Annotated in this window: 47 protein-coding genes and 7 pseudogenes (2 of these 54 running past the window's edge); 19 read left to right on the forward strand and 35 right to left on the reverse strand. The window is 60.1% G+C overall.

Annotated features, from left to right (window positions below):
- From ACZ9BX_RS23335 to ACZ9BX_RS23355, 5 genes are all read right to left on the reverse strand, one after another.
- A protein-coding gene (locus ACZ9BX_RS23335) for an MASE1 domain-containing protein (protein WP_476220404.1) crosses the window boundary here: on the reverse strand, positions 1-3,411 show its 5' portion. 318 nt of this gene lie to the left of the window's left edge; only the first 3,411 of its 3,729 coding nucleotides appear in the window; its start codon is at positions 3,409-3,411; its stop codon lies beyond the left edge, outside the window.
- Between the two features lie 294 nt (positions 3,412-3,705).
- Positions 3,706-5,196: a cyclic nucleotide-binding domain-containing protein gene (locus ACZ9BX_RS23340; RefSeq protein WP_476220406.1), complete on the reverse strand. Its 1,491-nt coding sequence runs from the start codon at positions 5,194-5,196 to the stop codon at positions 3,706-3,708.
- 179 nt (positions 5,197-5,375) lie between these two features.
- Entirely contained in the window at positions 5,376-5,783 is a 408-nt protein-coding gene (locus ACZ9BX_RS23345) for a cupin domain-containing protein (RefSeq protein ID WP_476220407.1), read from the reverse strand.
- A gap of 73 nt (positions 5,784-5,856) precedes the next feature.
- Positions 5,857-6,612 (reverse strand): SDR family oxidoreductase, encoded by a 756-nt coding sequence (locus ACZ9BX_RS23350; RefSeq protein ID WP_087001468.1) that lies wholly within the window; start codon positions 6,610-6,612, stop codon positions 5,857-5,859.
- Between the two features lie 72 nt (positions 6,613-6,684).
- Positions 6,685-7,470 (reverse strand): alpha/beta fold hydrolase, encoded by a 786-nt coding sequence (locus ACZ9BX_RS23355; RefSeq protein ID WP_476220409.1) that lies wholly within the window; start codon positions 7,468-7,470, stop codon positions 6,685-6,687.
- 268 nt (positions 7,471-7,738) lie between these two features.
- Here ACZ9BX_RS23355 and ACZ9BX_RS23360 point away from each other — a divergent pair.
- Positions 7,739-7,924: pseudogene (locus ACZ9BX_RS23360) on the forward strand (alpha/beta hydrolase fold domain-containing protein); the annotation flags it as partial.
- 316 nt (positions 7,925-8,240) lie between these two features.
- On the opposite strand, the gene ACZ9BX_RS23365 reads toward ACZ9BX_RS23360, so the two are convergent.
- On the reverse strand, positions 8,241-8,891 hold the full coding sequence (locus tag ACZ9BX_RS23365) for a response regulator transcription factor (RefSeq protein WP_037143803.1): 651 nt from the start codon (positions 8,889-8,891) through the stop codon (positions 8,241-8,243).
- A 350-nt stretch (positions 8,892-9,241) separates the two neighbouring features.
- Here ACZ9BX_RS23365 and ACZ9BX_RS23370 point away from each other — a divergent pair, with 350 nt between their 5' ends.
- Together ACZ9BX_RS23370 and ACZ9BX_RS23375 are read left to right on the forward strand one after the other, a co-directional pair.
- Positions 9,242-9,601, forward strand: coding sequence for a TetR/AcrR family transcriptional regulator C-terminal domain-containing protein (locus tag ACZ9BX_RS23370; RefSeq protein ID WP_476223013.1), 360 nt, complete (start codon positions 9,242-9,244; stop codon positions 9,599-9,601).
- Positions 9,602-9,934: 333 nt separating this feature from the next.
- Complete coding sequence (locus ACZ9BX_RS23375) at positions 9,935-10,315, forward strand: VOC family protein (RefSeq protein WP_476220412.1); 381 nt, start codon at positions 9,935-9,937, stop codon at positions 10,313-10,315.
- A 69-nt stretch (positions 10,316-10,384) separates the two neighbouring features.
- Here ACZ9BX_RS23375 and ACZ9BX_RS23380 read toward each other — a convergent pair whose 3' ends face one another.
- The 6 genes from ACZ9BX_RS23380 to ACZ9BX_RS23405 all read right to left on the reverse strand — a co-directional run bounded on the left by ACZ9BX_RS23380 (position 10,385) and on the right by ACZ9BX_RS23405 (position 18,351).
- Positions 10,385-10,714 (reverse strand): type II toxin -antitoxin system TacA 1-like antitoxin, encoded by a 330-nt coding sequence (locus ACZ9BX_RS23380; RefSeq protein ID WP_476220413.1) that lies wholly within the window; start codon positions 10,712-10,714, stop codon positions 10,385-10,387.
- Between the two features lie 170 nt (positions 10,715-10,884).
- The gene (locus tag ACZ9BX_RS23385) at positions 10,885-11,583 is read right to left on the reverse strand and encodes a DUF2161 domain-containing phosphodiesterase (protein ID WP_476223014.1); all 699 of its coding nucleotides are present in this window, start codon (positions 11,581-11,583) and stop codon (positions 10,885-10,887) included.
- 106 nt (positions 11,584-11,689) lie between these two features.
- Entirely contained in the window at positions 11,690-12,601 is a 912-nt protein-coding gene (locus tag ACZ9BX_RS23390; protein WP_476220414.1) for an agmatinase, read from the reverse strand.
- Positions 12,602-12,885: 284 nt separating this feature from the next.
- Positions 12,886-16,155 (reverse strand): error-prone DNA polymerase, encoded by a 3,270-nt coding sequence (locus tag ACZ9BX_RS23395; RefSeq protein WP_476220415.1) that lies wholly within the window; start codon positions 16,153-16,155, stop codon positions 12,886-12,888.
- The gene (locus tag ACZ9BX_RS23400) at positions 16,152-17,675 is read right to left on the reverse strand and encodes a Y-family DNA polymerase (protein WP_476220417.1); all 1,524 of its coding nucleotides are present in this window, start codon (positions 17,673-17,675) and stop codon (positions 16,152-16,154) included. Before ACZ9BX_RS23400 ends, ACZ9BX_RS23395 begins: the two co-directional genes overlap by 4 nt.
- Positions 17,590-18,351, reverse strand: coding sequence for an ImuA family protein (locus ACZ9BX_RS23405; RefSeq protein WP_476220418.1), 762 nt, complete (start codon positions 18,349-18,351; stop codon positions 17,590-17,592). The genes ACZ9BX_RS23400 and ACZ9BX_RS23405 overlap by 86 nt, the downstream gene beginning before the upstream one ends.
- A gap of 326 nt (positions 18,352-18,677) precedes the next feature.
- Here ACZ9BX_RS23405 and dinB point away from each other — a divergent pair, with 326 nt between their 5' ends.
- The 9 genes and pseudogenes from dinB (at position 18,678) to ACZ9BX_RS23450 (ending at position 28,262) form a co-directional block, all read left to right on the forward strand.
- Complete coding sequence (gene dinB / locus ACZ9BX_RS23410) at positions 18,678-19,814, forward strand: DNA polymerase IV (protein WP_476220419.1); 1,137 nt, start codon at positions 18,678-18,680, stop codon at positions 19,812-19,814.
- 64 nt (positions 19,815-19,878) lie between these two features.
- Positions 19,879-20,153, forward strand: a pseudogene (locus tag ACZ9BX_RS23415) (FAD-dependent monooxygenase); the annotation flags it as partial.
- A 78-nt stretch (positions 20,154-20,231) separates the two neighbouring features.
- The gene (locus ACZ9BX_RS23420) at positions 20,232-22,187 is read left to right on the forward strand and encodes an SARP family transcriptional regulator (RefSeq protein ID WP_476223015.1); all 1,956 of its coding nucleotides are present in this window, start codon (positions 20,232-20,234) and stop codon (positions 22,185-22,187) included.
- 41 nt (positions 22,188-22,228) lie between these two features.
- Positions 22,229-23,257 carry a phosphatase PAP2 family protein gene (locus ACZ9BX_RS23425; protein ID WP_476220420.1) on the forward strand — a complete coding sequence of 343 codons (1,029 nt, stop codon included), beginning with the start codon at positions 22,229-22,231 and terminating at the stop codon, positions 23,255-23,257.
- Positions 23,258-23,288: 31 nt separating this feature from the next.
- Complete coding sequence (locus ACZ9BX_RS23430) at positions 23,289-24,983, forward strand: S8 family serine peptidase (RefSeq protein WP_476220422.1); 1,695 nt, start codon at positions 23,289-23,291, stop codon at positions 24,981-24,983.
- Between the two features lie 239 nt (positions 24,984-25,222).
- Entirely contained in the window at positions 25,223-26,668 is a 1,446-nt protein-coding gene (locus ACZ9BX_RS23435; protein ID WP_476220423.1) for an aKG-HExxH-type peptide beta-hydroxylase, read from the forward strand.
- The gene (locus ACZ9BX_RS23440) at positions 26,668-27,627 is read left to right on the forward strand and encodes a ThiF family adenylyltransferase (RefSeq protein ID WP_476220424.1); all 960 of its coding nucleotides are present in this window, start codon (positions 26,668-26,670) and stop codon (positions 27,625-27,627) included. The genes ACZ9BX_RS23435 and ACZ9BX_RS23440 overlap by 1 nt, the downstream gene beginning before the upstream one ends.
- Positions 27,624-27,881: a hypothetical protein gene (locus ACZ9BX_RS23445; RefSeq protein WP_476220426.1), complete on the forward strand. Its 258-nt coding sequence runs from the start codon at positions 27,624-27,626 to the stop codon at positions 27,879-27,881. Before ACZ9BX_RS23440 ends, ACZ9BX_RS23445 begins: the two co-directional genes overlap by 4 nt.
- Before the next feature lie 75 nt (positions 27,882-27,956).
- The gene (locus ACZ9BX_RS23450) at positions 27,957-28,262 is read left to right on the forward strand and encodes a DUF982 domain-containing protein (protein WP_476220427.1); all 306 of its coding nucleotides are present in this window, start codon (positions 27,957-27,959) and stop codon (positions 28,260-28,262) included.
- A 265-nt stretch (positions 28,263-28,527) separates the two neighbouring features.
- Here the strand turns inward: ACZ9BX_RS23450 and ACZ9BX_RS23455 are convergent, their stop codons facing one another.
- On the reverse strand, positions 28,528-28,758 hold the full coding sequence (locus ACZ9BX_RS23455) for a hypothetical protein (RefSeq protein WP_476220429.1): 231 nt from the start codon (positions 28,756-28,758) through the stop codon (positions 28,528-28,530).
- A gap of 2 nt (positions 28,759-28,760) precedes the next feature.
- Here ACZ9BX_RS23455 and ACZ9BX_RS23460 point away from each other — a divergent pair.
- Positions 28,761-30,582: pseudogene (locus ACZ9BX_RS23460) on the forward strand (ABC transporter ATP-binding protein).
- Positions 30,583-31,280: 698 nt separating this feature from the next.
- Here the strand turns inward: ACZ9BX_RS23460 and ACZ9BX_RS23465 are convergent.
- The 8 genes and pseudogenes from ACZ9BX_RS23465 to ACZ9BX_RS23500 all read right to left on the reverse strand — a co-directional run bounded on the left by ACZ9BX_RS23465 (position 31,281) and on the right by ACZ9BX_RS23500 (position 40,781).
- On the reverse strand, positions 31,281-32,729 hold the full coding sequence (locus ACZ9BX_RS23465) for a M20 family metallopeptidase (protein ID WP_476220430.1): 1,449 nt from the start codon (positions 32,727-32,729) through the stop codon (positions 31,281-31,283).
- 134 nt (positions 32,730-32,863) lie between these two features.
- A complete protein-coding gene (locus ACZ9BX_RS23470; protein WP_476220431.1) occupies positions 32,864-34,408 on the reverse strand; it encodes an ABC transporter substrate-binding protein in 1,545 nt (514 codons plus the stop codon).
- A gap of 25 nt (positions 34,409-34,433) precedes the next feature.
- Positions 34,434-35,297 (reverse strand): serine hydrolase, encoded by an 864-nt coding sequence (locus tag ACZ9BX_RS23475; RefSeq protein WP_476220432.1) that lies wholly within the window; start codon positions 35,295-35,297, stop codon positions 34,434-34,436.
- 1 nt (position 35,298) lies between these two features.
- A complete protein-coding gene (locus ACZ9BX_RS23480; protein WP_476220434.1) occupies positions 35,299-36,927 on the reverse strand; it encodes an ABC transporter ATP-binding protein in 1,629 nt (542 codons plus the stop codon).
- On the reverse strand, positions 36,924-37,742 hold the full coding sequence (locus ACZ9BX_RS23485; RefSeq protein ID WP_476220436.1) for an ABC transporter permease: 819 nt from the start codon (positions 37,740-37,742) through the stop codon (positions 36,924-36,926). The genes ACZ9BX_RS23480 and ACZ9BX_RS23485 overlap by 4 nt, the downstream gene beginning before the upstream one ends.
- Entirely contained in the window at positions 37,739-38,683 is a 945-nt protein-coding gene (locus tag ACZ9BX_RS23490; RefSeq protein ID WP_476220437.1) for an ABC transporter permease, read from the reverse strand. Before ACZ9BX_RS23490 ends, ACZ9BX_RS23485 begins: the two co-directional genes overlap by 4 nt.
- Before the next feature lie 179 nt (positions 38,684-38,862).
- Positions 38,863-39,768 (reverse strand): LysR family transcriptional regulator, encoded by a 906-nt coding sequence (locus ACZ9BX_RS23495; protein WP_476220439.1) that lies wholly within the window; start codon positions 39,766-39,768, stop codon positions 38,863-38,865.
- Between the two features lie 37 nt (positions 39,769-39,805).
- A pseudogene (locus ACZ9BX_RS23500) lies at positions 39,806-40,781 on the reverse strand (LysR family transcriptional regulator).
- 39 nt (positions 40,782-40,820) lie between these two features.
- On the opposite strand from ACZ9BX_RS23500, the gene ACZ9BX_RS23505 reads away from it, so the two are divergent.
- On the forward strand, positions 40,821-42,188 hold the full coding sequence (locus ACZ9BX_RS23505; RefSeq protein WP_476220440.1) for an MmgE/PrpD family protein: 1,368 nt from the start codon (positions 40,821-40,823) through the stop codon (positions 42,186-42,188).
- Between the two features lie 381 nt (positions 42,189-42,569).
- Here ACZ9BX_RS23505 and ACZ9BX_RS23510 read toward each other — a convergent pair whose 3' ends face one another.
- Positions 42,570-42,758 (reverse strand): hypothetical protein, encoded by a 189-nt coding sequence (locus ACZ9BX_RS23510; protein WP_476220442.1) that lies wholly within the window; start codon positions 42,756-42,758, stop codon positions 42,570-42,572.
- Positions 42,759-42,866: 108 nt separating this feature from the next.
- Here ACZ9BX_RS23510 and ACZ9BX_RS23515 point away from each other — a divergent pair, with 108 nt between their 5' ends.
- Positions 42,867-43,760, forward strand: a complete 894-nt coding sequence (locus tag ACZ9BX_RS23515) for a LysR family transcriptional regulator (protein WP_476220444.1) — start codon at positions 42,867-42,869, stop codon at positions 43,758-43,760.
- A 98-nt stretch (positions 43,761-43,858) separates the two neighbouring features.
- On the opposite strand, the gene ACZ9BX_RS23520 is transcribed toward ACZ9BX_RS23515, so the two are convergent.
- The 11 genes from ACZ9BX_RS23520 to ACZ9BX_RS23570 all read right to left on the reverse strand — a co-directional run bounded on the left by ACZ9BX_RS23520 (position 43,859) and on the right by ACZ9BX_RS23570 (position 55,252).
- Positions 43,859-46,105 carry a xanthine dehydrogenase family protein molybdopterin-binding subunit gene (locus ACZ9BX_RS23520; protein ID WP_476220446.1) on the reverse strand — a complete coding sequence of 749 codons (2,247 nt, stop codon included), beginning with the start codon at positions 46,103-46,105 and terminating at the stop codon, positions 43,859-43,861.
- A 14-nt stretch (positions 46,106-46,119) separates the two neighbouring features.
- Entirely contained in the window at positions 46,120-46,593 is a 474-nt protein-coding gene (locus ACZ9BX_RS23525) for a (2Fe-2S)-binding protein (RefSeq protein ID WP_476220447.1), read from the reverse strand.
- A gap of 385 nt (positions 46,594-46,978) precedes the next feature.
- Positions 46,979-47,308: a c-type cytochrome gene (locus tag ACZ9BX_RS23530; protein ID WP_476220448.1), complete on the reverse strand. Its 330-nt coding sequence runs from the start codon at positions 47,306-47,308 to the stop codon at positions 46,979-46,981.
- Positions 47,309-48,144: 836 nt separating this feature from the next.
- Entirely contained in the window at positions 48,145-49,122 is a 978-nt protein-coding gene (locus ACZ9BX_RS23535; RefSeq protein WP_476220450.1) for an alpha/beta fold hydrolase, read from the reverse strand.
- Positions 49,123-49,338: 216 nt separating this feature from the next.
- The gene (locus tag ACZ9BX_RS23540; RefSeq protein ID WP_476223016.1) at positions 49,339-49,470 is read right to left on the reverse strand and encodes a winged helix-turn-helix transcriptional regulator; all 132 of its coding nucleotides are present in this window, start codon (positions 49,468-49,470) and stop codon (positions 49,339-49,341) included.
- Positions 49,471-49,933: 463 nt separating this feature from the next.
- Positions 49,934-50,824, reverse strand: coding sequence for a LysR family transcriptional regulator (locus tag ACZ9BX_RS23545; RefSeq protein ID WP_476220451.1), 891 nt, complete (start codon positions 50,822-50,824; stop codon positions 49,934-49,936).
- A gap of 132 nt (positions 50,825-50,956) precedes the next feature.
- Positions 50,957-51,274, reverse strand: coding sequence for a hypothetical protein (locus tag ACZ9BX_RS23550; RefSeq protein WP_476220453.1), 318 nt, complete (start codon positions 51,272-51,274; stop codon positions 50,957-50,959).
- Positions 51,275-51,303: 29 nt separating this feature from the next.
- The gene (locus ACZ9BX_RS23555) at positions 51,304-51,768 is read right to left on the reverse strand and encodes a nuclear transport factor 2 family protein (protein ID WP_476220455.1); all 465 of its coding nucleotides are present in this window, start codon (positions 51,766-51,768) and stop codon (positions 51,304-51,306) included.
- A 69-nt stretch (positions 51,769-51,837) separates the two neighbouring features.
- Positions 51,838-52,386, reverse strand: coding sequence for a carboxymuconolactone decarboxylase family protein (locus ACZ9BX_RS23560; RefSeq protein ID WP_476220457.1), 549 nt, complete (start codon positions 52,384-52,386; stop codon positions 51,838-51,840).
- Positions 52,387-52,515: 129 nt separating this feature from the next.
- Positions 52,516-54,582, reverse strand: coding sequence for a 2Fe-2S iron-sulfur cluster-binding protein (locus ACZ9BX_RS23565; RefSeq protein WP_476220458.1), 2,067 nt, complete (start codon positions 54,580-54,582; stop codon positions 52,516-52,518).
- 58 nt (positions 54,583-54,640) lie between these two features.
- Positions 54,641-55,252, reverse strand: coding sequence for a glutathione S-transferase family protein (locus tag ACZ9BX_RS23570; protein WP_132558824.1), 612 nt, complete (start codon positions 55,250-55,252; stop codon positions 54,641-54,643).
- 659 nt (positions 55,253-55,911) lie between these two features.
- On the opposite strand from ACZ9BX_RS23570, the gene ACZ9BX_RS23575 reads away from it, so the two are divergent.
- Together ACZ9BX_RS23575 and ACZ9BX_RS23580 are read left to right on the forward strand one after the other, a co-directional pair.
- Positions 55,912-56,370, forward strand: coding sequence for a mobile mystery protein A (locus ACZ9BX_RS23575; RefSeq protein ID WP_087001489.1), 459 nt, complete (start codon positions 55,912-55,914; stop codon positions 56,368-56,370).
- The gene (locus ACZ9BX_RS23580) at positions 56,367-56,969 is read left to right on the forward strand and encodes a mobile mystery protein B (protein WP_476220459.1); all 603 of its coding nucleotides are present in this window, start codon (positions 56,367-56,369) and stop codon (positions 56,967-56,969) included. The genes ACZ9BX_RS23575 and ACZ9BX_RS23580 overlap by 4 nt, the downstream gene beginning before the upstream one ends.
- Before the next feature lie 96 nt (positions 56,970-57,065).
- Here ACZ9BX_RS23580 and ACZ9BX_RS23585 read toward each other — a convergent pair.
- Positions 57,066-57,251, reverse strand: a pseudogene (locus ACZ9BX_RS23585) (hypothetical protein); the annotation flags it as partial.
- A gap of 26 nt (positions 57,252-57,277) precedes the next feature.
- A pseudogene (locus ACZ9BX_RS23590) lies at positions 57,278-57,391 on the reverse strand (LysR family transcriptional regulator); the annotation flags it as partial.
- Between the two features lies 1 nt (position 57,392).
- Between ACZ9BX_RS23590 and ACZ9BX_RS23595 the strand changes: the two are divergent.
- Positions 57,393-57,503: pseudogene (locus ACZ9BX_RS23595) on the forward strand (3-oxoacyl-ACP reductase); the annotation flags it as partial.
- Between the two features lie 141 nt (positions 57,504-57,644).
- Positions 57,645-57,671 carry the beginning of a cupin domain-containing protein gene (locus tag ACZ9BX_RS23600; RefSeq protein WP_476220460.1) on the forward strand. The gene runs 963 nt beyond the window's last position, so only the first 27 of its 990 coding nucleotides appear in the window; it begins with the start codon at positions 57,645-57,647; its stop codon lies off the right edge, out of view.

Raw genomic sequence — 57,671 nt, forward strand, 5'->3', positions numbered from 1 at the left:
CATGCCGTTGCGGATGAGATTGATCAGAACCTGTTGAATCTGGACACGATCGAACGCGACAAGCCGAAGCGCGCGCTCGATCGCTATATCCATGCGGACGCGACGACGTGATGCCTCCTCCGCCAGGAGATCGCGCGCCTCGGCGATCACACCGTCGAGCGTCGTACAATCCCTCGTGTCTGCGGATTGCTTGAACAAGGCGCGGATGCGACTGACAACGTCGGCGGCGGAGTTTGCGCTATGAATGATCCGCTCCACCGTTTTCTGTGCCCGCTCGATATTCGGCGGTTCAGCCGTAAGCCAACGCTGGCAGGCGCTCGAATAGTTCATCACGGCCGACAGCGGTTGATTGACCTCATGGGCGATGGATGCCGACAGCTCGGCAAGACTCGCCGCCTGGTTCGCGCGTGCGAGACTCTCTTGCGTTAGAAGCAACTTTTCCTGCGCTCGAACCTCACCGTCGATGTCCAGGCAGATGACATTCCACTGCACGATGGCGCCTTCGGCGTTTCGCATCGGGGCGGCGCGCGTCTCGACCCAGCGATATTCTCCATCGAACCGCCGCAGACGATGCCTCTGCGCATACGGCTCGCCGGTGGACAACGAATGGGCGTACTGCTCCTTAACTCCCGCGACGTCGTCGGGATGAACACCGGCATCCAGTGCGCCGGCTAACCGGGATTTTCCCGTGATGTCCAATTCTTCAAGCTCGTACCCGAGGAATTCGCGCAACTGCTGGCTGCGATAGACCGGCTCGCCATCCGGTGCGACACAATCGATCAAGGCCGGCAGCGTTTCAACCAGCTCCCAGAGAAAGCGTTCTCTCTCGCGCAGCGCCTCCTCGGCATGCACTTGATCTTCGATGTCGTGACAGAGGCCGTACCACTGGAGGATACGTCCGCTCTCATCCCGCAGCGGCTCCGCGCGGCTCGACATCCAGCGATAAATCCCATCCGCACGACGCAGGCGATAGTTCAGGGAAAAGGCCTCACCTGTAGCGAATGAGTGGTTGAGCGCCTCCGCCAGCCGGGTTGCATCATCGGGATGGACGAGAGCCGCAATGGCCGCAGCTAGCCCGCTCGATCCGGGCCTATCGTAATCCCCTACGTCCAAACCGAAGAACTCGATCATGCGTTTGCTGAAGAAGACCGGTTCGCCCTCCGGGCTTAATCGCCAGAGCAGGCTCGGAACCATGTCGACGAGCTGCGAGAACTCCCGCTCCCGGTTACGCAATGCCTTCTCTGCCTTCTTGCGCTCTGTGATATCGATAAAGCCGACCAGACTCTTGTCGGCGACAGCGCCGGGACGGGCGGTGGTGAACAGGACGTCGATGACGCTGCCGTCCATTCGCGCTACCTGGGTCTCTTCCCGGAAGACCTCCTCGCCGCGATAACGCGCCTCGATCGAGCGGCGTATGGTGGAAATGCTCGGCTGCCAGTAGCGGGTAATTGGCAGGTGCATCTCCTCCGCATTTTTCGCGCCGAACATCTCGATGATATGTTGGTTGACCTCTTCAACCTCCAGAGCTTCCAGTGCGCGCGGCAGGAATTCGGGGTGCTCGTCAATGTACGTTTGGAGTTCCGTCACTCCCTTTGCACGCAACTCCTTGAACAAGGGAACCAGTTTGCTGGCGTCCACCTGCGTGAGCCCGATCGGCATATAGTGGAAGAGGTCACGGTAGCGGCGCTCGCTTTGCTGCAAGGCCTCCTGAGCGGTCACCAGGTCATCTATATCGAGGCAGACGCCATACCATTGCACGATCCGGCCGTCCGGGTCGCGCAGCGGGTCCGCACGCCCCTCGGTCCAGCGATAGGTTCCATCTGACCGCTGCTGGCGATACTTCATTGCGAAGGTGGTACCCGTCTCGAACGAGCGCGTCAGCGCTTGCCCCACCGCCTGCCTGTCTTCGGGATGGACATCGGCCAGGGACCGCGACGCGTCCTGCGCGGTCAAGTCTTCCAGGGTGACGCCGACCGTATCCATGAGCCGTTTGTTGATGTAGGACGGCGTTCCTTCAGGCGTCGCGCTCCAGATCAGAGCGGGCACGGCGTCGATGAGCTGCCGAAGCTGCCGCTCGCTTTGGCGCAATGCTTCCTGCCCGCGCACCTCGTCGTCGATGTCGATGGAAATTGCGTACCATTGCAGAATCACGCCGCCTTCATCCCGCAACGGCTCCCCGCGGCCATCAACCCAGCGGTATGCGCCGTCCGCACGACGCATGCGATACTTCATGGCGTAGGGTTCGCCGGTGGCGAGGGAGTGGCGGACTGTCTCTAGCAGGCACGCCGCATCTTCGGGATGGACGAGAGTCTGTATGGCTGCCGCCAGCCGGCTCATGTCTGGCTTGTCCAGTTGCGCCAAATCGTCCAAACCGAAGAAGTCAAGCAAGCGCTTGTTGAAGAAGGTCGGCTTGCCTTCGGGCGTCAGACGCCTGATCTGGACGGGGACCATATCCACGAGCTGCGAGAGCTCCCGCTCCCGGTCGCGCAATGCCTCCACGCTTTGGCGCAATGTGAGCAGCGCCAGCTGATGCTGCCGGGATATAGCGGCTACGATGAGCGCCGAAAATGCCGAGATGGCTAGAAAAAGCTGCAGCATGATCTGCTTGTGCTTCTGGGACTCGGGATCGCCGGCAAATTGGCTGGCGCCGGATATTGTGAACACCGCCGTGATCAGAGCAAGGAGGGTCAAGGCGACGGCGGCGCCTCGAAACTCAAAGCGCGCCGCGGCCCAAAGAAGAGGCGGCATGATGATGTAGGCGAAGGGCAGGTAGCCGCTCAAGGAAAGGGCGGCGACACCAAGAAAGATCAGCCCAAGGACGCAAGCTTCCATCCATCGCGCGGCCGAAAGCTGGGCCTTGCCGCGCCAGTTCTGGAACACGACCAGCGCCAGTGGCGCTACGATCAGGATCCCGGTGGCATCCCCGATCCACCATAAAGGCCAAGCCGCCGCGAAAGTTTGCGATTGTATGCCAAACCACGCAAGAGTCGCACTTCCCACCGTCGCACCAATGGTTGGCGCAACTCCAGCGGCCAGGACGACGAATGCGAGAACTTCCTGCAAGGTTTCCAGCCGAACCGGACGTCTGCAGGTCCGGTTCACGAGCCACGCGCCGACCGCCGCTTCAAGAGCGTTGCCGATATAGATCAGGACGGCCGCAGGCAGCGGACTGTGGAACCACAAGAAATTGCTGAACAGCTCAGCCAGACAGCCCCCCAGCACCCACCATGGCCAGCTGTACCCGGAGGCCACGACAAGCGTAGCAATGAAAAGCCCGCTCGGAGGCCAAATGGAAATACCTGTTCCAGGTACGATTGCAAGCGACTGAGCAAATCCGCAACCCAACATATAGGCCACAACAAAAAGCCCCAGGTGCAGGAATTGGGGGCGGTGCGACCAGAGGCGCATCATGGGCTGCTCCTGTTGGACAAAGCAGGCCCGGGACGATCAGCGCCTCGTCCGGCACTTGTCCTCAACATTCCGGCTGACCTAATCATACTCAAACTTAATCCCACCACGCTTCATGGTGTTGTGCCTCTCTTCGTGAAACAGGCCCGGCGCTCCTGCGTGAGCAGAGTACCTGGAACCAAGCGACAAAAATACCTGTCCTGAGGAATAGGGTCTCGCGCCTCAAATTGCGCCGACGCGCCGCAGCAACGATCAACTCCGCAGCCCATCTCAAGAAGCATCCTGGCACAGGAGATGTCAGTTGCGGAAGATCGCCCGTATTGCCTTAAGGAGCGCGAGGGCGCTCCGCTCCTGCCCTGTTGTGGGTAGGGGCAGATGACGGACGTCATCGGCACGGGCGGCGAGCGTTGTAGCTATCTTCTCTGCTATCGCCGGACGGGCCTCGAGCAGCGGCGCGAAGCTCTGCTGATCGATCTCGTAGACAGTGACAGGAGTGAGCGCCTGCAGCGTGCAAACCTCGCCCATTCCCGCAAGCAGGCCCGTCTCGCCGAAGAAGTCTCCGGGCGAAAGACGTCTCTGTTCCTGCTCGTCGTTCCGCATTGCGACGATCCCGGCACGAATAATCATCAGCGAGGGCAGCGTTTGACCCTGATGAGCAATGATCTCACCCTTCTGAAACTCGCGGACCGCACTTGATTGTGCCAGGAGTTCCTTCTCGGACTTCGTCAGGTGCGAGAAAACCGGAATCGCTTCAATGAGGCTAAGCGGCGTGATCTCAGGCGGCCTGGCGCCCTCCTCCGTCGGCAGTTCGTTCATAAACGCGATTGCCGACGGTGGCATCGCCAACAGCAGTCCGGCGGATTTGCATTGGCGATAAAACAGATCGATCACCTCGTTTCGGGCTTGCGTCCGCAGCGACGGGCTCGTCACCCGAAACAGCAGCTCGATTTCCAGGGCGACAGCGTCCACGCCCTTCAGCGCCACCTGTGGAAGCGGCTCCTTGACGATCGAATTGCAGCCGGCCAAAACCGACTGCATAACGTCTTCAATGATGGAGGGCATTCTGGTCGGTGCGACGCGGACTGTCATTCTGAGGAGATGCGTTTCATCGGGTTGGCTGATGTTCGTCAATCCGAGTTTGGCAAGCACGCCGTTGGGCAGAACGACGACATTGTTTGCCACGGTGAGAACGTGTGTCGACCGCCATGTGCTGGCAATGACGCGTCCCTCCGTTCCGTCCGCAAGGAGAATCCAATCGCCCAAAGAGTAGGTGCGCCCGAGCGTGAGGGCGATGCCCGAGAAGACGTCACCGAGGGTGTTTTGGAGCGCCAGACCGAGGACGATAGCAATCACGCCGGATGTAGCAACCAGCGTTCCGATCGGAACGCCGAACACGAAGGCCAGAGCCGATAGCATCACGCACAGATAGACCAGTCCGACGACGATATCCTGCAGAAGGCGGGCTTCGCGCGGCCTTCCTTCAAGAACGAGATAGATGCGGACGAAGCCGATGATGGCCCATGCCAGATGAAGCCACCACAGCAGTTTCGCCACGATGACGAAGATCGCTCGAGTGTCTTCAAATCGATAGTCTTGAAATCGGCCGGGCGAAATATCGCTCTCGATAAGAGCCGCGGTCATGGCGGCAAAGAAGGCGATCTGCACGACCAGCCGGAGGTTCGCACGTCGAGGCGAGAGCAGATACCATACGACTATTCCAGCCAGCCCGAGGAGGATGAGCCAGGCAAGAGGATCGCTCGCGAGTTTATCAAAATGTCCCTGTAGCATGATGACCATCTCTTGGCGTGGGTGGCACGGTCGAAGTGGCACTGTAGGGCCCACGCCGCTTCGACATGACCAGCAAGCGTCAGCTCCGCATAGTTCACGCGCGGCGCGGCAACGTTCCCGTTCGGAGCATGCGCCGATGGTTTTGCCTGGCGTTCATGCGCGTTCTCCTTGTGTTGAACTCATTTCTCGTAGGTCGCCAGGTTGGTCTCGTTCGTGTCGAGGACGAACACGGCAAGCAGGCGAGCACGCTCCGTCGTGCTGGCATTTTCGCTGACGCTGTGGCGGTCACCCGGAAATTCCGACCAGCTCTCGCCGGTCTTATAGGTGACCACCGGCCCGTCATTGACCTGGCTCCGGATCGCCCCTTCGAGAACCGTCGCGTAGATGAAGGCGGAGTTCGGATGCGTATGAGCAGGCGAAGTGCCGCCTGGCTCGTATTCGACGAGTACGCCCTTGATGCTCTTGCCGGGCACGTTTGGAAGCGGCTGGTCGTAGACGACCTTTACGTTTGCCGCCTCATCATTAGCCATTGCTGCTGTCGCGGAAGCGGCGGCGAGCGTCACCGCGTACAGGAATGCCTTGATCATTTTCATGTCCATGTCTGGCCAACGGTTTTCGATCCGACGGATCGGTGAACCGAGGAACTTCATTTGGAACTGACTATTTCTGTTGTGTGGAATGGCTGAGCCATTCTTCGAAGCGGATTGCCCCGAGACGGGCTCCCTCGTCCGGAACGAGCGTCCGGTCGTCGATCTCCACCTCGAAATAGCGGGCATGCGGATCGACCACGATGTTGCGCGGGTCGTTCGTCGCTTTCAAAAAGCGCGTGACGAATTCGCTGAGAGGCGCCCGCTCCGGACCGGCGATTTCGATCATGCCGTTCAAGGGCTCTGCCAGGGCCACGTCGGCCATGGCATCGGCGACATTATCGGCTGCAATCGGCTGCAAGGCGCCCGGCGACAGTCGAACAGTCGTCCCCGTGGTTCCGGATTGGGCGATGGCGCCCATGAATTCGTAGAACTGCGTGGCGTGAACGATCGTGTAGGGAATTCCGGAACTCCTGATCAGCTTCTCCTGAGCCATCTTGCCGCGGAAATAGCCCATTTCCTGCAGCCGCTCGGTGCCGACAACGGACAGCGCGACGTGATGACGAACGCCTGCTGCCTTTTCAGCTGCGAAGAGATTACGCCCGGATGTCTCGAAAAACTCCAAAGCGGCCTTTTCCTCGAATGAGGGCGAGTTCGCCAGATCGACGACCACCTGCGCGCCAGCAAGAGCCTCGGCCAGACCTTCACCGGTTATGGTGTTGACGCCCGAATTCGGCGATGCGGCCAGGACTTCATGGCCTTTCTTACGCAGCCTCTCCACGGTCTTAGACCCGATCAGCCCGGTTCCACCGATGACGACGATTTTCATGTCGTTTCTCCTGTTTTGCGTTCCGATATTGCGTTGCCGATGGAATGCCGGCCCTTGCGGCCGGCCAGATATTCACTTTGCCGATGCGGCTTCCTCGATGAGCGAGGCGACCGCGTCGGGATGTGAAATCATGATCGCGTGGGATGCTCCCTCGACGACCACTGCCTTCACCGCATTCGCGCGCTTCGCCATGAAGCTCATCATAGTCGGCGGGATGTTGCGATCCTCCGAGCCGTAGACCATGTAGGAAGGAAGCTTCTTCCACGAGGCGACGCCCGAAGGTTCGGCAAGGGCGGCCTGCGTCACGGGCCGCTGGGTCGCCGCCATCAGCTTGGCCTGATCTTCAGAAACGTCTGCGGCGAACTGGACACGGAACTTATCCGGCTGGATGTAAAGATCCTGGCCCCCATCCGGCAGGGCGATCGTCGCGATCGCGCTCGCCAACGTACTGCCTGGGAACTTCTCCGAAAGCGTAAGGCTGGATTCGCCGGTCTCCGGCGCAAAGGCGGCGACGTAGACCAGGGCTTTCACATTGGCGTTGCCGTTGGCAGCCTCGGTGATGACCGGCCCGCCATAGGAATGGCCTACCAGCACGACCGGCCCGGAGATCGAACGGACGATGGCGGAGACTGTCGCTGCATCTCCGGCAACGCTGCGAAGCGGATTGGCCGCTGCGATGGCCGTGTAGCCGTCTCGCTTCAATTCGCTAATGACGTCGTTCCAGCTCGAAGACTCCGCGAAAGCCCCGTGCACAAGCACGATCGTCGGCTTCGTTTGCGGATCCGCCGCCTGCGCGAGCGCGCTGCCTGATACGCCAATTGCTGCGGCGAGCGCCAGGGCTCTCGTGATGTCTCGCACTTGCGTTCTCCCTTGTGGTCGTTGGATCTATGCCGAGGAGAATGCGTCAGTCCGGCGCGCTAGCCTATCGAACGGAAGCGTTGGCCATCCGATGCCGAAGTACAGGTCGGATATACCAGGTGATTGGCAATCCTCATCGAAACGAGCCTGAGGCTGCGATTTCCGGCACGGGCTGGGTTCGACGTGCGTGCAGATAGCCGACGAGCGCCCGGTGTGGGCACATGGCGGCCGGAGCGACAGCCCGCGCAAGTGAGGACGCTCCTAACCGTTGATCGTCGATGAGAACGACGTCCGGCGCGACGAAGGCGAAGCTTATGGGCGCAAGCTGGCGCAGGCCGGCGTCCGCGTCACTTCGCTCAGGTACAACGGCACGATCCACGATTTCATGATGTTGAATCCGATCGCACAAACTCCGGCCGTGCGTGCGCAATCGGCCAGGCGATCGGCTATCTACGCCACGGGTTTGCCGCCGCTGACCGACGTCTTTGTCCATCGGCCGGGAGGCAGTCCAGTGTGTATCTCATTGGACTGTCTCCCATTGCCTGGACACAATACGGCCTCAGAGGCCGCAGGCTAGAAACACGTGCAATCAAGGCATCTGCTCCGTCAGATCGTCTGCACGTTCCGGACGGAAACCGGCAGCCAGAATAGGAACTGCGCGCCGCCGTCGTCTTCAACGACCGCAATGACGGGCGACTCGAACAAATAGATTGCTGCTGCGCGCCCTAAGGTCTCGCTGAATCCGCTCAACATCGTAACCATACCAAGGCCTATGGTTGAGGCTTTTCGCGAAGGTCTGCGGGCAGAGCGTCCCAGGCGCGGATGAGCTCCCCCACTGAAATCGTCCGCATCTTGCGCATCACATTGCTGCGGTGGAGCTTGACGGTGATCTCGCTGATGCCGAGTTCGAAAGCGATCTGCTTGTTGAGCCGGCCGTGCACGACTTCGCGCAGGACCTGCCGTTCGCGAGGCGTCAGGGTCGCGAACCGCTCGACGTGCTGCTTAACGGTCTGGGCTTGTGCCCGCTGTGCGACATCCCGCTCGATACCGGCTATCACTGCATCGAGCAAAGTCTGGTCGCGAACCGGCTTTGTGAGGAAGTCGATGGCTCCAGCCTTCATCGCTTGTACCGACATGGGAATGTCGCCATGGCCAGTGAGGAAGATGATGGGCTTTGCGTTTCCTCTTGAAGCGAGTTGATGTTGAAGGTCGAGACCACTCGATCCGGGCATGCGAACGTCGAGCACCAGGCAGCCTGGCCGCTCGGGAAACTCCGATTCCAGCAATTCGCGCGGCGAGGCGTAACAGCTGACGTCGAGACCAACGGACAGCATGAGCTCCTGAAGCGACATCCGCACCTCATCGTCGTCATCGACGACCAGGACCAACGGGCGATCCGTATCAGCGGCGGGCGCGGTCATGGGAATACCTCCACGGACAATTGGACGGCGAAACCCGAGCCCCTGAGTGGCGCGGACTGACCCTAGCCCGATGATGCAATTGGCACCAATCTGGCGCGCGGCAAATTGTGCCAAACGGATCAAGTAGATACAATACGCTACGTAGCGCGGTCAACTGGTAGCATTGGTTCGCGGCACAGGCGCCGTGTGCCTGAACCTTCATCGAAAGCAGCGGAGGCTCGAAAGCGAGCATCTATCGTGAATTCGGCGGAAAGGAGACCCTGTTCTCAGAGGCAATCCAAAACAGGTGTAGAAAAATTCTTAGCCCGATCGCCGATCCTATCCCCGTTGAGGAAACGCCTCAAAAGGCGCTGCGTAATTTTGGGATCCGATTTTTGACATCTGTTCTCTCGGATGAGGCGCTCTTGCTCCGCCGCACAGTTGTCAGGGAAGCACGGCGCTTCCCAGAGGTCGCGCAAGCTTTTTATTCCGCAGGCCCGCAAACTGTTTACCTGGGGCTGAGCAGGCTCTTTGTGCGGTTGCAGGAGGACTCACTTATCGTTAACGGCGATGCAGGATCGCTTGCTCGACAGTTTCACGGCATGATCCTCACGGAACTCCAAATGGCACGTCTTCTCTTCAATCAGCCGATGCCAACTGACGCACAGTTGTCCAAACACGTCGATAACGCGATCGATACCCTGATGTTCGGTATTGAAAAGGTTAAGTAATTAGGTGCGAGATTATTATTCGCCGGCGGCGGTTATGCCGCTGTCGATTTAGGCCGAAAAGACTCCGTCCAGAGGGTGAGGAAATATTCGGGCTAAGGGCGGGCGAACAGGCTGGAGACTTGGCGATACGTACCGACCCGGCCGGTATAGGTCCGTTCGCGCGCTTCTACAAACGCCTCCTCGGCGGCAAAAAGTCGATCGCGCCATCGCTGCGTTCTTAAGAGTGGTTATTTCGGGCGTGTTGAACATCCGCGTCACCTCGTCAGTCTTCTGGAAGATTTTCGGCAAATGCGTCTATTCTCTGGACATGGACCGACCGATGGAGGGACTGACATGCACTATTCTCGCCTGTGCGCTTTGCTGATCGATTGTAAGATACCTGACGTGGATGCCGCCGCTGACTTTTGGGCCGCGGCACTGGGTCGCCCGGTAGACCTCAACCACCCGGGTAGCCGCGACAACTATCGAATGCTGGCGACGCCGGCCGATGAACCCATCGTGCAAATCCAGCAGGTGGACCATGAGAGCCGTGTCCATATCGACATTGAGACCGATGACATTCCCGCGGAAGTCGCGCGCCTTGAGAAGCTCGGAGCAAAAGTCGTGAACCGGCTGGAACGCTGGGTGGTGATGCAAGCCCCCACTGGACAACGCTTCTGCGTCGTGCGTGTACAGCGCCCCGGATTTCCGAAGAACGCCAATCTCTGGGATTAGGGCGACACCCGATCTTTCCCGTTCCTCGGGCATCATCTCAAATGAGGGCGACCTTAGCCGAGTCGCCTTTCAATGCGGAGACAGGGCTCTTTTCGGGAAGCTCAAAGAAGATGTTAGGCAACGGCAATGGGAGGAAGCTCGGGAGAGGCAGGCGCGCTTGCGGACGGGGCTAAGAGGTTTGTGGGACTGGGCGCGGGGTGAAGCTCGGCCCATCCGTGAGCGCAACGAAGCCGAAGCAAGAGCCGCTGCTTTACGCGACAGGGCCGAACTCGATGCAGCAGAGACAACGAAATCGCTTAGGCTGCGGCCTTCCATCTCGGTGGCGCGCTTAACGATTGCCAACGCTTCGGGACTGATGCGAGCTTCCAATCGAGTCCTACGAGCGGTTTGCTGTGGCATGGGATATTTCTCCTTACTTAAATTGTACGGCAAAATGCCGGACAAATGCGAGTCTAAACTGGGAAGCGTTAGGTGCCGAACAGGCGCATGACTCGCCGAGACATGGGAGTTTGTCCCGGCGCTACGACCGACGAAGATCGAAATCTTTGGCCGATTGAGGGGCAGAAGGCCTATTGTTGAGCCAAAGTAAGGCCGGGTTGGCTATTGATCTGCCTGCAGTCCGGCTGCGGCCATCGCTGGAGTGCTTCCCGCCCGGCGTCTGTCAAGCCGTAGACGCCTCTGTCGAGCCGTTCGAACCAGCCATAGACATTCGAAAGCAAAATCTTCCCGGCATCCGGTACGCTGGATCTGATTTCACGCACGCGCAACGGTCCTGACGCCAGTGCTGCTGCGCAGCCGAGTGCCTGCTGGCGGTACGCCGTCATAACTGGCGCGCGTGTGCTCCCACCTAGTGCTGGATCGCCGCGCCGTCTCTGGTGTTCCCGCATGAGCTTCGAACGCCGTTTCGGATTGCTTCGCGGCATCGGCGATACGGAACCGACAATAATGCCGACATCGCCGGCATCGGAAATGCCGAGCATGCCGATGCCGAGCCTGCGGCATAGGTCACGGTACCGTTTGTCGGCCTCCCGTCCTTTGCCCTTGGCTGAAACCCTGGCGGCGATCCATACCTCATCTGAAACGGCAGCCCGGTCGACGGCCTGCAGTATGAGCTCCAGATTGAAGCTCAGTTTTAACTCGCAGATTACGACAAAAGGCGGATCGTCAATGCTGAGGCCGACAATGTCGCAGCCGCCAACTTCGCCCTTGACGATGTAACCTGCCTTCTCGAGAATGCCTTTGACGGGCAAGTAAAGCGAAGTTTCCATATGCCGGCAGACCGAAGCAGCGATTCGTTCCATAAATTACATCGATCCGCCCGTGCGGGATAGCGCATCGATATTCAGGGTTAGCGCTGCGACAGGAAACCGGGTTTCAAATCTGCCGGACAATGGCGCCGATCGCGTTGACGAGAAGGCGCGCGGCGATGAGCGCCGACAGGCCGTCGATATCGGCGGGAGGATAGAGCTCGACAAGGTCGAATCCTGCGATCCTGGCGCGCCTGCCAAGGCCTGCGATCAGGTCGATCACCTGCGTGTAGGTGAGGCCGCCGGGCGTACGCGCCGCCACGCCCGGCATGATGCTGGGATCGAGGCCGTCGCAATCAAGAGTGACCACGACCCGCGCTCCTTCCGGAATATGCCGGAGAGCGGCTTCGACGCCTTGGGCGTGAATCTCGCGGGCCGTCACGAAGCGGCTGCCATAATGCCGCGCCGCTTCGATGTCGGTAATGCGCGCGCTGCCGACGCTACGCAGACCGACTTGCACGATTCCAACGACATGCGGCATCTCGCTCGCCCGGCGCATCGGGCTCGAATAGCCGTAGCGTTCGCCATGCAACTCGTCGCGCCAGTCGATATGGGCGTCGATCTGCAGGATCCAGACCGGCCCGTGATCTGCAAAGCCGGCGAGGAAGGGAATGGGCACGGAATCGTCGCCACCGAGGAGGATCGGTACGGCCGGCAATGTCAGGACCTCGCGCGTTTTCGCCTCGATCCGGGCCTGGTTGCCGGCATTGTCATGCATGGTGGTCGGGATATCGCCGGCGTCGATGCAGCAGGCCGGCTTGCCGTCGAACAGCGGGCCGGCGAGATCGAAATCCCAGTGGTCGACGAGCGCGGCATCGTCCTGGCTCGCCGCGCGGATGGCGTCGGCGGCCAAGGCGTAGCCGCTGCTGTCCTTGCCGCGATAGGTGCTGCCGTGACCGGCTCCGAAGATCACCGCACGCGGCCTGCGGCTATCGGCGAGGCGATCGGGAAAGCCGAGAAAGGGAGGTGAGATGGTCATTTCTTGATAGTCTCGATGATGGTTTAGCTGAAGCGCCGGTGTTGAGGGTGCAGGAAACTCACGGTCCGAACGGCCGCCCGGCTGAAGCCCGAACCGCTTCCCATTAGTCGTCACGTAAGCATGATGACGGCAAGCAATTTTTCCGTGAAGATCGCGTAAGATTCAAAATTGTCCGCCGATCTAGCATAAACCTCGAACAGTCGGCGCTCTACCGGTGCTGCCTTTTCTCTGCGGGCGCCATCTACATCGCCTTGATGGCATTCGAACCAGGCCCTTCTTTGCCCTCACCGGAAATCCCGCGTCTTCACCTTGATCGCCTCGAGATGCAGATAGGGATCCACGATATCCCTCGGACGCAGCCCCTTCGACAACCCGCGCGGATCGGGTCTCGGCGCACCATGATGAAACTCGTCGCCACGCCCATGCGGCAACGGAAACGCCATGTCCCGATCGCCAACGCTTGCGAGTTCCGCTGACAGATCGGTCAGCCGGTGGGCGACCAGATGCACGACGTCCCCTTCCCGCTGGATGCGGCCATAAACGCCGATCATACCGGCGCCGAGAACGATCTTGCGATACTTCTCGAACACTTTCACCCAGACGACGAGATTGGCGATGCCGGTCTCGTCTTCGAGCGTGATGAACATGACACCCTTGGCGGAGCCCGGCCGCTGGCGGACGAGAACAAGGCCGGCGGCCTCCAGCCACTTGCCGTCGCGCGCCTGCATCGCCTCTGAGCAAGTGACGATACGCCGGCGGTTGAGATCGGCACGCAGGAATGACAGCGGATGGCTCCGTAGTGTCAACCCGACATGACCATAATCCTCGACCACCTCGCCGCCTGCCGTCATCGGCCTGAGCGCCACGATCGGCTCATCGATCTCCACCACGGTCGCGTTCTCCCGAGCCGATGCGGCGGCAAACAGTGGCAGCGGCTCGTCGCGCAGCGCTTTGATCGCCCAGAGCGCCTCTCGCCGGGCAAGTTTCAGCGACGGCTGGAAGGCGTCGGCTTCCGCAAGCTCAACGAGCGAGGCCGCCGGCACGCCGGCGCGGCGCCAGAGATCATCGACCGAGACGAAGGTCTGGTCGGCGCGTGCGGTGATGATCGCCGCGGCGTCGGCATTGGCAAGACCCTTGACCATGCGTAGCCCCAGCCGCACGGCAAACCGGTCTTCGTCGTCCGCCGGTTCAAGTGTGCAGTCCCAGCGGCTCAAGTTGACGCAGACCGGGCGGACCTCGACGCCGTGGTCGCGAGCATCGCGAACAATCTGGGCCGGTGCGTAAAAACCCATCGGCTGGGCATTGAGGAGAGCGGCGCAGAAAACGTCGGGATGCCAGCATTTCAGCCAGGAGGACGCGTAGGCGATCAACGCGAAGGAGGCCGCGTGGCTTTCCGGAAATCCGTAGCTGCCGAAGCCTTCGAGCTGCTTGAACGTCTTTACCGCAAATTCCGGCTCATAGCCGTTTGCCACCATGCCGGCGATCAGTTTTTGCCCGAATTTCGATACCCCACCGGTATGCTTGAAGGTCGCCATGGCGCGGCGCAACTGATCGGCCTCTCCCGGCGTGAAACCGGCGCATTCAATCGCCACGCGCATTGCCTGCTCCTGGAAGAGCGGCACACCGAGCGTCTTGCCGAGCACCTTTTCCAGTTCGGGCTTGGGATAATCCACCTTCTCCTTGCCCTCACGGCGACGAAGATAGGGATGCACCATGTCGCCCTGGATCGGGCCGGGGCGGACGATCGCCACCTCGATGACGAGGTCATAGAAGGTGCGTGGCTTGATCCGCGGCAGCATCGACATCTGCGCCCGGCTTTCGATCTGGAAAGTGCCAAGTGTGTCGGCCTTCCTGATCATCGCATAAGTGCGTGGATCCTCGGCCGGGATGGTCGCCAGATCGACAGTGATGCCCTTATGCTCAGCAAGCAGATTGAAGCCGCGCTTCATGCAGGAGAGCATGCCGAGCGCCAGGCAGTCGACTTTCATGAATTTCAAGATGTCGATGTCGTCCTTGTCCCATTCGATCACCTGGCGGTCGACCATCGCCGCCGGCTCGATCGGCACGAGTTCATCGAGGCGGTCACGGGTAAGCACGAAGCCGCCGGGATGCTGCGAGAGATGGCGCGGGGCGCCCATCAGTTGCCGGGCGAGATCCAGTGTCAGGCGCAGGCGCCGGTCGCCAAGGTTCAGATTGAGATCCTCGGCATGCTTGGCACCGACATCCTCGCCCCAGCCCCAGACCTGCGACGACAGCAGCTTCGTCATATCCTCCGGCAGGCCTAACGCCTTGCCGACGTCGCGGACAGCCCCCTTCGAGCGATAGCGGATGACGGTCGAACACAAAGCAGCATGGTCGCGACCATAGGTGTCGAACACCCATTGCATGACGATCTCGCGCCGTTCGTGCTCGAAATCGACGTCGATATCGGGCGGCTCGCGGCGCTGTTCCGAAACGAAGCGCTCGAACAGCAGGTCGTTGCGGTCCGGGTCGATCGAGGTAACGCCAAGCACATAACAGACAGCGGAATTGGCGGCCGATCCCCTGCCCTGACAGAGAATGTCCTTTGAGCGAGCAAAGCGGACGATCGAGTTCACCGTCAGGAAGTATGGTGCGTATTCGAGCTTCTCGATCAGTCGCAGCTCGTGCTCGAGGTTCTTGCGCACCTTGTCCGGCAGACCTTCGGGATAACGCTCAGCCGCCCCTTCCCAGGTGAGCTGCTCCAGCGTCTGCTGCGGTGTCAGTTCCGGATGCGAGCGTTCCTCCGGATATTGATAGGCGAGTTCATCGAGCGAGAAACGACAGCGCTCGATGATTTCGATGGTGCGGGCAAGCGCCTCCGGATAGCGGTTAAAGAGCCGCGCCATTTCTTCCGGCGGTTTTAGATAGCGATCAGCATGCCGTTCACGCCTAAAGCCGGCGTCATCAATGGTGACGTTGTGGCGAATGCAGGTGACGACATCCTGCAGGATGCGCCGCTCGGGATCATGAAACAGCACGTCATTGGTGCCGACCGTCGGCACCCGCGCCGCCGCCGCCGTGTTCGACAGTTCGTGCAGACGCAGTTGATCGTTCGGCCTTCGGCGCAGTGTCAGTGCCAGATAGGCGCGATCACCGAAGGCCTCGCGCAGGCGACGCAGGTTGAGAGCGCAGGTGTCGTCGGCTTGGTCCGGGATGAAAACGGCAATCAGCCCCTCGCCATAGGCGACGAGATCTGCCCAATCCAGGCGGCATTTCGCCTTGCCGGCGCGTTTCTTGCCGAGCGACAGCAAACGGCAAAGCCGCGCATAGGCCGACCGGTCAGTCGGATAGACAAGCACCGACAGACCGTCGGTGAGATCAAGGCGACAGCCGACGATCAGCCGGACGCCGGTATCCCTGGCCGCCTGATGAGCGCGGACGATACCGGCGAGCGAATTGCGATCGACGATCGCCAAGGCCTCGATGCCGAGTCCGGCCGCCCGCGCGAACATTTCCTCGCAGGAGGACGCTCCGCGCAGGAACGAAAAGTGCGAGGTGACCTGCAGTTCGGCATATCGTTCAGTTGCCGTCATCCGAATATCCCGTGGAGGAACCATTTGTGGCTGCCGGATTCGCTGTGCTCACCGTCACCGGCGCGAAAGATCCAGTAGCGTTCGCCCGCTTCGTCCTCGACCTGGAAGTAATCGCGGACCGCAACCAGTTCGGCATCGCGTTTCCACCACTCCCCGAAGACGCGCTCGGGACCATCGGCGCGCTTGACGCGGCGTCGAGTGCCACGCCAGGTGAAGCTGACCGGCGGATGATCGGGCAACAGCGCCATCGTTTCGATCGGCTCGGGATGCTTGAGCAGTCGGGCCGGTCGCGGCCAGTGATCCGGCCATGTCTCGCCATTGTCCGGGGTCATCGGCGCCACACGGGTAACGGAACGCTCAGGCACATCGCTGGCAACCGGCGCGAAACGATAGAGCCGCCTCTCGCCGATGCGGTTGCCGAGGATGTCGATCAGCCCGGAAACATCGGCTTCCGGTTCCTCGACCAGCGACGAGATCACCTGCCGCGCGACGAGCGGTTCGGCATGCGTCGCGGTGAGCGACATGATCTCGATGCCGAAGCCGGGATCGATGGTCTCGATCCGGTCGGTGAGCAACCGCCTCAGCCGCTTGACGTCGCGAACCGGCGCCGCGGTTCCGGCCCGGATGGCCTGATAGGAGCTGTCGACGCGGTGGAACAAGAGATCGACGCGGCGGGCGCCGAGACCTTTTTCCTCGAGCGCGTGACAGAGCTGGTCGACGAGCTTGGCGGTATAGCGCGCGATTGTCTCGGCCGCGGCGATCGGCTCGCCAAAAGCACGGCGGACCTCGACCAGCTCCGGCGGGCGCACCGGATCGATCGGCTCGGCGATCCGTCCCATCGCCTGATCGAGACGGCGGCCGAGTTCCGGTCCGAAGCGAAGGGCCAGCGGGGCGCGCGGCTGGCTCGTAAGTTCGCCGACCGTGTTGAAGCCGAGAACCCGAAGACCATCGACGATGGCTGGGTCGACCCGCAGCGCGGCGACCGGCAGATCTCGGATGGCGTCAGCCTGGTTACCCGGCGGAACGACAAGCGTCGGGTTGGCCCGGAACCGCGCACTGGCATGGGCGGCACCCCAGGTGTCTGCGACTGCCGCGCGTGCGGCAATGCCCGAGGCGAAGAAGCGGTTGACCATGCCCGATAGCATCAGCTCCTCGCCGCCATGCAGGTGATCGGCGCCGGTCGTGTCGATCACCAGACTGTCAGGCGGATCGGCGGCAACGATCGGCGCATAGCGTTGCAGCGCCCAGAGCGCCAGACGTTCGAGCGCCTCGGTATCGGCCGCCGGATCCGCATCCATGACGACGAGGCCGGTCACCAGTGCCTGCGCCTTGGTTGCCGGCATCCCGATCCGCAAGCCGGCCGCGCGTGCTGCCTGATCGACGGCCAGCACGACGCGCCGCCTCTGCTGGCGGCCGATTAGGACGAGCGGCGTCTCAGGCGGAGGCGCGGCGTCGCCCAGTCTCCGTCTGAGGCGATCCGTGGACCACATCGGAAGGAAGAGCGATACGACCCTTGGCATCTGGGGCCTCCACTTCAAAATCAGCACTTTCACCGGCGCGACAGCGGATAAGTTCAAGCAGCCAGCGGGCGCGGCCGACGCCTGGAACCGGCAAGGGAGAAGACGGCAACACCGAGACGCGCCAGCGTGTAACCGATGCGGTCGGCTGCCCGAGGTCGGAAGCCTCGGTCTGCCGCCGCCAGCGGCGGATGGCGATGCCGATCGTGCCTGAACTTTCGGCGGCAAGCTGCAGCCGGCGGGACGCTGTTATCGAGAGCCGTGCCAGTTCGCCGACGACAGCGCCAAGCCCGCCATGGCGCAGTCCCTCCTCAATGCAGGAGAGTAGTGCCTTCTCGTCACCCGCTTCGACATAGATGACCCGCCCAGGCAGCAGGCCCACCTGGGCAAGCGCCGGTGCGAAGAGGTCCGGCCGTGTGACGCACCAGAGCACCTTGCCCTTGGTACGCGCCGCGATCCCGGCGGCAAACAGTGCTGCCGCGGCGCCATCGATCGCGCCATTGCCGCCGCCAGCAACCTCATGCAGCGCACCCAGCGCCAGCCCGCCTCCCGGCAGCCGGCGGTCGATCGCCGGAACGGCGAATGGAAGAGTCGCCCGACCACGAACCACCCCGCCCTCCAGCCGCTCGATGCGTTCGCGCAGCTCGGCGATGATAGGGTTGACGGCGCGGTCACGCATGCGAAATGGCACCTCCTCGGGCTTGCAACGGTAGAAACTGCTGATATGTTCCCTATCTGTTCTTAAACCGAACAGGAGTCAATCAACCCTCGAGCGACTCTTCTGGGTTGAATGATCATTCAACTTGTGGACGAGGCTCCGTGCTTGAGGATTCGCTGATCAAATACAGCGGGATAGGGACGCGATCATCCGCACGATCCTATCCGCAAATTTCGATGGGCGGCAGAGAGGGTGGTCGTTCGCGATGCCAGGATCGTTCGCTCACTGCTGCTCAATCCAGGCGCAGGTTCGGATAAGATGGATAGCCGTAAAGTGAAAGGAAATGCATGTTGATCGCGCGGGAGCCGGAAGGCGATGGCAGGAGCGGAACCGACGTGGTTCCCTCACCTGCCGGTGGCGTGCGCAAGATTCTGCATGTGGACATGGACGCGTTCTATGCCTCTGTCGAGCAGCGCGATAATCTGGAGCTCCGCGGCAAACCGGTCGCTGTCGGCTATCCGGAGGCGCGGGGCGTGGTCGCCGCCGCCAGTTACGAGGCACGCAAATTCGGTGTCCATTCGGCGATGCCCTCGGTGACCGCCAGGCGCAAATGTCCAGAGCTGATCTTCGTGCCACACCGCTTCGACGTCTACCGGGCGGTCTCAGAGCAGATTCATGCGATCTTTTCCGAATACACGCACCTGATCGAACCGCTGTCGCTCGACGAAGCCTATCTCGACGTCACCGAAAACCTCAAGGGCATGGAGTTCGCAACCGAGATCGCCGAGCAAATCCGCGCCAGGATCAGGGCCGAGACCGGACTTACAGCGTCGGCCGGTGTTTCGTACAACAAATTCCTCGCCAAGATGGCCTCCGACCAGCGCAAGCCCGACGGATTGTTTGTCATCACGCCGAAGCAGGGTCCAGCCTTCGTCGAGGCCCTGCCCGTCAAGAAATTCCACGGTGTCGGACCCGCAACAGCTGAGAAGATGCTGAGGCTCGGGATTGAGACCGGCGCGGATCTGAAAGCCCGCGATCGCGCCTTCCTGCAGCAGCAGTTCGGGAAATCGGGACCATATTTCTACTGGATCGCCCGCGGTATCGACGAGCGCGAGGTGAAGCCGGATCGCGTCCGCAAATCCATCGGCGCCGAGGATACGTTTCGGAAGGATATTCATGATCTCGAAGCCGCTCGCGCCAGCCTGCAGCTGCTCGTCGACAAGGTCTGGCGCTACTGCGAGGCCAAGGGTATTCGCGGCAAGACCGTGACGCTCAAGGTGAAGTGGGCGGATTTTACGCAGATCACCAGGAGCAAGACCGCAGCCGTACCGGCTACGAGCGCGGCCGAAATCACTGACATTGTGGAGCTGTTGCTCTTGCCGATCTTTCCTGTTCCGAAGGGAATCCGACTGCTGGGCGTGACCCTCTCGTCCCTCGACCATGATGACGAGAAAGACGAACCGCAGCTCGCACTTGCTTTATGAACCGCATCGTCCGGATCCATCTGCTCTCACCCGTACTATTTTTGGACTGAAACTTTATCGCGCATCTCCATACGTCGAGAAAGGGCTTAACCTTGGGCTTGACGACGCAATGAACCTGGGATGGAAGCTGGCTGCCACGATCCGCGGTGATGCGCCGGTTGGTCTGCTCGACAGCTACGTAAGCGAACGGCATCCGGTGGGAGCACAGGTCCTTGACTGGTCGCGCGCTCAGGTCGCACTCATGCGGCCAAGCGGGGTTCACGCGCGCTTGAAGCCATAATCCGTGATCTAATCGACGGGCGTGACGGAGCGACCTATTTCGCCGAGCGCGTCTGGGGGTGTCTCTACTTTGACGCTGCTTTGACGGTAGGGTGCTACGGCCGGTTTGCGAAATTACCCAGAGGAATTCAGCCGGTTATGCTTCAGTTCGACCATCGCCAAAGCATCAATATGCCTTTCGGAATCCCGATTTCCCTTCCCGGTGGCTTGCCTGGCGCCGCAGTTATGGCAGACTGGTCTGCGGATGCTAGGTCTTCGGGCTGCCAAACGAGCGCGTCGGAGGCAACGGGGGCGGGGCCTGTGGATCGCATGGACAAGGAGCAAAATCCGTTTCGGATGTTCCTGCTCGGGCCTTTTGCCCTTGTGGACGCTGGAGGGCGGCCGGTTACTCCGAAATCCAAAAAAGCCCAGGCTCTTCTGGCGATGCTTGCATTGTCCGCTCGGGGCTCGCGCTCGAGAATCTGGCTTAGGGACAAGCTGTGGAGCGATCGCTCCGACGACCAGGCGGCAGCTAGTCTACGCCAGGCCCTTTTGGACATTCATAAGACTTTGGGGCCGGCACGTGATCTTTTGATCGCGGATAAGAATACCGTTTGGCTGGATATGGACCGACTCGTACTCGACACCGACCTGGTGGTTCGGATGGAGCGGTCGGCCGACCAAATCACCGACGAATTGCTCGAAGGTATCGACATCCGCGATCCGGAGTTCGAGGACTGGTTGGCGCTGGAACGGCAGAACTGGTATCGCCGGCTCGATGAAGGACAAGTCCACGATGTATTCGAGCCGCGACAGCAGCCGAGCCGCGATATCGCCAAACATTCCGCCCTGCTGCCATTAACAGGCGCCCCGGATATGCCGAGACAAGGCAAAGCCCTGGAAATCGCCAGCAGCAACTCATATCGGGGGCCAAGCGACGGTGGCTGGCAATGGATCATGGCCCTTCAGTCCCCCATCGTGGTGGGTGCCGGAGAGGGTGGACAAATTGCTGCGACACGGTTCCAAAACCTCATTGCAAAAGCCATCATCGATGGGCTGGGCATTGGCGTCACCGACCTCTCCTTCACCTTGCCGGATATTGAACAGAGCGAACAGCAGATCAGCCTTCCGATATTTCTACAGCTTCGCCTGACGTTTGACGGTGACATGGTGCTGATCGAACTGGTGATGAAGCACCTGATCAACAACCGTATTCATTGGCTGGGCAGTCAGGCAATCAGCCGCACGCAGTTTGAGCGAGGCGAGTTCGGTACCGCTGCTGCGTTGATCAGCCAGGCCGTCGATCAGCTGGCCTATTTCCAGGAGACCCAGGCAAACGATGGCCGACTGTCGCAAGACGGCCTCCTGATCGACGCCGTCAATGCGATCTTTCGGCTGTCCCGCGGCGATTTAGATAACGCGGAGCGGCGCCTGGAAGAACAGATCCAGTATCAGCCGCGGTCATCGACGTTTGCCTGGCTGTCATTCATTCGAACTTTCCAGGTCGGCCAACGTTTCAACGCGCTCGACGCGCATCTGATCGAGGAAGCCCAGGCCTATGCGCGCAAGGCGCTGGAGCTCGATCCGCAGAATTCCGTGTCGCTCGCGCTCGTCGGCCACGTCCATTCGTTCCTGTTCGGCGAATATGACTATGCGGCTAACCTGTTCGAAAAATCAATCCGCCTGAACCCGGCTCTGCCGCTCAGCTGGGATCTCTACGCCATGCTTCATTGCTATGCAGGCCAGCCCGATAAGGCCGTGGCCATGGCGCGTTGGGTACAAGAGCTCGGCGTCTACAGCCCGCATAGATACTACTTCGACACGACCAAATGCATTGCAGCAGCGCTTGCAGGCGATCATGCCGCAGCCATAGCTGCAGGCGAAGAAGCCCTGCGGTCACGGCCGAACTTCAACAGCCTGCTGCGCTATCTTGCCTCCAGTCATGCCCATTCCGACGATCTCGGCGGCGCGCGCCATTACCTGCAGCGTCTTGAGGTGGTCGAGGGCGGCTTCTCCATCAATGCCTTTCGCGGCAGCGGCTATCCGCTGCTCAACACAGGCGGCGGCCAGATCTTGATCGACGGCCTGCTCAAGGCAGGCGCCAAGCTGCGCTGAACCCAGGACAATTCTTCATATCATCGCGCAAGGAGGCTGCAATGGAAGCGGAGACTATCCAGCAATCGCAATCAAAAATTGTTTTGTTTCTAAACAGATATAAATTCAGGATTGAGCCGGATACGGTCCTTCCATGCGACCCCAGGGACGATGCCAGCGCTGATTCTCTCGCCGGTGCATCGCAGGCTGCGCCTGATGCAGCCTCCGAACCTGCGCTTTTCCTCGGCACGGATGAAGATGCATCGCCCATGGCCGGACCCATGATGGCGACGATGGCCGTAGCCTCGGTCCTCAACAAGAGCGTGGCGAACAAGTCGGTGCTCAACAAGGCGTCGCTGAACAAAAACAAAAACAAAAATAAGAATAAGAATAAGAACAAGTCGCCCATGGACGGCGCCAGCCTCGGCGTGTCGCAGCTTATCCCCTCCTTCGAGCTGCGCAGGCTGCACCAGCAGCCGTCACGCAACGCCTATACCGCGGCGCGGCGCTTCACTTGGGAAGTGCTGGATATACTTCCGCCACCCGGCCCGGATTATACGCGTCTCGAGACGACGGTGCTGCTCTCCATGCAACGCCGTGACCGCGAACGCGTGCGGCGCCTGCCCGACATCCAAATCGAGTCGACGATCTCCGTGGCGGAATTCACCCGCGTATTGCATATCGAGGATCTCGGCGGTTTCGAGCAGACGGAAGGCCTTTTCCAGGCGATCCTGACGGCCTGCGAATATGTCGGGCTGATCTACAAGAGCCAGTTTAACCGGCTGCGGCCAAATCAGTTCGAGCCCATGCTGCGGCCGTTGCTGGCCGTGCCGGTCCACGAGTCCTATCCCAGCAACCACTCGTTCCAGTGCTTTTCGATCGCCTTCGCGTTCTCGACGATCCTGCCGGAACATCCGGCCACCGACGAGCTAGCCCGCATCGCCCAGAACGTCGCCGAGAACCGTGAATGGGCTGGCCTCCACTATCCCAGCGACACGCAGGCAGGGCGAGATCTCGCCCGACGCTTCGCTCCCTACCTCCACGACGCGTTCGGTCCTCTATTCCAGGCCGTACACGACGAATGGGTCTGAATTCGCCAGCTGCACAACAGGGATCATGAACATGACGGATCAATCACAAATGCCTGAGCCCGCGCCGATCAACTACTATTATCTCTGGCACCTGACTGCGCTTGGTGTGGTCGACGCGGAATACGGATCGGCTCCGCCTGCTCCACCCGCGCTCGATGCGAGCGCCGCACGCGCGCTCCCCGATCCCCTCATCACCGGCACGGTCTGGGATGCCATCGCTTCCGCCGGCCCGTTGCGCCCCGCGCGGGTCGCGCTGATCGATGTCGGCGTATCTCCGGACCATCCCAATCTGGCAACCCGGCTTGACCGGGAAGCGTCAATCGATTTGACGACCCATCGTTACGGCGCGCGCGTGCTCGAAATACTCGATACGACTACGTCGTTTGACCGCGAAGAAAAACATGCCTTCTTTGCCGGGCTCAGCATCGCTCCGCTCGGCAATATCGGCCTTTCGAATGACGACCGGGATTATCTCAGTGACCTGGTTGCCGAATATGCCACGTCGGAGGGTGTTCTCCGGCGGCTCTACAATCCGGAATCGCTTTTTGCATCGCATGGTACGTGCTGCGCAGGGCTGATCGTCGGCGAACCCGCCGTTGTTGCGGAAGAAGGCACAGCAAGCGCTCCGCCGGAGGGAGCCTTCTACGGCAATGGCGACGAGTTGCGTACGAGCGGTAATCGCAATGTCATCCCCTATTTCGGCGTTGACCCTTTTTCAAGGATCATCTCTATCAGGACGTCCTTCGAAGACGATGTCAGGCAGTTCATCGCTGCCTTTCTTTATGCCTATCATCAGAAGGCGGACGTGATCGTCCTGCCGCGTGGTCTGCCGGATCCAAAACGCAGCATCGTTGATCCGAAGAATGAGCTGAAGGCCGACTTGGAACTGTGGAAGAACCAGGATGCCGCCAATCTCTTCACGCGCATTGCCTTCGCCGACCAGGGTGGGCCTGAACTGGAGCCGAAGGCTGCGCAGAAAGGCTCCAATCCGGATCGCCCGTGGCACATCCTCAAACAGCTCATCCTCACCATCAGTCGGCACATTCCGATCGTCTGCGCCGCTGGAAACAGTGGCGAGAGCCAGCTGATCTATCCGGCAAGTCTTGCCGCCGACGACAACGGCATCATCGCCGTCGGGGCCGTTACCGTCGAAGGTTTCCGTTCGGGCTACAGCAATTACGGCGAAGGGTTGACGGTTGTCTCCCCCTCCGACGACGGGGAAGTCTTCAACCGGCATCAGTTGCGCCTCGACCGGCTTTCTCCATTTGCCGCACAGCACGACTACAGTGCTTTTCGAATGCGGGAATACTACTATTCGCACTTCTCGCTGCTCACGACGGACCTGTCGGGGATTTTCGGCTATGATCACGGCTCCGATCCATGGTCGGCAATCGTGCCGTTCGGAACCAATCCCGGCACCGGTGGAGGATACTACACCACCTTCGGGGGCACCTCCGGCGCGTCGGCGCAGGTGGGGGGGCTATGCGCCCTGATTCAGCGGGCCTACAAGAGCCGCCACAATCCCGGTGACCGCCTCTCGGGTCCTCATGTCAAGTCCATTCTGAAAGCCGCGTCCCGCCTGGACGCCATTGTCGCACCCGGAACGAGGAAACTGACGGCGGATTGCATGAATGCAGAAAGCGAGGACGCTCTCGACGCGGCCTATTTCTTCGGGTCAGGCCTGCCGAACGCGCGGGCGGCGGTACAGGCAGCTCTGGCGATCTGACCGCTGCGCATGCGTTTTCCAAATTTAAGCCTCCTCGATCGAGGAGGCTTTTTCTTTGTTTACGTCATTTTTACGGATTTTTAACGCGGAACTGGCGGGCGAATGACGCCCTTGGGGAATAGTGCGTCTCAACCGACGACGCGCAACGTTCCGATGCCGGACGAAGCCGTCCCGAACTCGGGCACTTTCGCCCGAGTGCAACCTTGATCCGTCCGAAGACTAACCCACGGAGGCTGCCGATGTCCGCGTCCCGTATACAAGAATTAGCAGATGAGGCGCGTCTCCTGCTCAAGCGCAATCCCCTGATGGCAAGTACCGTCTCCCTGCAGCGCGTGGCAACTCGCAACCTTTTGAAGCGACGCTTCCAGTATGGCCGCACGCTTGCGGCGGCTTCGAAGCTCGCCGATTGTTCGGTCGGGATAGAGGCGCTGGCAGGTTATTTCCCCGATCTTGCAGATGGCGGATACACTCGTCTGCTGGAGCTTCCGTCAGCGGTTGCCGGACCGGTCGGTGCCGACCCCTACCGTTCATCCGCGCTTGCAGCCTGGATGGGTGGGCTCGCGCGCAGTCTGGAATGGCAGGCAGCCCGCCCCGATGTGCAAGTCGTCAGCGGTTATCTGCAGCCGGATCTGATCGCATCGGATCTTGAACTCGAACGTCAGCCGGCGTGCCGGCTCTCTTGCGGCATCGGCCTCGTCCGCATCGAAAGCCCGGCGCGAAGCCCTATCATGCAAGCCCTCCTCCGCCAGTGCATGCCGGACTATCCCGGGCCCGACCGCCCCATCACGGACGATGCGGAATTGGATCGCATCGCCGACCATCTCGAGAAGGCCTTCGCATTAATCGCGGAATTAGATGAGTGCGGCTATCAGCGTCTGATCGCCGGCGTGCACACGCTTCACGTTGGCGTGCGGCGCGAACCGCAGTGTTCCTTTTCGAGTTCGAACGAATTGCCGGGCAGCGCGCTCATCGCTCTTTCCAGAGCGAGATTGCGCGACGGCGATCATGCCGCGACCGCAGCCCAACTGCTTCACGAGGCGGCGAATATCCTGCTTGGGTTTTATACGACCTCGGCGGCGGCATCCCTGCCTGGGGAGTTCCAATATGTTTCCCCATACAAAAACGACCTACAGACGCTCGAGAGCATCCTGCATACGGCCTACACCATTCCCTGGGAGTGCGCCATGCGCATGGCATGCCTATCCACCGAGGCGGATCCTGAGCGCCGCGCCCGGAAAACGGCATTCATAATCGCCTATGCCGCGCGGCAAGTCCCGCTCATCGACATCGCTCGGAAAGGAATCGAACGTCTCGGCGGCGATGTCCTCCTCGACCTCCCAGACATCGCCGCCATTCCTTCCTGGAGTGGCCGGATCCTGGAGCTCGTGGGCCAGTTGCTTGCCGAAGAGCCTGTCGCGCACCGCCAGGCCCATCTTGCCGAGCGCCAGCGAGTTCTCGATCGCCAAGCCTGGGATATCGGACAGATGCTCCTGCGCGGCAAGGAGCCGATCGATCCTCGGATCGGCCGGCGACAGATCGATGACAGCGGCGACAATATCAGCCTCTGGTACAACGGAAAATTCCACGTGATCCCGAAGGCCGCCGACCATGCGGTGGGCAAGGACTACGGTCGCTACGCCGCGACGATCCGCGGAATCGCGCCCAGCGAAATGGAGGCGATGTGATGATCAATTATCGGTCTAGACGATTGTCAGCGGCAGTCCGTGCGCCCGTCGATTTCCCGCACTTCTTCGCCCACAACCTTGGGTGGGGCGGCAGGGGGGCTCTGTTCACCGGCAATAGTACCGATGCTGTCGAGGAACAGAGCCCCACTGTTACTAGGCCTGCATTCGGCGTCTCACTGAAGGCTTCCGATATGCTGGCGGAGGACGAGTATGTCGCCGCCGCAACTAATCACCACGACGCCTTCCTGACGCCTCGTTGCCATCGGCGACGCGACTTCGCACGGTTTCGCGAAATCGACTTCGTCATCATCGGATGCGGCGGCTTGGGCTCGCGGATTGCCATCCAGCTTGCGGCCCTCGGCGCGCGCCATTTCCTTCTCGTCGATGCGGAACGTATCGATGAGAACAACTTGAACCATCTCCCATGGGCGAGCGAGGCGAATCTCGGCTGGCTGAAGACGGACAGGCTGGCGACCCATCTGGCCGCGCGTTTCTCGGCCAATGTCTTCGCGCTGCCGGAATTTGCTGAAGGCGCCTCGGCGCTACGGTTAATCGCAGACTACGCTAACAATCCGTTCTTCATTCTCGCCGGCGACGATTCTCGTCCGGCCCAGGATCTCCTGTCGGTCTGCCGAGCATCGGAAGCCGGCCTGCCGCCCCATCTGCATGTGGGCCGCTCGGCAGGCTACCGCATGGCAGGTCCCTTGGTCGCGGTGCATGAGGACGCATGTACCGTCTGCCACTGCGCGACCCAAGTCACAGCCGACGACGCCTTTCACGCCCCACCGGCCACCGTCCACAACCCATCTGTCATCGGCCTTGCCGTGTCGCAGATTGCCCAAAAATGCCTTTCGAGGCACTCGGTCGCACGAGGACGCCGATGGACATTGAACCTCAAAAGCCATCAGGCCGAGCTGCGTTCTCTCTCCGAACACCCCGAATGGAAGGTATGTCCATGAACGTGTTATTTTCCTCGGGATGTTATTGCTCCGTTGGCGCAACTGCCGGAAAAAACGATGAGCTGACGATATCCGACGCTCTTTGTGATCCACTAATCGCCATCGTGATGCGCGCAGATGGCGTGATCTCCGAAGAATTCAAGCGACTCCTTGAGACGGCAGCCCGTGAGCTGGAAGCCAATCTGGCTAACTCTGTCAGCGGAGGTGGGAAGGATACGCGACACGTTTGTCGAAACGATACGGAACATGGTTGACGAGCATGTGTGGTCAACCCCGGTCCGAACCATGGCCCGGCATTGGCACTGGCCGTCCCGCGAAGTTCAGGGGCAATGAGATTGGATATGTTGAGAAGGTTCCCAACGATAATTCTTGTTTTTGCCGAAGGGAAAGATCGCAAGGTGATCCGTACCGCTCGCGAGGCTGCCCAACTGTTGCTGAAGGAATGGCCTACCGACGATGGTGAAGAATTCTTCACGGCGGTGAGAACGTGTTTGGAGGTCCTTACTGGAGAGATCGAACCCGAGAAATTGCACGAGGCGATCGTCCGCGCCGCATATGAAGCGGGTATTGCAGCGATCACGACTGATCACCGCCTGGGTATCCTCAGGATCTATCCAGTCAGCGAGGTCAGATAGTTGACCGCCGTGCATGCGCTCACGCAATCCCGCTCCCATCGAGTCGCTTCGGCTATCGCCAATCCTGAAGAGCTGCACCATTCAGGTTTGCGGGCACGTGATCGGTAATGGCTCGTGGCCAGATTTCATGGTCATGCCGACGGCCCGCCCTTGGTGACTACTTTTCGGGGGAGCTTACGACCTGGCTGATGTTGCAAGTATGCCGCATCTCAAAGATTCGCCGAAAAGTTCGCCGGATTTGACTTGGCCTGCGCGCCCAACCAATCTAGGATTGATAATCATTCAACACGGTTCTAGGGAGTTTTCGATGGCTATTTTTTCCAACTCCCCAGTGGCTTCCGCGAATATCGCCTGAAGCCGCCAGCGTTTTCCAATGCGACAGAACCTGATGGACTGGTGCTAACCTTCCCGTCGATCGTTCCTCACCAAACCATTTCGCGCGGTTTTGCGCGGACATTTTTTTCCCTATGACGGAGCCGGCGAAAGCCGGATACATCAATGGCTCTTGGTTTCAAATCCCGCCGCGGCGGTGCTTTTCGCAGCGTTTTCCGTTATTGCTGGGCTCATTGGAAGCATCAGCCGGGCCGCGCCTCCTTCATGTTGTTCACAGCGATGCTGTCGACGCTTGCGGATGTGCTCACGCCCTTGTTCTCCGGCCGACTGGTCGACGCCGTGGTGTCCGGCCAGGCCAGCGATGCCGCAATATGGAACAGCGCCTTCAACGCCTTTTGTTGGCTGATGGTACTGTCGGTCGGCGCCGTTATCCTGCGGCATGCCACGTTCACCGCCATCATTGGCTTCACGCTGAAGTCGATGTCGGAGATCGCGGCGAACTCGTTCTTCCATATCCAGCGCTTTTCGAGCGATTGGCACGCCAACAGCTTTGCCGGTTCCACCGTTCGCAAGGTGACACGCGGCATGTGGGCGCTCGACCTGCTCAACGACACCGTCTTCGTCGCGCTTTTCCCATCGCTGGTGATGCTCATCGGCTCGACCATTCTGATGACATGGTACTGGCCAATGATGGGACTGCTGGTCGGCGCCGGATCCGTATTCTTCATCGCGTTCACCGCGACAATGGCTTTGCGCTATGTTGCGCCGATGGCCAGCATGGCCAATAGCTGGGATACACGCCTTGGCGGCGCGCTCGCCGATGCGGTGACCTGCAATGCCGTGGTCAAGGCCTTTGGCGCTGAAGGCCGGGAGGACAAACGTCTCGCCTCGGTCACCCGCAAGTGGCAGGATCGCACAGGGCGCACCTGGACGCGGGGCACCCTGAATGGCACCTCGCAGAATGCGCTGCTCAGCCTGTTGCGCGGCGGCGTGCTGGGCCTTGCCCTTTGGCTCTGGGCTAACGGCAAGGCCAATGCGGGCGACATCACGTTCGTCCTGACAGCCTTTTTCATCCTTCAGGGCTATCTGCGTGAAATCGGCATGCATATCCGCAACCTGCAGCGTTCGGTGAACGACATGGAGGAGCTTGTCACCATCCATGCACAGCCTTTGGGCGTGGAGGACGTTCCCGGCGCGCCAGTTCTCCATGTGAAGGCCGGCCTGATCACGTTCGATCATGTCACCTTCCATTATGGCAACCACCATGCTCCACTCTACAAGGACTTCTCGGTCACCATCAAACCGGGTGAGCGAGTCGGCCTCGTCGGCCATTCCGGCTCCGGAAAGACGACTTTCATCAAGCTGATCCAGCGTCTGCATGACGTCAACCACGGCATGGTCTCGATCGACGGGCAGGATATTTCCAAGGTGGCGCAGACCTCTCTTCGCCGCCAGATCGCCATCGTGCAGCAGGAGCCCATCCTGTTTTCACCGCTCGCTGGCGGAAAATATCGCCTATGCGAGGCCGACGGCCACGCAAGCGGAGATCAGAACGGCTGCGCGGCTTGCCAGCGCCCATGATTTCATCGAGGCGCTGCCAAAGGGCTATGCGACGCTTGTCGGCGAACGCGGTATCAAGCTTTCCGGCGGCGAACGGCAACGCATCGCCATCGCCCGCGCATTCCTGGCCGATGCGCCGATCCTGATCCTTGACGAGGCGACCTCGAGTCTCGATTCGGAATCGGAGATGCTCATCCAGCAGGCAATGGAGAGGCTAATGGAGGGACGCACGACACTGGTCGTCGCTCACCGCCTGTCGACGGTGCGCGCGCTCGATCGGCTGCTGGTCTTCGACCACGGACAAATCGCCGAGGAAGGTACTCATGTTAGTCTCATCCGGCGCAAGAGCGGGATCTATCGCGGACTGTTCGAGCGCCAGGCGCTGGAGCTGACGAAGGGCATCGCGAGCGAAGGGCTGTTTGGCTAGTAAGAGTCTACAGGCAGTTCCCTTCCAGCAGAATCGGCTCGCCGCCCGCGGCGGGTCTACAGTCGATGTCCGCCTCCAGGGGCCAATGAAAGCCGAGATTTGCTGGCTGTCGCGTCGTTGGATTGCTCGGTCAACCATCGGGAGGTAGTCAAACAATAGGGATTGCTTGCGCAAAGTTTGAGTTGACCGCTTTCGCTGGCGAGGCGACATTCGCAACCCGTAGCAAGGCATGCGATCAGTTTGGGGGCGAAGGCTGGCGCACGTCTGATTCCTCGCCCGGGCAGGTCATCGAATATGCCGAACCGGAATTGAAGTGTTGGATGCCAATGCCCTCGGCCAACCTCAGTCGCACCTCGATGCCCTCACCCTGGGACTCAATCGAGAGCGCCGCGCCAACGACCGCAGCCGCGCATATTTTACCTTCTGTTAACCCTTGCGCCTGGATCATAGGCGATCGGAACGATGGGCTTGCCAAGCACGCCCCCGCCGCATTGACCTCCTCTAATTTTGCTAATTCCGCTTCTGGAAAACAGCACTCCCACCCGCCAGTCGGAGCTTGTCATCTTTGCCTTTTCCGACGTGTTGGAGGTTCGCGGTGAATGCCTCAGTTCCACGATTTCGACAGACATACCTTTAGCGCTTGCTGAAAGCGGATACGATGCCGGTCGCCGGCGTATCATCCAACGGACGGAGACGGGTTACGGGCTATAAACCGATGCAGGCATCACATCGTCGGGTATCGGGCACACATACGCTTTTCCGCTGGTCTTTTCCCGCCACTCGGCCTTCGCGGCTGCCAGGAGGTCCGATGACGCCATCAATGCGAGGCCTGTCGTGGCAAGCGTCTTGGCCGCGTGCGCCATGGCTTTGTGCGCGGCCGGGCTTTTTCCCTGCGCGACGACCTGCCAGGTATGGGGATTGGTGCCGATCGCCCAGGCTGGCGCCCAGCATTGCGCGGTTGGCGTCACCCAGCTGACGTCGCCGACATCGGTCGATCCGGCCCGGAAATGCGATTGTCCTTCGAAGTCGCGCAGACCGGTGTGCAAGGGCGTCGAGCCATCGACCTTGGCATTGGAGAACACATCGCCCTTGATCTGATAGAGGCGGATGCTGCTCCTGATCGCTTCCTGCGTGAAGGTATCCTGGATTTGCCTGGCGAAGGCGATGTCGGCCTCGTCGAAGGCTATCGGCCCGAGCGCAACCATGTTCTCGTGCATTGCCGTTTCGAGCGTGATGTTCGGAAGAAGGTTCGTCGAGGCCGTGTCGAACACGATCTCGACCTCGGTTTCGGTCATCATCGCGGCACCTCGTGCAACTCTATCGACGCGCCCGGCAAGCTCAAGCGCCTGCGACATGTCAGGCGCCCTGATCAAATAGAGAACCTCGGCGCTGGCCTGCACGACATTGGCGGCACTGCCGCCGGCGTCGGTGATTGCGTAGTGAACGCGACAATCCTGCGGCATGTGTTCACGCATGAAATTGACGCCGACATTCATGAGTTCGACCGCATCGAGCGCCGAACGGCCGAGATGGGCGCTGTTGGCAGCATGTGCTGCGACACCCCTGAAGCGATAGTAATATTCGAGAACGGCAAGATTGTTCGTCGAACGAACACCGTTGAACGGAGCCGGATGCCAGGTCAGGGCGGCATCGACGTCATCGAATGCGCCGGCACGAACCATGAAGGTCTTGCCGGAACCGCCCTCCTCTCCCGGGCAGCCGTAATAGCGCACTGTCCCGGGCAGGTTGTTCTCCTTCAGGTGGCAAGCAAGCGCGACCGCCGCCATCAGCGATCCAACGCCCAGCAGATTGTGCCCGCAGCCGTGACCGGTTGCTCCCGCCGTTACAGGATCAGGCTCGGCCACATCGGCGGTCTGGCTCATTCCGGCCAGGGCATCGAATTCGCCGAGGAAAGCAATCACCGGCTTGCCGCTGCCGGATTCGCCGATGAAGGCCGTTTCCATGTCTGCGACGCCGCGGCGCACGGCAAAGCCGTTTTCCTCAAGTGTCCTTGCCAGCAATTGCGACGAGCGCCGCTCCTCGAACTTCAACTCCGCGAAATCCCAGATACTGTCACTGAGAGCGATATAATCCGGCTTCATCGTTTCGATCGTCGCGGCAATAGAGCTGATGGCATCAAGATTCATGGCATTTCCTGTCTGTCTGTCCTACCGCCACAGGGACGTGTTGCACCGGACCCGGCAGGTCTGCCTGCCGGATCTCCCGTTGACTATCGAAGCAAGATGGCGGCGCCCATCCCACCGGGCGCGGCAATTCAGGCTCAGTTGTCGAGCGAAACTTCCCAAAGACGGGCATTCGATTGCCAGACGGGCTGGCCCTTCAGCTTCTTGCTCGCGCCCCAGACATCGACCATGTCATAGAGGAAGATACCCGGCATTTCCTTGAGCATCAGCGTGTGAAACTCATCGAAAATCGCCTGACGCTTCGTCTGATCGGACTCCGCGTAGGCGGCCTTCATCAACTCGACTGCCTTCGGATCATCCCACATTAACGAAGCATTCTTGTCCTTATTGCCGACATAGAAGCCGTACATCAGCACCGGATCGAGCCGCGGCGCGACCGATTGCGAGATGACCTGATAGTTGCCGGACCGGCGGCGATCGACCTGCGTTGCATAGTCGAGCACCTCGATCTGCACATTGAGACCTGCCTGCTGCATCATGGCCTGTGCCATCACCGCGGCCGGGAAGCTTGGCACGTTGCTGCGCTTGTTGGCGATGATCGTAATCGGCTCGCCTTTGTAGCCGGCCTCCGCAAGCTCCTTTTTCGCGGCGTCGAGGTCGTAGGGGAGACGCTTCTTCTGGACATCGTCGAAATAGAGCGAGTCTTGCGAAACCATGGAACCGTTGGCTGCGCCGGTGCCATTGGAGGCTGCCTCGACGAGCTGGTCGAGATCGAGTGCCATCGCCATGGCGCGGCGCACGCCGGGATTGCTCAGAACCTTGTCGCGCGTCTGGATGTAGAAAAGGTTCTTTCCGTTGTTGCGGGCCACGATCAGTTGCATCGTGTCGCTCGTCTTGAATTCGGGGATGAGATCCGGCGAAATCTCCGCGGTATCGAGCACGCCGGACTGAAGGCCGGCCTTCACGGTCGAAGCATCGGGAATGACCATGAATTTGATGCCGTCGACGAGAGGGCGCTTGGAGCCGACCATGCCGTCGGGCTTGCCGTCGTTCTGGGGCGAGACATAATCGTCGAACTTGGCAAGATGGATATACTCACCCTTCTTCCATTCATCCCATTTGAAGGGACCGGTGCCGATCGGCTTGATGAAGCTCGCGTCCGCGCCGGCCGATTCCGGGGAGATCATCCCGGTGTAACCGCATTCGGGCCGCGACATCAGGCCAAGGAAAACCGCGGATGGCTTTTCCAGCGTGATGATGACGGTCGAAGCATCGACTGCCTTGACCCCCGTAATATGCACGTTGCCGCTGCCGTCGAAATCAGGAAGACAGGTCCATTTCGTTTCGGGCTTGAGATAACGGTTCCAGTTCCACACGACGTCATCGGCGGTCAATTTCTTGCCGTTGTGGAATTTGACGTCGTCACGCAGTTTGAAGCTGTAGGTCAGCTCATCCGCCGACACTTCGAAGCTCTTTGCCAGCAGCGGCTTGACCTCGCCATTGTTGGCATAGCCGACGAGCCCTTCGACAATATGCAGGATGACGCCATCGGTATTGCCGTCGCGATTGATGCCCGGATTGTTGCTGCGCAGGTCGGAGCTTTGTGCCACGACGATGTCGCGGGCGTCGACCACGCCGGTCATCGCCATCAACATGGCCCCTGCAAGAAGAAGCTTATGCATTGTTCTACCCTCTTTTTATGGATCGTTAGGATTGGAATTCATCCCAGCAGGCGCGTGAAAGCCTGCCGATGGTTTCAAGCGCGACCGCGTAGCCAGGGGTGCCGTCCGGCATTTCCTGCGGCACGTCGTCGGTATAGGCGGCGATGATGTAGAAGGGGGACCCGTCGCGATAGACGATACCGGCATTCATGCGGCCGCGCTTTCCCGTGCCGCCCTTGTGTGCGACGAGCACACCGAATGGCAGCCGGGAGGGAATGGCATAGCGCAGGATCTGGTTCTTCAGGGTTTGAAGTGCGTAGGCGCACAGCGCCTGCGAGCAGCCGAGCCGGTCCGCGGCTTCCCGCGAATCCTGCGCATCCAGGATGGTCTGCAGTAGATAGACCTGATCCCGCGCCGTCGTCGTGGTGACGGCCTTCAATGAATGATCGGGAGACAGCGCCAAGGGAGGGATGAGGAAGCGATGGTTGGTGCCTGACATGCCGATAGACTTGCAATAACCGTCGACCTCTTCGAGTGTCAGCCTTTCGAAGACCATCTTGGTGCACACATTGTCGCTCAGCACCATCATGCCGGTGATGGCATCGCGCAGCGATATGACGATACCGGGCGTCAGATAGCGGAACATCCCGCTCGCCACTTCCTCGGCGAAACGCTTTTCGTAGGTGATCCGTTCCTCCAGATCCAGGCGGCCTTCATGCGCGGCCTTCAAGGCTGCCATCATGATCGAGGTCTTTCGGGTGCTGGCGGAGGGAGTTTCCTCGTCAGCGCCCCTGCCGATCGTTTCACCGCTTGGAAGCGCACGCACCATGAAGCGCGTTACGAACGGTTGGGCATCGCAGATCTCGTTCAATCGCTCCGCAAGCTTTCCGGATTCAACCATCGTCGTCATATCAGTTCTCCAGGCGCCATTTGAGGATCACGCCGCCCTGAGCATTGTGGTCCAGAGCGGGGATGGCCGAGAGAAGCCTTTGCGTATAGGCCTCCTTCGGGCTGTCGAAAACCGTATCGCGGTCGCCCTCCTCGATAATCCGGCCGTCCTGCATGACGACGACGCGATCGGCCACCTGCTCGACCACGCCGAGATCGTGGCTGATGAACAGGCAGGAAAAGCCGTAGCGTTTTTGCAGATCGGACAGGAGTTCGAGCACCTGCGCCCTGACCGTCACGTCGAGGGCCGATACCGGTTCGTCGGCGATTAGGAATTTCGGCCGGCGCGCAATGGCGCGGGCAATCGCCACGCGCTGACGCTGGCCGCCCGAAAGCTCATGCGGGTAGCGCCCGGCGTAGTCGACCCCAAGCCCGACTTCCTCCAGCGTCTCCAGGGCGCGCTTGTGCTTTGCCGCAGCGTCGAGATCGCGAACGAGCCGCAGCGCTTCTTCCACAAGCGCGACGATGGTCATGCGAGGATTGAGCGAGGAATAAGGATCCTGAAAAACCATCTGGCAATTCAGCCGATAGTCCATCCAGTCGTCGTCGCGGCTGCGTCCCTTGAACCGGATATCGCCTTCGCTCTCCCGGACCAGTCCGGCAATGGTGCGGCCGAGCGTGGTTTTGCCGGAACCCGAACCGCCGACCAAGGCAACGACTTCGCCCTCGTGGATATCAATGCTGACGCCATGCAGCGCCCGCTTCGGCACTGCCTTCTTCATCAGCGACCGCCGGCCTGCATAATCGACGATGATATCCCGCGCCGAGATCATCGGCGCCTTGGTCTTGTCGATCGTTCGCGTCTCTCCGCGGAATGGCAGGGAGGAAAGCAGTTTCTTCGTATAGGCACGCTGTGGTGCGTCGAGCAGATCGGCGGTGCGTCCTTCTTCGACGATCACGCCCTTTTCCATGACGACGACGCGGTTCGTGTAGCGGGCAACCATCGGCAGGTCGTGACTGATCAGCAGCACGGCGGTGCCTTCCGCTTGCGTCAGTTCCACCATCAATTCCATGACATCGCGCTGGATCACGGCATCGAGCGCCGTCGTCGGCTCGTCGGCGATCAACAGCGCCGGTTTCAGCAGCATGACCGATGCCAGCATGATGCGCTGGCGCATGCCGCCCGAGAATTCATGCGGATAGGAAGTGAGCGCCCCGGCGGGGTCGCGGATCCCGACCCGGTTCAGCATGTCGAGGATCCGGCTGCGCCGTTCTTCCTGCGAAAGCTTCGTATGCAGCTGCAACCCTTCTTCGAGTTGGCGGCCGACGGTCATCGAGGGATTGAGCGAGGTCATCGGCTCCTGGAAGACGACACCGATTTCTGCACCACGCAATTGGCGCAATTGCGCGCCGTTCATGGAAAGTACGTCGCGTCCCCTGTAGGCAACGGAGCCGCCGATCACTCTGATAGGCGCCGGCAGCAGCGAAATCAGGGCGCGTGTTGCCAGCGTCTTGCCCGATCCGCTTTCTCCGACGATGCCGAAGATCTCGCCTGGGGCGATGTCAAAGCTGACGTCCTTGACAACCTGCACACCCGTTGCGGCGACCTGAAGCGACAGGTTGCGGACATTCAAAAGCGATTCATTGGTCATTTCAGCCCCCTCATCCGCGGATCGAGCTTGTCCCGAAGAGCATCGCCCAGGAGATTGATGCCGAGGAGCGTCAGGGCGATCGCCAGGCCCGGGAACAGACCCAGCCAGAAAGCCTGCTCGATGAATGGCCGGCCGGCAGCCAGCATGTTGCCCCAGGTCGGCGCCGGTGGCGGAACGCCGAGGCCTAGAAAGCTGAGCGCGCTTTCAGAAAGGATCGCCCAGCCGAACATCGAGGTCGCAAGCACGGTGATCGGGGCGACGCAATTGGGAAGGATATGGCGGAACATGGTGTAGAGTTCGCCATTGCCCATCACCTTGGAGGCCTCGATGAATTCCCGCTCGCGTAGCGACAGGACGGCACCCCGGACAACGCGGGCCATGGAGGGAGAATAGGCAATGCCCAGCGCGAAGATGATGCCATATTGGTTGGCGCCGAAGACGGCGAGCAATCCAAGCGCCAGAAGGATGCCAGGAAAAGCAAGAAGCGCATTGTTGACAGCCATGATGACTGCATCGATCCAACCGCGGGCGTAGCCGCTGACGAGACCGATCAGCGTGCCGCAGACCGTCGCGAATGTGACCGTCAAGGTGCCGATCCAGACGCTCGCCCGGGCGCCGACGATCAGGCGGCTGAGCACGTCGCGGCCGAATTCGTCGGTTCCGAGCCAGTGGGTGCTGCTTGGCGCCGCCAGCCGTGCCGTAAAGCCAAGCTTCATCGGGTCATAGGGGGTCCAGAAAAGGCCGATCGCAGCGGAGATGAGCAATGCGGCAATCAGAATGCTGCCGATGAAGCTGTTGAACGTGACGTTTTTCATTCGGCGACTACCCGCGGATCGAACAAGGGATAGAGCAGGTCGACGACCAAATTGACCAGCACATAGGAAAGCGAGACGAACAGCAGGCAACCCTGGATAACGGGGTAATCGCGAGCAAAAATGCTATCGACCATCAGTCGCCCGAGCCCCGGAATGGTGAAGACCGTCTCGATGACGGCAATGCCGCCGAGCAGATTGCCGAGGATCAGACCGATGACTGTCCAGGTCGGACCGAAGGCGTTCTTGAAGGCATGCCGCCAAAGGACGGCGCTTTCGGAAAGGCCCTTGGCCCGGGCGTGGGTGATATAATCGAGACGCAGCACTTCAAGCGTCGAGGCGCGCGCCATGCGGATCAACACACCCATCTCATGAATGACCAGGGTCATGATCGGCAGCACCAGGTAGAGCAGGCCGCCGGTGACATTGCCGCCGATCGAGACATAGCCCAGGACCGGTAGCCAGCCGAGTTTCAAACCGAAGAAAAGCAGAAGCAGGAGTCCGAGCCAGAATGTCGGGATCGACAGCAGGATCGTGGCCGTGCCGACCAGCGCCAGGTCCGTCAGACTGTTCTGCCGCCAGGCGGCGATGACACCGGCCGGCACGGCGATGAAGCTCGCCAGAAGGACGGCGACGATGACGATTTCGGCGCTGACCAGAAAGCGCGATGCGACGAGCGGCAGAACCGCCTCGTCATTGACGATCGAGCGGCCGAAATCACCCTGCACGACATTGGCGGTCCAGATCAGGAACTGTTCCGGCAGCGATTTGTCGAGGCCAAGTTCCGAGCGCATCGCCGCGATCTGATCTGGCTCAGCCATATCACCCAGCATCAGTGCTGCCGGATCGCCTGGTATGAAGCGGATCAGCGTGAAGACCGTGACCGAAACAAGCACGATCGTCGGCAATGCCATCAGCAGGCGGTTCAGAACGAATTTCAGCATTTTTGTTCCCCGCGATGGGCAACGGACAATGCCCGGCGCCATCGGTTTCGTTGCCCCAGACTATGATCGAATGAAAAAATATCCGCAATATTATGCGATTCCGTCATAAGTCTATGCGGAATGCGATCTCAACCGAAGCGGCTGCTTTTCAGCCAAAAATTCGAGCTAATCATTTGATTTCAAATTTCTTTTTGAGAAAGTTTGATCTGTCGTTTTAAGGCATCGCTCAGAGCGTGGGCGGCAATCGAGAGCGGCGTTCCGACCGCCCTCGCCAATCCGAATTCCTGGGTCGCGCGTGGGACAAAAGGACGGTGAACCACCGGCAGGTGGCGATAGAGATTCGCATAAAAGCTGCTGATGATCGTTACCCCGAGGCCATGTGCGACGTAGGAACAGGCGGAACTGTTGGTGTGCGTCTCGATCTTGACGATCTGCTTGACGCCTGCCCGCCGGAAGGTCTGGTCGAGCGCCATGCGGTTCGGCCGTTGGCGGCCAATCAAAATGAGAGGAACGTCGCGCAAATTCCTGACCGTGATTTCCTCCAGTTTCGCAAGAGGATGATTCTTCGGAACGACGCAGACGCTTTCGCCGATCGCAACACGCTCGACCTCGATGCCCGGTCCGCTCTCACCCTCCATGCGCAGAAAGCCGAAATCGATCACCCTCTGCTCGACGAGCTTGTTGATCGCCGTCGTCGTCTCGAAGAAGGTTTCGATCCGCACACCGGGGAAATCGCGGACGTAATCGACCAGCATTGCCGGCGCGAAATGCTCCCACATGCTGCTCGGCAGACCGATGCGGACGATCTCCGGGCCGGCGGCGCCGCTCCTCAGATCCTCCGCATGACCCGACATTCGATCGACCGCCAGCAATATGTTCTCGGCATCGCGGGCAAGAAGCAAGGCCTCGGGGGTTGGGAGGAGACGGCCTTTGTCGCGGACGAAAAGCGACATCGAAAGATCCGCCTCGAGCTGCTGGAGGAGGCGGCTGACACCGGACTGGCTGAGACCCATCGCCTTTGCCGTGGCAATCGTCGACCCCGTCGCCAGAAGCGTGCGCAGGACTTCCAGTTGCTTGATATTCATGCGTTTATGATCCCCCGGAACGGTTCAAGCACCGTCATCATGGCCAGTCCGAAATGCTTTGAAGGAAAAGGCTGGCGGCCTTGGGCATCGGAAATTTCTCTCCGCTGATCAGCGCGTAAGCAACCCGCAGTTCCGGTTCGAGCGGAATGAACTTCAGCGGCAGCGTCGCATATTCGCGGGCGATGATCTCGCCGACCAGCGCAATGCCGAGCCCCTGCGCGGCCAGCGCACAGGCGCTCGCCACTGAATGCGCCTCGAGCAAGGGGCGTTGACGGATGCCAGCCTTGTAGAACAACGCCTCCAGCTCATGGCGAACCGGTCGCTCCCTGTTCAGCATGATCAGATCCTGCCCTTTCAGGTCGCCGACCGACAATACGCCGCTGCCGGCCTTGGGATGATCGTTGTGCAGGGCGCAAATGATCCGTGACGACAGGACCTTCTCCTGTTTCAATCCCGGACTCATCAGCGGCAGACGTGCGAAACCGAGATCGGCCTCGCCGTCGGCCACCATCCGTTCTATTGCCAGATAGCTGCCGGATGCGACTTCGACGCGCATCGGACCATTCGCTGCGAGAAAGTTCTTCACCAGCTTTGGAATGCGCGTCGAGGACAGGCTGGCGGGAAAGGCGAGCCGCAGCATGATCTCGCGGGATCGACCGCTCTCGAGCTCTATCGCCGCCGTTTTCAAGGCGCGTAGCCGGTCGGAAATGGCGCGGATTTCCGGGCCGAGCTGCAGCCCCTCGCGGGTCGGTTGAAGCCGGTTCTTTTCCCGTTCGAAAAGCCGGACGCCGAGATAGTCTTCCAGTTGCTGCAACAAGCGGCTGGCGTTCGATTGCGAGATCCCAAGCTCGACGGAGGCGGCGATCGTCGAGCCCGTCGCGGCGATGGCGTCATAGGCCGCGATATGCTTCAGGCTGATCGCCGCACTCGTGTCTCGCGCCATTCTATCTCCAATTACCGATAGCCCTACCCGCAAACCGCATAAGATTGCGGACCTGCGGAAAGTTGAACATTTTCCGCTGAGAACCAAACTCACGGAAAGACTTTCGTCAATGGCCACCATTCTCCGGAAGATCGCGGAACAGGTCCTGTCGCGAACGACGTTCTCAAACCTCGCCATGGACCGGGCCAGAGATGCTGCAGTGGACACCATCGGCTGCATGATTGCAGGCAGGGGCGATGAAAGCGTTGCCGCGCTCACCCGCGCCTTCGACGGGGAAATCGCCGGAGGCGGCGAAGCGCGGCTCGTCACGGGCGGCTCCGCCTCGCCCTCTTTCGCCGCACTCATCAACGCAACGGCGGCTCATGCGCTCGATTTCGATGACAATTTCCATCCGGCGAGAGCGCATGCTTCCGCGGTGCTGGTGCCGGCGCTGCTGGCGGTTCTGACGAGCGGCCAAGCCACAAGCGGAAGACGGTTTCTCGAGGCCTACCTGGCCGGGCTGGAAGCGCAAGCGGCAGTCGGCTTTGGCGTCAATCCCTCTCACTACAACAGAGGCTGGCACGCAACGGCGACGGTCGGCAGCATCGGGGCCGCGGCTGGCGTAGCGCGGCTTCTCGGCGCCGGCGAAGACGCCTTAGCCGCGGCGATGAGCGTCGCGACGAGCTTCGCCTGCGGCCCGAAAGGGCAATTCGGCACGACCGCCAAACCGCTTCACGCCGGCATTGCCGCGCGCAATGCCGTGGACGCGGCGCGCATGGCGCTTGCGGGCATGAGCGGGCGGCCGGATATCCTCGAACGGCCGCAAGGCTTCCTCGATCTATTCGGGGGCGATGATGCCAAGGGCTGGGAGGGACTGACATTCGAAGAGGAACATATCATCGAGAGCCGGGGCGTGGTGACCAAGCGCCATCCCTGCTGCGCCTCGACCCATCGCGCGATCGACGCGCTTCTGGATCTGAAGCAGGAGCATGGGCTTCTGGCGGGCGACATTGCCGGCATCGAGGCGAAAGTCGGCATATCCGCTGCCCGCAACCTCGCTTATCCCGACCCCACCGACGAGATGCAGGCCCGCTTCTCGATGCAATATTGCCTGGCGACAGGTTTCCTCAAAGGCTCCCTTAGCCTTTCGGACTTTACACGGCAGGCGATCGGGCGGCCGGAGGTCCGGGCGTTCATGCCGCGTATCGAAATGCAGTCCTATTCGACTGACGAGGAAAAAGGCGTGGAGCGCCTCCCGCACATGGTCACTGTCACAATGCGCGACGGCCGCATTTACAGGAAGTCCCGCTTGCACGCCAAGGGATCGCGCGAAGCGCCGATGAGTGATCACGAACGCAAAGTTAAGTTCATTGATTGCTTACACTGGGCAAATCGGCGCAATTCCGAAGCCTCGTACCAACAGCTTTGCGCTCTGGCGGATTTTGAAACCCTGTCTTGCGACAACGCATTCTGGAACTTGATCTCAGATGGCTACTGATCCCGAAAAAGGTAAGCGCCATGGGATCACCAAATTTGGATCAAGGGTAGCAGCGGGACAAAGTTTTTCGGGGCGAGAAGGTGAACTTGTTTGCTTGTTGCTTGTTTGATCCTTTGCTCTTGATTGGAGCAGAACCGGCGACCTGCCATTAATGACGAGATTCTGCTGAGTCCCTCCGCTGTAGCAGCAATAAGCTGGTCACGTAATGGACGAGGCACACAAACAGCCCCCATAATTGCGGCCTGGTGCAGAAAGAACCGCAGCGCTTCCTCCTTAAAATTCCAGAAGTTTATCGTCATTTCGCTATAAGCCGCGACCGCATTCCCGTGACGATCCAGCTGTAGACGCCGTAGGCCGCGATGACTGGCGCCAGGGTGCGGCCTATCCGCGTCCGGCCGGCGTTGCAAACTCCAAGCCGAGCCATGAACCCCCAGAGGCCATGATCAGGGTCCAGCGCATGCCGACATGGACGGCGACGACCGCCAGCGCCCAATAAGCAGCGAGACTATGGAGCTGGCGGGCACCGAACCAGCTGGTGAGCAGCAGGACAGGGGCGGCCTGCACGGTCAATCTTTCTCTTGATCGCCGCTTCAACGGCTGTGAGACACAGAGATAGCAATGGCGACAAGCATTGATTAGTCGCTATAATCTGCATGAAGTCAGAAATGGGATTGATCAATGAGGCACGGTGATTTTAGTGAACTTGCAGCCTTCATCGCCGTCGCCGAGGCCGGCAGTTTCACCCGCGCGGCCGCCAAACTGGGGCTCTCCCAATCCGCGGTCAGCTACTCAGTCAGGATGCTGGAGCAGAAGCTGGGGGTGCGGCTGATCTCTCGCACCACGAGAAGCCTGTCGCTGACGGACGCCGGGCAACGCATGCTGCGAAACCTCCGTCCGGCGTTCGATCACATCGAAAGCGAGATCGCAGCTGTCACCGCACTTCGCGACAAGCCTGCGGGTACGATCCGCATCACTACGTTTCGATATGCCGCCACAAGCGTGCTCTGGCCCGTCGTCACCAAGTTCCTGTCGGAATATCCGGACATCGAGATGGAAATCATTCTTGACGAGGGCCTCACGGATATTGTGGCGGACCGGTTCGACGCAGGCATCCGGGTTGGCGAGCAGGTCCAGAAGGACATGGTGGCCGTCAGGATCGGCCCGGACCTGCGCATGGCAGTCGTCGGGTCGCCATCCTACTTCGCGAACCACAAAATCCCGCAAACGCCCCGCGAACTCGGGGAACACCGGGGCGTGAGTTACCGCCAGACCACTGGAGGCGGATTGTACGCATGGGAGTTCGAGCGCGATGGAGAAGAACTCCAAGTCAGAATGAATGGGCCGCTCATTTTGAATGATGGACTCATGCTGGAAGCCGCTGCCTTAGACGGGCTGGCGCTTGCCTACACATTCGAAGATCAGGTGTCGCAACATATCGCAGACGGCCGACTGATCCGGGTCCTGGAAGACTGGTGCCCGCCATTCCCTGGCTATCACCTTTATTACCCGAGCAGACGTCAGCACACGGCTGCGTTTGCTCTACTCGTTGAAGCGCTTCGTTTTAAAGGCTAGAGCGAATTGGGATTAACGTCATATTGGGCGTCTCGGTCCCGTGCACCACTCATCACTCTGGCGGCGCACAGGACCAGATCAGCTCATCCGATGTTGGTCTAAGCGAGGTTAAAAGGCATCTGCCGTACCGGCTTACCCGTGAGCCGCGAAATGGCATTGGCAAAAGCCGGGGCCAAAGGCGGCAGGCCGGGTTCGCCCATGCCTGTCGGGGCTTCGGCACTCGGTACGATGTGGACGTCGAACTCCGGCACGTCAGTGATCCTTGCCACCGTGTATTCGCTGAAGTTGCTTTGCTCCACAACACCGTCCTTGAGCGTGATTTCCGAGCCAGGAAGGCACGTCGACAGACCCATGATCGCCGCGCCCTGAACCTGCGCTTCTACTGTCCGGGGATTGACCGCCAGATTGCAGTGAACCCCGGCGGTGACCCGATGCAGCTTTGGCTGTCCATCGGCGACGGAGGCTTCGACCACATATGCCACCACGGACGAAAAGGACTCATGCACGGCAACGCCCCATGCCCTGCCTTCCGCCAAGTTCTTGCTGCCGTAACCGCTCTTGTCTACGGCGAGCTGCAGTGCATCGCGATGACGAATGTGCTCCTCGCCAAACATCTTCATACGGTAGGCGACCGGGTCCTGCTCGGTGGCGCGCGCTATATCGTCAAGCAAGGTCTCCATCACGAAAGCCGTATGGGTGGAGCCAACGCTACGCCACCAGAGAACCGGCACGTTGGCAACAGGGTGATGGACTGTTAGACGCATGGGAAGCGGATATGGATTCCGCATCCCCTCGGTCGTGGCGGCATCGATGCCGTTCTTCACCTGGAATTGCTCGAACACGGTTCCTGTCAGGATGGACTGGCCGACGATGGTGTGGTCCCAGGCCAGCACGTTGCCCTGCCTGTCAAAACCGATGCGGGCGCGATGAAGGTGCGTCGGGCGGTAGTAGCCGCCCTTCATATCGTCCTCGCGGCTCCAGAGCATGCGCACCGGTGCATCGATCCCTGCCGCCCTGGCGGCCTTGGCAATCTGACAGGCCTCCATTGCCGTGTCGCTGCTGCTCGAGAAGCGTCGACCAAAGCCGCCACCCGATGTGAGCACATTCACCACGACCTGTTCCGGCTTGAGGCCGAGCACGTTTGCGGCAACGCCTGCATCAAGCCCGGCACTTTGACTCCCCATCCAAATCTCGGCACGATCCTCAGAAAGCTGAACCGTACAGTTCAGCGGCTCCATCGCCGCGTGAGCGAGATACGGGAACACGAACTCGGCATCCAGGGTGAGCGGTGCCGTTTCCAATGGCGCCATATCGGCATCGAACTGGCGCGGGCCGGGTTTAGTGGCAATCTCGCGAAACTGGGCAAGCTGCTTTTCGCTATCGACCTTTTCGACAGCCGATGTGTCCCATTTCACCTTCAGGGCATCACGGCCCTGACTGGCCTGCCAATACCCGTCCGCGATAACAGTCACGCCCTCGGCGTCGCGATCCAACGGAATCCGCAAAACAGTTCTTACGCCCTTTATTGCGCGTGCTGCACTATCGTCCAGGGAAGCAATCGTGGCGCCAAACACCGGTGGGCGCGCGACAACGGCCGTCAATTGTCCTGGTAGCTTAAAGTCAATGCCAAAACTCTGCTGGCCACTGCTCTTGGCCTGCGCGTCCAGTCGCTGAGTGGGCTTCCCAATGATGCGGAAATCCCTCGGGTCCTTCAGCGCTATCTTCTGGGGCACTGGCAGCGCCATCGCCGCCTCGGCGAGCTCTCCATAACCAAGCTTACGGCCATCGGAGGCGAGAACAGCACCGGCTTCGGTCCGCAGCGTTGCAACCTCCGCGTTCCAGCGGGCGGCCGCCGCAGCAAGGAGCATGGCGCGGACGCGCGCACCCAGTTCGCGATACTGCGTAAAGCTGTTCTTGATCGTGTTGGAACCTCCGGTGAGATGCATGCCGAAGAGCGGATCGACGTAGGCCCCGTCATTGGTGCCGAGCTGGCTACGCACAAGGCTCCAGTCCGCATCGAGCTCTTCTGCCAGGATCATCGGCAATGCCGTCTGGACGCCCTGGCCGAATTCCAACCGATTGATCGTGACCGTCACTTCGCCATTTGGTGCTATCTGAACAAACGCAGAAGGCAGCTCCGTAGGCTTCAAGCCCGCTTCAGCGGCGTCGGCGGACTGCGCGACGGCAAGATGGGGGAAAACGCCGACGGCCAAACCGAGGGCTCCCGTCAATTTGAGGAAACTCCGGCGCGGCATCGCCGGGACAATCGTTGAGCGTCCTTTTTCCAGTATGTGCTGCAGGGCACGCGGCAGTTGGCTATATTCTATGTTCGGGTTCGGCAACATATGGAGCGTCTCCTTTAAATGAGAGTGCTGGCAGCGTCGGCTATGGCGGCGCGGATTCGGACATAAGTTCCGCAGCGACATATGTTGCCTTCCATTGCAGCATCGATCTCAGCGACAGTCGGCTGCTTGCCTTTTGGCAGGGACGCGAGGAACGCAGCGGCGCTCATAATCTGACCACTCTGACAGTAGCCGCATTGAGCCACATCGTTCTTTACCCAAGCGGCATGAACAGCGGCGCCAACGCGGTCGGTGCCGTCGGTCACCTTTTCGATCGTGGTGATGCTCGCGCCCTCGGCAGCGGAGAGTGGCATGCTGCAGGAGCGGACGGCCTCGCCGTCGAGGTGAACCGTGCACGCGCCGCAGAGCGCCGCACCGCAGCCAAACTTGGTGCCGGTCATGCCGAGCGTGTCACGCAGGACCCAAAGGATCGGCGTCTCGGGGTCGGCATCGACCTCGTGCTGGCTGCCGTTGATATTCAGTATGATCATGGCTGGTCGGATCTCCTATAGTTTCTACGGCTCTGCTCCGTGCTGGAGGCTTATCAGCTGGTCGTTAGAACCAGTCGTACTAAGGAAAGCGCGCGGCGGGTGCCGACGCCAACCTGAGAGATGAACAGGACGCCGTCGGCCAAATGCCTGCTCTCCCCGGCGACGATAGCTCGTCCGGCGGCCGCGGATTAGTTTGCGCATACTGCATGTGGTTAGAAATGCGGCTTCTGAATGCGATGCAAAAGCGCGGGCAATCATGTCAATCCGCGATCGGCACACGACATCCCAAGCCGCCTTCCATGCCCTTCCAAGCACGCCATGCCTGGCCGGGCTGCTCGCCTACCGGGACAGGGACTTCAGGTAAGCGATGATATTCTGCCGATCCTCAGCCTTGGGCACGCTCACGGTCATTATAGTCTTCGGTACAACATCGCCGGGCGCTGCGAGGAACCGATCCAATGTGGCCTCGTCCCACACCAGTCCAAATGTCTTTCATGGCTGCCGAATAGCGGACGCCCTCCACAGAGCCTGCGGCACGCCCAACAACACCGCCGAGCCCGGGCCCCGCCTTTTTCTGATCGGTGGTCGAATGACAGGCGGAACAACGCTGAAAGGCTTTTTGCCCCAAGGCTGGATCTCCCTCGGCTAGGGCAGGAACTATCGTTGACACAACGACCAGAAAAGGGGCCGCAACAGAAACCAAAATTTTCGACATGCGTGTTCCTCTTCAATAAGCGGCGCGAAGCCGAAAGGATGGAGTTGCGCCGTCGCGGGTGGCGATGATGGTTCACGCAAACGCCTGCGGACCACCGCGACGAGCCAACTCCTGAATTATCGTCATGTGCAACGAGGATACGCCGCCGATGGAAGGGGGATTAGATGTGACTATTCGCATGCGCTTAGAAATCGGATTTCTGAATTCGCGGATGTAATCCGTCTGCAACGTGAGGCGAGCTAGCAGTAGTCGATCTACGACCGTGTGATTTAGCCCAAGAAGTACGGTTCCAACACGTCGGCCATCCATGCACTCAATGACATCGGCGGGAAGGCGCCCCGCCCGGCCACGCCTTCCTTTGATCGACGGGTCCAGGCTCGGCAGCAACTCGTGCACGCGCGGCGAAGGAGTTAGATTCCAGATGTCCAGAAGAAAGCAATTCAAAGGGATTTGCCTCGACATCCTCGGTTTGGTAACAGACGCGCCTTCTTCCAGACGGATAACGACGGAACCTGCCATGATCTCGGGGGCGACTGGCGTTTTTGATCGGCGGCTGGGAAACGGGCGGATCGACGATCACCGCTGCAGACTCTACCGGGTCCTCGGGTGCGGGCGGAACCAACTTGCGCTGCCGCGCCATTGTTCGCCAAGTGGACGGGTGGTTCGGCTTCAAGCCACGCCGCTCTGCGACCTCATTCACATCGCGCCGGGCCGAAGGCTCTCCGAAACGATCTGCCCCTTGACCTCGTCCGGCCTCTAGGCCGTTCTCGAACCACGCTCTATGCTCGCCTAAGAACAGAAGGCCGCGCAGCTGCCTGAGCTGCGCGGCTTCGAATTCAATTACCTTTTGCGACTTTCCGGTCGAGGAAGCCGTGAATGAGCGGAGCCATCACGTCCAGTTTGTCTTCCAGCGCGAAATGTCCGGTGTCCAGAAGATGCAGTTCGGCGTCCGGAAGGTCGCGGAGATAGGGATGTGATCCCTGATGGGGGAAGATCATGTCGTTCTTTCCCCACACGATAAGCGTCGGGGGTTTACGTTCGCGGAAGAAAGCCTGGAACTGCGGGTAGAGGGGGACATTGGTCCTGTAGTCATAGAATAGATCCAGCTGAATGTCCTTATTGCCGGAACGATCAAGTAGTGCCTGATCATGAACCCAGTTGTCTGGACTGATGCGGGTCAGATCCCTGACACCGTCGGTGTACTGGAACTTCGTGATCTCCAGCGTCACGAGACCGGAAAGCGCCTCGCGGCTTTCCTTCGTCCCATCAGCCCAATATTTTTTGATCGGATCCCAGAATTCGCGGAGGCCTTCATCATAGGCATTCCCATTCTGGACGATGAGGGCGGCCACGCGATCCGGATGTTTCAGGGCGAGGCGATAGCCGACGGGCGCGCCGTAATCCATGACATACATGGAATACTTCTTGGCTCCGATGTGATCGATCAGACCGTCCACAAGGTCGGTATAGTGGCCGAACGTATAGGCGAATTTCGTGTGGTCGGGAGCGTCGCTTTGGCCGAAGCCCGGATAGTCCGGAGCAATGACACGATAGCGATCCGCAAGCAGCGGGATCAGGTTGCGGAACATGTGCGAAGACGTCGGGAAGCCATGCAGCAGGACGACCACTGGGCCGTCTTTCGGACCGGCTTCGCGATAGAAGATGTTCACGCCATCAATCGCTGCCGTCCGGTAATGGACGGTTGCGGGAGCCTGCTGCGTGATGGCTGCTTGGTTGGGGGTGGCCGACGAGGCAAAGGACATTGGCGCAAAGCTAACGGTTGCCAGCATTAGGGTCGTGATCAGGCGTGTCATGGTAGGTCTCCTTCGGGTTTGAGGTGCCAGCTACGACTGGCCTGGAGACAAACATATCCATTCACGAGAAAACGATAATCTGCTCAATTTGGAAGTGATAATTACAATACGTGAAACAATGACCGCAATCATCCAAAGGGCTAAGCAAAGAGTAGGATCGATCCCGGCCTTCCTGATCCGCGCGAAGTTGGTCCCTGAACGAGTAACTCCAATCCCTCATGGCCAACATGACCGAAGTAAGGTTTTGCCAAACTCGGCCAGGGCATATTCAACTCTCGGCAGGACTTCTACGAACACCGTGCGTTCGATAATCCCGTCCGCTTCCAGCGCCCGAAGCTGGATCGTCAGCGAACGTTGGCTCGATCTCCCATCAAGCGTCGCAACTCACCAAACCGGCGCGGACCCATCCAGGAGCCAATAGATAATCATCGTGGCCAACATCGACACTGTGGTTGCGTGCCTAGCTCGGGAGGCCGTAGCATCGGGCCGATGCGACCGAAGATGCGGGTGCGAGGCTCTCGATCCCCTTTGTCTCTGCCCTTCTCGGCGGCTTTGCCTTACGCCGTTTTATTTTTACACCACGCCCGAGACGAGTGTTCTGCAAGGGGCTGACGAGATCACGGCCTGCATCGCTTCGGGGGTACAGGCCCGCAATTGCGATGAAGCTGCCGCCGGATTAAATCGCAGACGCGCATGAGGCCGCAGGAAAGCGGCAAATCCTTCGGCAAGATTTTGATCGAGGTGTGACTGGCGATTTCCACCAGGAGCTTTTCGATGTGGCGCCACGTCTGCGCGCGAACCGACAGTGGTGCTAGTTCAGCAGCCGGTTTTCCCGGAGGCGTGCCGCTGCCATGTCCACGAAGGCCCGAACCTTGGCAGGCGCGTGCCGCCCTTCCGGATAAAGGATATGGATGGGCATTGGCGGCTCTTCATAGTCGCTGAGAACGATCTGCAACTCCCCCGCAAGCAGGGCCGGGCCGATTTGATAATGCAAGGCCCTGGTCAATCCCCAACCTGCCCGGGCCGTCGCAATCGTGGCTTGGTTCGTATTGCACTGAAGGATGGGCTCGATCGTCACACGCTGGTCGTTTGCGAAGCGCCATTCCGGCGAAGCCCAGGCGCTTGTTGAAGCCGCGATGCGATGGTTCTTCAGGTCCGCAGGCGTGCTTGGCACGCCATGCCGGTCGAGATAGCTCGGGGATCCGCATATGACGTGCCGAACGGCTCCGACCTTGATAGCTGTAAAACCTGAGTCGGGGAGATGGCCTATACGAACGGCGACATCCACCCCTTCTTCGACGATGTTGACGGGGCGATCGATAAACAGCGTCCTGGCGCGGATCGTCGGATAGGCATTCAAGAACTCGGTCACGATAGGCAACACGTACATCTGCCCAAACAGCGCGGATGCCGTGATTGCCAGGGTTCCAGTCGGAGTAGCGTAGGAGCCACCGGCTGCCGCCTCTGCCTCCGCGATATCCGCCAATATCCGACGGCAATCCTCGAAATACCGTGTCCCTGCCTCCGTCATCTTGACGGAGCGCGTCGTGCGAACAAACAGGCGTGCGCCGATGAGATCCTCAAGCGCTGCAACGGCCCGCGTCACCGCCGGCGCGCTCATATGCATGTGGCGCGCGGTCTCCGCAAAGCTCTCGGTTTCCGCAACCTTTGCAAAGACTCTCATCGCCTGCCATCGATCCATTCGCCCCCCTCAAGATCGCTCGTGCTGATTGAACACGACCATTGCACATAGGTTTGTATCAATCTCGAAACAGGTCTCGCAAGACTGTTTCGAGATTTGATTGCAATGACATGACACAAGGGCCGGGGGAGGCTATGCGGATTTCAACAGGGATCGGTCCATGTACGAGGTGGCCATCTTTTCAATGTCCGCGCAGACCTGGGCGCCAAGACCTGCTCTCATGGCGCGCGCGCGTCGTTCATCGTTTGTCGCGAGCGCCAAAGCGATCGCTCTGGAAAGCTGGAAATCGAAGCTCGAGCCGCTGCGCACCATGTCGATTTCCGCCCCGGTCATGCCGAGCGCTTTTGCATCGTTCTCCTGCTGTCGGATGAAAACACCATCACCGCTGGCGGCGGTGAGCGCGAGCTCAATCGATAATCGTGCTCGCGCATCAAGCTTGAATCCTGTCATGGCGGTGATCTCTGCAATGCGCGTTTCGCCTAGAAACCAAAGTCGCTCAGGCCAGGATAATCATCCGGCCGACGACCGAGCGGCCAGCGGAACTTGCGGTCCGCTTCCGTGATCAGGTGTTCATTGATACTTGCGTGGCGCGCCCGCATCAGCCCATCCTCGGCGAATTCCCAGTTCTCGTTGCCATAGGCACGAAACCACTGCCCGCTGTCGTCGCGGTATTCGTAGGCATAGCGAACGGCGATGCGGTTGCCCTGGAACGCCCAAAGCTCCTTGATCAGGCGGTAATCCAGTTCACGGTGCCATTTGCGCGTCAGGAAGGCTTCAGCCTCTGCGCGGCCTATCAGAAACTCGGCGCGGTTGCGCCAGCGCGTGTCGACGGTATAGGCGAGCGCCACCTTGGCGGCATCGCGGCTATTCCAGCCATCCTCGGCTAGGCGGACCTTTTCGATGGCAGTCTGTTCATCAAAAGGAGGAAGTGGCGGACGAGACATGGGTCAATTCCTTTGGGTTTAAGAAGGGGTGGTTGGGTGGCCGCGGACAGGCGACCACCCGTCAGTCGGTCATGCTGCAAGGCGATCGATGCGGGGGAAATCGATCTCTGTGCCCAGAGCTTCGTTGACGTAGTTCGTGAACGTGTTCAGCGCGACATGCGCAATGATCTCGAGAATTTCCGCATCGCTGTAACCGACGGCGCGAACCTTTTCGACTCCGCCGAGTGCCACCGAGCCGCGAGCGTCGACAAGGGCGCGGGCGAATTCGACAGCGGCGGCGGCCTTCGGATCATTCGAGGTGCCGCGGCGGTTCGCTTCGATCTCGCTCTCGTCCAGCTTGGCGAATTTTGCGCCTGTATAGGTGTGCGCTGACAGGCAGTAGTCGCAGCCATTGGCCTCGGCCATGGTCAGTGCGATCCGCTCGCGGGTGGCCGGAGCCAGCTTCCCCTTTCCGAGCGCGCCTTGCAGCGCGGTCAGACCGTTCAAAGCGGCAGGGCTGTTCGACACCAGCCGGAAGATGTTCGGCACGGAGCCGATCTGCTTCTGAATGGCTTCCAGGATGGGGCGGGAAGCTTCCGGTGCATCGCTTATAGTAGCAGGTGTGGGAATGCGTGACATTTCTATCTCCTTGATTTTAGAAACGAAAGGCTATCCTTTTCGTCACGATCAAGATGCTTCGGTTTTGCCCGATGATGAACGTCGAAAAAGAGGAAGATACTCTTGCGTCGGACGCATCAATGACGAGCGTTAGAGTTCGAGCTGGACCCTGTTTTCCTCGTCGGTTTCCTGTTCAGCAGGGACGGCCGAGCACAGCAACACTTCGCCTTCGGCGATCGCCGCCGTTGGCTCCCTGATATAGGTCACTGCACCCGTGGTGAGCTTTGTGCGGCAGGTTCCGCAACTGCCTTGCCGGCAACTGAACTCCGGGTTCAGGCCGCGCGCTTCCGCAAGTTCCAGCAGGGTGCCCGACTCAGGGGTCCAGCGCGCCTCCTTCAACGACCCCATGAAGGCGACCGGCACTGGCTTTGTGGATGGTGGTCGGCGGCTCTGCGCGGTCACCCCGGCGTCGAGCATTCGCTTCAAGGATGAAGGGCCGAAGGCTTCCGCGTGTATACGACCATCTGCGATGTTATAGCCTCGCAACCCATCATAGAGCGCCTGGGTGAACTGCGGCGGCCCGCAGACGTAGAACTCATAATCGTTGAACGGCAGGTGGCGGGAAAGCAGCGCCATGTCGAGGCGCCCGATGGCGTCGTAGTCTGCGCCTTCTTCGGCACCACTTGCGTCGCTCAAGACCCTGATGAGCCTGACGACCCCCTGCCCTGCATTGACAAGCTCGGCGATTTCCCTGTCGAACGGCCGCTCCTGCTTGGAACGCGCCGCATGGAAAAGGATGATCGGACGGATGCGCTGCTTGCGAAGCCCCTCGTAAACAACGTGGCGCAGCATGGCGAGCATGGGGGTAATCCCTACGCCGCCGGCAAGCAGCACCGCCGGCCGAGTAGCGCGGGCATCGATGGTAAAATCGCCGGCTGGCGCGCGCGTTTCGATGGTGTCGCCAACGTGAATGACGTCGTGCAAGTGGTGCGACACAAGGCCGTCGCGCTTGACACTGATGCGGTAGACACCGTCCGAAGGAGCGGCGGACAAAGTGTAAGTTCGGATGACAGGCTTGTCGACGCCCGGAACGGTCAGGCGGATAGGCAGATGTTGTCCAGCAACATGCGGCAGCAACCCCGCTCCATCGCCAGGCTGCAGGTGAAACGAGCGGATCGAGGCACTTTCCTCGACGACCTTCGTCACCGTCAGGGCGCGCCACTGATTGGCGAGGTCCGTGGCACGCAGCCGATCGGCGGCCTGCGCCCAGTCGCCGGTCATCAACGAGTTCGCAGACCATCCGTCTTCCCGGAAGGCCCAGCGCAGCGCCAATGCGTTGCGCCGGCGAACGATCCGGCGTGCCTTGAAGGTCCACAGCCGTTCGGCACCCTGGAAGGCGGCGATCTCTGGCGAATCCAGGATGACCTCGGCGTTACCCGTCATCTGCAGCATGTCGCCGTTTGCGTAATCGATGAAGAGTAGCCCTGCCTTGCCGTTCAACAGGATGTTGCCGAGCGTAGAGAAGAAGAGATTGCCATCGAAGTCCGGAATGGTCAGCGTCCCGTCATCTGCGACGCGAACGAAGCCAGCCTTGCCGCCGCGATGCGACACGTCGACCTGGCGCCGATCTTCGCGATCGACATAAGACGATACGAAAAACGCATCTGCCGCCGCGATCATAGAACGTGCAGCATCATCGAGCGCGGGCAGATCTTCGACCGTACCGGAGAAGGTTTCGCCCGGATCACGAACGAATTCAAAATCACGCAGCTGGATGTAACGCGGGCAGTTTCCGAAACTCTGGTCGACATCAATCCGGATACCTTCGGGTGAGGTGGAGACGATCCCGTTCATACGATTGCGGCGGCGGGTGTGCATCTCCATGCCGAGAAGGCCGATTGGCTGACTCTGTAATATACCTTCGCTCGCGGGATCACTGGCATCGCTTTTTGCCGCGATGTTCAGGATGGTTGACGACGGAGAGGACATGAACCCGGGCCGACCCTCGAGGAAGGTCGCCCAGGCATCGCCACGGTTATCGACACTGCCCACAACGATGTAAGGCAGCTGAGCGTAAAAATCGCGGTGTTGATCGGGCATGAAGTCGCGGATTACGCGTTGGCCGACAGAAGCCATGCGCTCGGCGACGCCCACCTTCTCCTGAAGCAACAGCTCGCCCTCGTGCCAGACCGGCAACGTCTTCAAAGTCTTGCTCATTTCCGTCTCCCCAAAATAAATGGAACGGGCGCACGTAGCCGCACGCCCGGATCAGGCGTCAGGCGGCAAGGCCGGCGGGCGTTTGAACGAAGGCAACGAAGCCCGGTAGAGCTTCGATACGACGGAGAAATGCATCGACCGCGGGATAGGTGGAGAGATCGACATTCCCCTCCGGCGCCCGAGCCACGTAGCTGTAGATCGCAACATCCGCGATGGTTGGCCCACCACCAACAAGCCAGTTACGATCGGCGAGATGGCTTTCGAGCCGACCCAGCAGCGTATGGGCGCGGCCGATAACTTCTTCAGGATTAAACTTGGCCCCGAAGACGGTAATCAACCGTGCTGCCGCAGGGCCATAGGCGACTTCGCCGGCGGCAACCGAAAGCCAGCGCTGAACAGCGGCGGAGCCCTGAGCGTCTTCTGGAAGCCAATCGGTGCGGGCAGCTTTCTTTGCGAGATAGACCAGGATGGCGTTGCTATCGGAGATGACAACGCCATCGTCTTCCAGCACCGGCACCTGCCCGAACGGGTTCAGCTTCAGAAACTCAGGCTTCTTGTGCGCACCTGCCTTCAGGTCGACCTCAACCAATTCGTGTGGCAAGCCAAGCAGCGAGACGAACAGGCGGGCTCGGTGAGCGTGACCCGACAGCGGATGATGATAAAGTCTCATTGTGTGCTCCTGCGAAATTTTGAACGGGTCCATTCCCGATCTGCATTGCGAAAGTGCTACAGTCGGCTGTCCATGAGAACGGCCGAGTTTCGCAGTTCATAATTGCAGCTGACGCAATAATCCCAGGGAACCGACCATTCCACGGGCTTGATGCGCTTTAACGCGCGCCGGCGCGACACGATCGCCAACCGGCGTCCAAGCCGGTATTGGTTAAAGGGCCGAGCAGGTCTTTCTGCTGAAGCGAAGTTCCTCGAGCACTTTCTGGCGAATAGCCTGGGCTCATAATGTCGGTCACGATGGTGTGCAACTGACCTTCCTGCCGTCTCAAGAGCGGCGAAACGCAGCCTTCAAGCCCGCGATCTGTATATCAAGCCCAAAATTTAAGACGCTGATTGGCATTGGGCTCCGGCAATGAGCGGCGAATAAGTGGGCGTATGCAGTCCTCAGAACCACGCCGTGCCCTAGGTCGTAAGGACTGCCACTGCGATAATCCTGCTTACAGGCATGGCTGACTTTCCGTAGCATAATGCGTCTGTCGTGGGGGCTGGGCTAACTTGTCGCCTCCACCAAGATCGTCAATAAATATATTGACGCTTTACGTTTGCGTGTATAGTTTTGTGTTGACGAAACGATTTAATCCGTCAACATATGGGTATCCAATGAGCGTGAAGCAAACCGTACGTCGGCAGTATCAGGCGATTGTAGATACCGCGCTTGGAAACGATATCGAGATACCGGCTGAAGGCTGGATCCGAACGGTGCGTAAAGCTTTGGGCATGTCGGGCGCGCAGCTCGCCAAGAAAATGGGCGTCACGCGCGCGCGCATCGCGCAGGCCGAAAAAGCCGAGCTTGATGGCGGTGTGACCCTGAAGTCCATGGAGGCGACTGCCGAAGCGATGGGTTGCCGCTTCGTCTACGCCTTCGTCCCACCTCAGACGATCGAAAATGTCATCATCGCCCAGGCCAGGAAAAAAGCACAAGCGATCGTCGGTAGTGCCGCAAAGCATATGGCGCTGGAAGACCAAACTGTTTCGCACAACCGGACCCAGCAGGAAGTCGCTCGCCTGATGAATGAGCTGATGTACCAGATGCCCTCCGATTTCTGGGAGGATAAGTGACCTTTGAGTTCGAATATCCCGATGGTGCGACCCCTTTCGACCCAAACGAAGTCGGTGGGCTGAAATTCAAGCATCTTAAAACGCAGAGTGAGTTGGACGAGCTCGAACAGGCGAACATCGCTTCTGGGCTGCGCTGGATTTCTCGTATTCGCCGAAAAGATATTCTGACCGATGACTTTGCAATCGAGCTTCATCGGCGGCTTTTTGGCGATGTTTGGAATTGGGCGGGCACATTTCGCAAAACGGGGAAAAACATTGGTATCGATCCCGTGCAGATAGGAGTCCAACTGCGGGGGCTCATGGATGATGCCCGGTATTGGGCTGATAACAACACGTACTCTGCGATCGAGGCGGCTGTCCGGCTACATCATAAGCTGGTGTTCGTTCATCCGTTTCCGAACGGTAATGGCCGGCATGCGCGTATCATGGCGGACGTCGTTCTTGAAAAGATATATGGAGCCGAACCTATCGACTGGACATCGGGCTCTGATCTTCAAAAGATGAGCGAGAGACGCGCCGCCTATATCGCGGCGCTGAAAGCGGCAGATAATTACGATATGGAGCCGCTGCTGGCTTTTGTGGCGCCCGGAGTCTCTTGACTTCCTGCGACGCATTTCACGTCGACCCTAAAGCGGTCGCCGGAGGATGACGAGAGACGCCAATATCGCATCACTCTTTGACCGGTATCATGCAGCTCAACGACTGTCGTTTCGGCGAAGTCGCTCAAAGCTCTTAACGACCGCTGACCTTAATTGATGACGACCAGGAGGCGGCGCGCCGGCGCTCTGCTGGAAATTCCGGCTTTTGATCTTCTGCGTATCGATATGAAGATCCGGCGTGAACATCTCCCTCGCCCGAACCTCCGGAACGGGCCGCTCACGATCCTACGCGCTCGAATCTGACGGTTTCAGGCGCGATGGCGAAGCGAATCCACAACGAGCTTGAATGCCGCCGAGGGCTGGCGCCGGCTTGGATAGTACAGGTGGTATCCCGCAAAAGGCTCGCACCAATCCTCCAGGACCTACCGCTACCTCAAAGCCAGCGGTCATGGTCGCGTCATCAACTTCGGCTCCGTGGCCGGTGTTGCCGGACTGCCCGGCTACGATCCCTACAATATGGCCAAGGAAGCCGTAATCCATCGGCTGACAGCATGAGAGAGGCCGGTGCTGGCAGCGATCACGCTCGAATTCACAGAAAATACCGCTGCCGGAAGACAATCGCCTCGCGACACGATCGTGCTTGCATGCCAGACGCTCGAGACCTAAATTGGCTAAATGCTTGACCATTCGTCTCGACCGTTG

It is taken from the genome of Rhizobium sp. USDA 3886 (assembly GCF_056279785.1).

Coding starts and splice junctions, on each gene's coding strand:
- ACZ9BX_RS23445 (WP_476220426.1), top strand. CDS start 27,624: ATGAACGTGTTATTTTCCTCGGGATGTTATTGCTCCGTTGGCGCAACT.
- ACZ9BX_RS23435 (WP_476220423.1), top strand. CDS start 25,223: ATGTCCGCGTCCCGTATACAAGAATTAGCAGATGAGGCGCGTCTCCTG.
- ACZ9BX_RS23470 (WP_476220431.1), bottom strand. CDS start 34,408: ATGCATAAGCTTCTTCTTGCAGGGGCCATGTTGATGGCGATGACCGGC.
- ACZ9BX_RS23495 (WP_476220439.1), bottom strand. CDS start 39,768: ATGAATATCAAGCAACTGGAAGTCCTGCGCACGCTTCTGGCGACGGGG.
- ACZ9BX_RS23480 (WP_476220434.1), bottom strand. CDS start 36,927: ATGACCAATGAATCGCTTTTGAATGTCCGCAACCTGTCGCTTCAGGTC.
- ACZ9BX_RS23560 (WP_476220457.1), bottom strand. CDS start 52,386: ATGTCACGCATTCCCACACCTGCTACTATAAGCGATGCACCGGAAGCT.
- ACZ9BX_RS23365 (WP_037143803.1), bottom strand. CDS start 8,891: ATGACCGCGCCCGCCGCTGATACGGATCGCCCGTTGGTCCTGGTCGTC.
- ACZ9BX_RS23575 (WP_087001489.1), top strand. CDS start 55,912: ATGAGCGTGAAGCAAACCGTACGTCGGCAGTATCAGGCGATTGTAGAT.
- ACZ9BX_RS23385 (WP_476223014.1), bottom strand. CDS start 11,583: ATGGAAACTTCGCTTTACTTGCCCGTCAAAGGCATTCTCGAGAAGGCA.
- ACZ9BX_RS23555 (WP_476220455.1), bottom strand. CDS start 51,768: ATGTCTCGTCCGCCACTTCCTCCTTTTGATGAACAGACTGCCATCGAA.
- ACZ9BX_RS23345 (WP_476220407.1), bottom strand. CDS start 5,783: ATGATCAAGGCATTCCTGTACGCGGTGACGCTCGCCGCCGCTTCCGCG.
- ACZ9BX_RS23405 (WP_476220418.1), bottom strand. CDS start 18,351: ATGCGTGACCGCGCCGTCAACCCTATCATCGCCGAGCTGCGCGAACGC.
- ACZ9BX_RS23395 (WP_476220415.1), bottom strand. CDS start 16,155: ATGACGGCAACTGAACGATATGCCGAACTGCAGGTCACCTCGCACTTT.
- ACZ9BX_RS23400 (WP_476220417.1), bottom strand. CDS start 17,675: ATGCCAAGGGTCGTATCGCTCTTCCTTCCGATGTGGTCCACGGATCGC.
- ACZ9BX_RS23340 (WP_476220406.1), bottom strand. CDS start 5,196: ATGCTACAGGGACATTTTGATAAACTCGCGAGCGATCCTCTTGCCTGG.
- ACZ9BX_RS23565 (WP_476220458.1), bottom strand. CDS start 54,582: ATGAGCAAGACTTTGAAGACGTTGCCGGTCTGGCACGAGGGCGAGCTG.
- ACZ9BX_RS23430 (WP_476220422.1), top strand. CDS start 23,289: ATGACGGATCAATCACAAATGCCTGAGCCCGCGCCGATCAACTACTAT.
- dinB (WP_476220419.1), top strand. CDS start 18,678: ATGTTGATCGCGCGGGAGCCGGAAGGCGATGGCAGGAGCGGAACCGAC.
- ACZ9BX_RS23455 (WP_476220429.1), bottom strand. CDS start 28,758: ATGTATCCGGCTTTCGCCGGCTCCGTCATAGGGAAAAAAATGTCCGCG.
- ACZ9BX_RS23550 (WP_476220453.1), bottom strand. CDS start 51,274: ATGACAGGATTCAAGCTTGATGCGCGAGCACGATTATCGATTGAGCTC.
- ACZ9BX_RS23465 (WP_476220430.1), bottom strand. CDS start 32,729: ATGAATCTTGATGCCATCAGCTCTATTGCCGCGACGATCGAAACGATG.
- ACZ9BX_RS23505 (WP_476220440.1), top strand. CDS start 40,821: ATGGCCACCATTCTCCGGAAGATCGCGGAACAGGTCCTGTCGCGAACG.
- ACZ9BX_RS23545 (WP_476220451.1), bottom strand. CDS start 50,824: ATGGATCGATGGCAGGCGATGAGAGTCTTTGCAAAGGTTGCGGAAACC.
- ACZ9BX_RS23490 (WP_476220437.1), bottom strand. CDS start 38,683: ATGCTGAAATTCGTTCTGAACCGCCTGCTGATGGCATTGCCGACGATC.
- ACZ9BX_RS23475 (WP_476220432.1), bottom strand. CDS start 35,297: ATGACGACGATGGTTGAATCCGGAAAGCTTGCGGAGCGATTGAACGAG.
- ACZ9BX_RS23485 (WP_476220436.1), bottom strand. CDS start 37,742: ATGAAAAACGTCACGTTCAACAGCTTCATCGGCAGCATTCTGATTGCC.
- ACZ9BX_RS23515 (WP_476220444.1), top strand. CDS start 42,867: ATGAGGCACGGTGATTTTAGTGAACTTGCAGCCTTCATCGCCGTCGCC.
- ACZ9BX_RS23450 (WP_476220427.1), top strand. CDS start 27,957: ATGAGATTGGATATGTTGAGAAGGTTCCCAACGATAATTCTTGTTTTT.
- ACZ9BX_RS23525 (WP_476220447.1), bottom strand. CDS start 46,593: ATGATCATACTGAATATCAACGGCAGCCAGCACGAGGTCGATGCCGAC.
- ACZ9BX_RS23520 (WP_476220446.1), bottom strand. CDS start 46,105: ATGTTGCCGAACCCGAACATAGAATATAGCCAACTGCCGCGTGCCCTG.
- ACZ9BX_RS23350 (WP_087001468.1), bottom strand. CDS start 6,612: ATGAAAATCGTCGTCATCGGTGGAACCGGGCTGATCGGGTCTAAGACC.
- ACZ9BX_RS23390 (WP_476220414.1), bottom strand. CDS start 12,601: ATGACCATCTCACCTCCCTTTCTCGGCTTTCCCGATCGCCTCGCCGAT.
- ACZ9BX_RS23570 (WP_132558824.1), bottom strand. CDS start 55,252: ATGAGACTTTATCATCATCCGCTGTCGGGTCACGCTCACCGAGCCCGC.
- ACZ9BX_RS23380 (WP_476220413.1), bottom strand. CDS start 10,714: ATGCCACAGCAAACCGCTCGTAGGACTCGATTGGAAGCTCGCATCAGT.
- ACZ9BX_RS23535 (WP_476220450.1), bottom strand. CDS start 49,122: ATGACACGCCTGATCACGACCCTAATGCTGGCAACCGTTAGCTTTGCG.
- ACZ9BX_RS23440 (WP_476220424.1), top strand. CDS start 26,668: ATGATCAATTATCGGTCTAGACGATTGTCAGCGGCAGTCCGTGCGCCC.
- ACZ9BX_RS23530 (WP_476220448.1), bottom strand. CDS start 47,308: ATGTCGAAAATTTTGGTTTCTGTTGCGGCCCCTTTTCTGGTCGTTGTG.
- ACZ9BX_RS23420 (WP_476223015.1), top strand. CDS start 20,232: ATGCTTCAGTTCGACCATCGCCAAAGCATCAATATGCCTTTCGGAATC.
- ACZ9BX_RS23375 (WP_476220412.1), top strand. CDS start 9,935: ATGCACTATTCTCGCCTGTGCGCTTTGCTGATCGATTGTAAGATACCT.
- ACZ9BX_RS23425 (WP_476220420.1), top strand. CDS start 22,229: ATGGAAGCGGAGACTATCCAGCAATCGCAATCAAAAATTGTTTTGTTT.